The organism is Streptomyces sp. NPDC037421 (assembly GCF_055602105.1).
Genome location: NZ_JBVJWV010000022.1, coordinates 4,644 through 59,086, shown reverse-complemented (window position 1 = coordinate 59,086; position 54,443 = coordinate 4,644). Strand labels below are relative to the sequence as shown.

The following is a 54,443-nucleotide window of genomic DNA, read 5'->3' as shown; positions in this document are numbered from 1 at the left end:
GCGGGCGCCCCGTCGTCAGCGCGGTGCGCCCCTCCGGCGTCCTCCTCGAATCCCCCCTGGAGACAGGCCAACCCCGCTGGGTGATGGGCCTGCTCGTCACGCTTCACCCCAACCCGGAGACCTCGTGAACTTCGCCGGCCGCGCCACCGTGTCCCTCGCCCCCGCTGGCACCCCCACGACCGACAGCGAGGCCTGGACGACCATCGGAACCGTCACCGACTTCCAGCTCGACGGCGGCAGCCTCTCCGCTGACGACCGCACGGGCCCGGCGACGACAGACATGAACCTGACGGTTAAGGCCCTGATCCATTACGTGCCAGCCGAGGTCTTCATACCCGTCGAATGTCTCCGGGCCCGCAGGGCGATCGAGGAGCGAGCCCAGCTCCTTCGCATCCTGCGCATGCTCGCGGAAGCCCGACGCCAGCCCGCCGTCCATCCGTGCCCGCTGCCGTTCGGAGCCCGGGACGCTAGTTAGGTGCCCTCCCCATCGTGGCCCGGCCCCTATCACCTGGCCACGAGGAGTACACCGCCATGGCTGGCGAGATCACCAACGCCACACAGATCGTCGTCCCCGCCCGAACCCGAGTCTGGCTCGCCACGGTCGGTACAGCAGCCCCGGCCGACGCCACCGTCGCCATGCCGACGGGCTGGTACTCGGTCGGCCTCACCACAGAGGACAGCCTCAAATTCAACGAGGAGCCGCAGTTCGAACAGGTCAAGAGTGCCCAGACCGACTTCCCCTCCCGTACCTTCCAGACCTCCGACTCGGCCACGGTCGAGGTGGACCTTCAGCAGTGGAACTCGAAGAACTTCAAGGCGGTGTTCGGCGGCGGCACGATCACCGAGATCACTCCCGCCGGCGGAGAGCCCGGGGCCAAGCACTACAAATTCGCTCCGCCGCGAATCGGCGGACGATCGGAGATCGCGGCCTGCATCGAGGTCATCGACGGCGGCAAGACCTACCGATACATGATCCCGCGCGCGATGCAGATGGAGGGAGTGCAGACCGACCTCCAGAAGGCGAAGGAAGCAGTGCTTCCTCTACGCCTGGCCGTCCAAGGTGGCGACGACGCAGACGCCTGGTACCTGCTCACCAACGACCCCGCCTTCGCAACTGCCCCCTGACCTACGCGCGCCCATCTTTACGCCGTAAAGACTTGGCCCCCACCCTCAGTGACTGAGGGTGGGGGCCAAGTCTTTACGGCGTAAAGATGTCGCGTCACTACGCTGCCGCGTAGAGGCCCATAGCCGCGGCGATCTTCCTGTACTCGATGGAGGCGTCCTCGTTCGGCGCGAACATCGGCAGCGGAATCTGAGCCGAGTAGGCACCCGGGACCTTGACGCTTCGGCGGACCGTCGGTGTCAGCACCATGTCGCCGTAGGCCACTCGAAGCTGTGCTTCAGCCTGCAAGAACACCTTGCCCTGGTTCTTGTCCGTGACGCCCTCGCCCACCACGACCCACCGGAGTTTCGGAAGAGCGCCGAGGTACTTGAAGTCGTGCCTCAGACTCGTGATCTTGCTCTCCAGCTCTGTGAGCGCACGGATCTCCTTCTCCTGCGACTTCACACATGCCATGACCTCGTCCGTGCAGAGCAGCACGCCGGTGACGATCAGCTTCAGGTCCCCCGGGCAGTCGATGAAGACCACGTCGAAGCGGCCACGAAGAGACGTGATGTGCTTCAGCAGCCACAGCTCCCGGGCCTGCTCCCCAGCCATACGCAGATCGAAGTTGTCCAGTTCGCGCGAGGCGGGCACAAGCCACAGCCGGGGGATGACCTCGCCGCCCTCACCCTTGCGTGCGGGGACGAGTGCTTCCTCCAGAGTTCCAAGGCCGTCCACGACGTCCCACAGGGTCAGCAGGTTCTCGTCAGCGTCAGGGTCGTCGTAGCCGAGGATGTGGCTCGCGTCTCGCTGGTCGTCAGCGTCGATGACCGCGACTTCAAGACCTGATTCCGCTGCCAACGCTGCGAGGGCAGTGACTGACGTCGTCTTGACGGAGCCGCCGCTCTTGTTGCAAGCGGCGATGATCCGGGTCTTCTTCCCAGTGTCCTCTGGGATCGTCAGGGCGCTGGGGGCGAAGCTGCCGCCGGGAGCAGTGGGGTCGGTCATGAAGGGTTCTCCGGGTTCTATGCCGTCGCTGTAGCAGCGAGAAGGTCCCGCTCGTGCGCGGCGGGGGAGTAGCCGGCGTGCTTGGCGAGCCACTGAACGTAAGCGCGAACGCTCTCGTCGCGCGCCTGGGACATCGCGTGGATTTCGCAGTGGGCAAGAGCCAACGCCAACGCTGCTGTGGTGCGGCCGGGGGTGTAGTCCGAGCCGGACAGCACGATAGCGAAGTCCGTACCCGTCGTGGAGCCCTCCTGCCCATCCAGCCATGTCTGAGCCAACGCCCGAGCCTGCTCGGCCGCAGCCGGGTTCAGCATCGCCGCGAGCAGGATAGGCGTGACGTCGTCCCCTTCGTCACCGGCCCCGACGGCCAAGCGGCAGGCTGCCTGACGGCCAGCAGACTCTGCGGACTCGAACGAACCATGTTCCGGCTTGTTCTCCGAAGCTGGGGTGGCGAGCGGTTCGCTGGACGGCGTCTGGACAGGAATGACAGGCGGCTGCTTCTGCTCGGAGTCGGTCTGGGTGACACTCTGCCGGGAGGGCTGTGCCGCCTTCTTCTCTGCCTTCTGTGCACGCTTGGCCCTCAGCTGTTCACGCGCCTCCGGCTGCTCCTCCTTCGGCTTTCGCCCGAGTACGCGCGCATCCTCCACCAGCAACTTCCCGGCCTCGACTTCGGCCTGGAACTCGGGGGTCAGGTTCACCAGCTTCAACCGCTGGCTGACCCACCCCTCGCTCTTGCCCAGCCTCTCGGCGACTCGCACGTTCCGCTTGTAGACCGCGAGGAGGTCGGCGACGGTGCGGGCCTCCTCCATGGGCGTAAGGTCCACCCGCTGGATGTTCTCGACCAGCGCGATGGTCGCGATGTCCTCACGCGTAGTAGCCCGGGTGTTGACCGTGAAGGGGATGTCCTCTTCGCCAGCCACCTCGGATGCGCGGTGCCGGCGGTTGCCGTTGACGGCCACGTACGGTGTGCCAGCGACGAGGCTCGCATGCTCAGGGTAGGCGGCGGCAAAGGTCTCGGAAGGGATCAACGTGATCGCGGTCGTGACGCCAACCTCTCGGATGCTGGCGGCCAGCTCCTCGACCTCGGTGAGCTCATCGCGCGGATTCTCAGGGTTGCGAATGATCTTGCTCAGGGCCATCCGCGGCGATTCGTAGCCTCCGCTGATGCCCTGCGCCTCAAGCTCGGCCCGTTTCCTGTCCGCAGCCTCCTTGGCCAGCTTCGCTTCCTGCTCTTTCGCCCGGAGCGCCCTGCGCTCCGCGATCGACAGGGTGTTCTGCATGCCGGTGGGGGTGGTCATTTGGGGCTCCGAAAGAGAGGGGTCGACGTAGTGGCCACGGCCGGAGCTTAGCGATCGGCGAACACGAGGAGGCTCAACGAGGAGCCAGTCGGCTCACTTCAACGACGTGAATATCCCTTTGATGGCGATTTACAACCAGGGTGAGAGGCCGGATCTTTACGCCGTAAAGAAAATCTTGGCCCGGATCCTCGGCGAGGAGGTACGCAGTGCCAGGCGTGCCCTGCTGCCCGGGACCTAAGCGCATAGGCGTGTCTACCTTCCTGCTCCTCGTCACCGAACAGGAGAGGCCCCCATGTCCTTTGCCATCAACCTCGACGCCGAGCGCCGCGAGGTGCAGTATCCGAACGGGATCACGGTCCTGCTGAAGGGCCAGCAGTTCCTCTTCCCCGCCGAGGTGCCGGCGGATGCCCTCGACCCGCTGCTGTCCGATGAGCTGGATCTCGTGGGGCTCCTGAGCGACATCGTGGGTACCCAGGGAGCGACCGTGTCGGGCGAGGTGATCGAGCTGCTCTTCAAGCGGCCCAAGCTCCCTCGCCAGTTCCTGACTGCGGTGAAGGACATCTATCGGATTCTCCTCGGCGACGACGGGTTCGCTGACTTCGCGGGGGTTCGCCCATCGATCGGTGACTATGTCCGGCTGACCAAGGCCCTCATCGCTGTCTACGGGGTGGACCTGGGAAAGCTCTTCGGGTCGGACGACTCCTCCGAGAACGATGGGGAGACGTCGAGTCCGACCTCAGCCGATTCCACCGCCTCGACGCCCGAGGCATCTGGCTCCGGCCAGAACAGCCCGGATTCCTCGGCGTCCGCCGCCTGACCGTGCTCCTCGACGGTCTGCCTCAGGAATCCCGCGTCACCTCGTCGCCCATCGGCGGCTGGACCCCGCACACGGAACTCCTCGCGCAGCTCATCGAGGAGGTCTCCGTGCTCGCCGCTGACCGGCGCCGTGAGAACCCTCGGACGATCACCCGTCCGTACGGCACGACGCCCGCTGTTCCCATTGGGAACAGCCAGCCGGTGGAGCACCCCGCCCCGCAGATGACCGGCCACCGCACGATGCTCGCGGCGGCCGCCCGGAGAGGAATGGTGCACACCGGTGGCTGAGGGAATCCAGGCCGGCCGCCTCGAAGTCACCGTCGTAGCAGCCCTCGACGGCTTCGCCGCGAAGCTACGCACGAAGGTCGAGGAGGCCGCGGAGGGCCTGGCCGTCAAGGTCAAGGTCGAGGTCGACAGCAAGGGCCTGAGGAAGCGGCTCAAGACTGCCGTCAAGGAAGCCTCCGAGGGGCTAACGGCGAAGGTCAACGTACGCGTCGACCGGTCCGGGATCCGGGCAGAGCTGGAGGAGGTGGCCCGGCAAGCCGCAGGCAGCGAAGTCCGGGTTCCTGTTCGCGCGGACGACGAGCGCGGCGCCGGTGAGGGAGGTGGCGGCCTCCTTGGGAGGATCCGCGCGCTCCTGCGCGGTGCCCAGGGGGAGGCCGATCAGAACCCGGTCAACGTCCCGGTGCGGATGCGCATGCCGCGCCGCCGCGGCGCGCTGCGGATGCTCGGCCTAGGCGCTCTCCTCACGGTCATTCAGCCGGCCGTCGGCGCGCTGACCCTGTACGGCGGAGCCCTCACCGCGCTGGTAGGCGCCGCGGCCCCTGCGGTCGGTGTCCTCGGCGCGCTTCCCGGCCTGATCGCCGCGGGCGGCACAGCCGCCATCGCCACGAAGGTCGCGTTCGGCGGGTTCGGCGAGGCGCTGAAGGAGACCCTCAAGACCCAGGCGCAGCTCGCCAGCGGGGCGAAGCTGACCAAAGCCCAACAGCAGGCCCTGGACGAGTCCCTGAAGGGCCTGTCCGACTCCGCCCGCAAGACCGTCAAGAACGTCGCCAGCCTGAGCGGCGAGTGGCGAACCATGCGCCAGTCGGTGCAGGAACGTTTCTTCTCCAAGGTCGCAGACGAGATCAAGCCGCTGTCCAACGCGGTCCTGCCCCTCCTGAAGGACTCGCTCGGCGACGCGGCTGGGCAGATGGGCGAGCTCGCCCAGCGAGGCGCGAAGGCCATGCAGTCCGGCCCCTTCGCCAAGGACTTCAAGGCTGTCGCAAAGACGAACAGCAAGGTCATCGGCAACATCACCGACGGCGTCGGGAACCTCGCGGCCGCGACCGGGCACTTTCTCGTCGCGTCCGGCCCGTTCGTAGAGCGGGTCGGTGAGGCCGGTGAACGCTTCACCCGCTGGATTCGAGCCTCGGCTCAGGCCGGGCGCGAAACCGGATCGCTGGCGAAGTTCCTCGATCACGCGGCGGACAAGGCTGACCAGCTCGGACGCACGACGCTCTACCTGAGCAAGGGTTTGGCCGGCGTCGGCCGGGCCGGAATGGATGCGGGTAACCAGCTCCTCAACGGCCTTGAGGGAACGATGCTGCGCTTCTCCCGCTGGGCGAACTCCGACGCGGGCAAAAAGTCGATGCAGCAGTTCTTCAGCGACGCTGCACCCGTCTTCCACGAGCTCAACATGCTCGTCGGCGACCTCGGCCGCGGCCTCGCCAAGATGGCCAAGGACAACGGCCTCGCCGACCTGATCCACCAGATCCGCACCGAGCTGATGCCAGGAATCGGCCGCTTCCTGGACACCATCGGGCGCACCGTTGGCCCAGCTGTCATCGGGATCATCTCCAACCTGGCCTCCGCCATCGCCAGCCTCTCGACGGCCGGAACCGGGCTTGGCGTCCTCCTCGCGACCTTCAACGGTCTGTTGAATCTCTTTAACGGCCTGCTTCGCGTCGTTCCGGGCCTCGGGACGGCCCTCGGGATCCTCTTGGGGACGATGCTCCTTTTCAAGGTCGTCAGCGGCATCACCACCGCGATGACCGGCATGGCCACTGCGGTCCGCAACATCGGTTCCGCAACCAGCGTCTCGACCGGTGCCATGGGCCCGCACATCAGCGTCTGGCAGCGAATGAACGGCGCCTACACCACCGCCGCGGCCGGGGCGGGGCGGATGAGCGGCGCCATGGCCGCTGTCCGCTCGGGCGTGAGCTCCTTGAGCCTGGGCATGGGCGGACTGCTCGGTGCGCTCGGCGGCCCCTGGGGTCTCGCCATCGCTGCCGTCACCATCGGTCTTGGCCTGCTCGCCAACTCGCACGAGAAGGCGTCCCGGGCCGCAGCCGCCCACCAGCAGCGCATCAGCTCGCTCGCCCAGGCGCTGCGCGACTCCAACGGCGCGATCGACGCCAACGTACGCGCGCAGGCGGTACAGCTCCTGCAAGACGCCAAGCTCGGCGACGGCAAGACCAAGCTGGTCGACAAGCTCCGCAACGTCGGGGTGGGCCTCACCGAGTTGACCAACCTGTACCTCGACCAGGGCAACGGCCTGGCCGACCTGGAGACCAAGCTCCGCAAGCTCGCAGACGCCAAGCAGGAATACATCCAGAAGGGCAAAGACACTTTCGTCAAGGGCGACGGCGAGGAGTCGAAGCGGTACAGGTCAGCGGCCGACGCCGTGAAGTCGCTGAATGGCGAGCTGACGGAGGGCATGCGTAACGCCAAGGAAAGCGCCGACGCGATGAACAACGCCGGCAAGCAAGGCACCGACGCCTACACGCGCCTCAAGACCGCCGTCGACGGCATGTCGAACTCGACGGCCAGCGCCGACGAGCGGGTCAACTCCCTCAAGAGGGCCCTCGACGCGCTCACCGGCGGCACCGAGTCCTTCCACGACGCGCAGACCCGTGTGAACTCGGCGATCCTCTCCGTCAAGGACGCCATGGAGGAGAACACCGAGAAGCTGAAGGACGCGGCCGGCGAACTCGTCAACTACGACGGCTCCGTGAATACGGCCACGAAGAGCGGCCAGTCCTTCAACTCCCACCTGAAGGAGCTGCGGGACTCGGCAGCCTCCGCCGCCGTAGCCGCGTACGACCTGGCGAAGACGAACGGCACCCCGCTGTCGGAGGCCTTGGCCAAGGGCCAAGGAGAGATGACGAAGGCCCGCGAGGCCGCAGTCGCGTACGGCATGGATTTGGGTCTGACCAAAGAGCAGGCCGAAGGCCTGGCCAACTCGATCGGCCTCATGCCCTCCACGGTGTCGATCCTCCTCAACGCCAAGGGCATCCCGGAGGCCAACGCCCAGATCCTCAACCTCAACACCCAGCTCGCTACTCTGCCCGCGGGTAAGACCATCCAGGTCACCGCTCCCGGCGACGACGCCATCGCGGCGCTGCGCGGCGTGGGGTACGAGGTCACCATGCTGCCCGGCGGGAAGATGGTCTCCATCAGCGCCCCGACGGACGCCGCCCGAGGGCAGCTTCAGCAGTTCATCGACAAGCTCGCCGCGGCACCAGCCGACAAGAACGTGACGATCAACGCGCTCATCTCGGAGTTCGCCGCAGAGCTGGAGACAGCCAAGCAGAAGATCGCCGCTGTGCCGGTGGACAAAGACACCACGCTCAACGCGCTCACCGCCGAGGCACGCAAGGCGCTGGAGGAGCTCGGCTACAAGATCCATGACGTCCCCGGAAGCAAGGACGTCACCGTGAGCGCGCCGACCGGCAACGCGATCGGTGCCCTGAACAACCTCCAGAACCGGGTGGACGAGCTCCACGGCAAGACCATCACCATCACCGTGTCGTACGACGGAGTGAACTCCGACGGGTCGCCGCATATCGCGGGCATGGGGCGGTGGGCGAACGGCGGCATCCTCAAGTTCGCCGAGGGTGGCTTCCACAACGCGTCCCGCCGCATCAAGGCCTTCGCCAACGGCACCGAGAGGCACGTGGCCCAGATCGCGCGGGCCGGTGAGATGCGCCTGTGGGCAGAGCCGGAGACCGCCCCGGGCGAGGCCTACATCCCGCTTGCCCCGAAGAAGCGCAAGCGGTCCGCGGCGATCCTCGACACCGTCGCCCGGTTCTTCGGCGGCATGGTCGTCTACCCCGGCCAGGCCGCGGGGGGAGGCGCCCTCTCCCAGTTCGCCAATGGCGCCGTCTCCCTGCACCAGCGGAGCCGCATCACCGCCTCCGCACCCCGCAGCGCTGTTCCCACTGGGAACAGCGCGCTCGTCGGCGGCGACCTCAACCTGACCATGACCGGCGCTCCGATGTCGCCGGGCGAAGCACTCAACGACGCCATGTTCGAGCTGCGCCGCATCAAACGAGGAGGCGCACATGCCCCTAGCTGAGGGCGAGTGGAATCTGTCGTACGGCGCCCGCGGCATCCTGCCGGCGGCCGACTTCACGTTCGGCACGTTCCGGTCGGGCTTCTACCTGCTGGAGCCGTACGAGATCACCTACGCGGACACCGACACCGGCGATACCCCGATACCCCGGACCGACGCGATCCGCTTCGGGCAGGACTTCCGCGCACAGGCCACCGTGACCTTTGAGCTCGGCGTCGACACCGTGGCCGGCCCTGCACTATCCCGCCACGGCCGGAATCTCGACGCCGTGTCCGCCCTGGAACAGGTCTGGGACGCCGAATCGGTTCGGCGCTCGTCCGGGAAGACGGCTGTACTGCGCACCATGCAAGGGGGCCGTGCTCGACGCTGGTACGGCCGCCCCCGTAAGTGCGCCCCGTCTGCATCCCGACTGACCCGGCAGGGATACACGCCGGTAGTGGCTACCTTCGCTTGCCAGGAATCTCACTCGTACGACGATGCTGAGAAGAGCGTCCGTGTGGATCTGCAACCTCCGCCCCATCGTGGTCTGCGCGGGCCGTTGAAGGACCCGGTCACCATGACCGGAGAGAGCTCAGCGGTGGTGCGGGGTGGCCTCACCGTGGGCGGCACCAAGCCGACATGGCCCGTGCTTACGATTCGCGGGCCGCTCAGCCAGCCCCAGGTGGAACTCGTCGGCCACTGGACAGTGGGGCTCGATCTGACCCTAGGCCCCAACGACAGCGTCACGATCGATACCCGGCCCTGGGCGCGTACGGTCCTGCGCAACGGGTCCGCCTCGGTCGCCGGCCGCCTCACATGGGGTTCGCCACGAATGGAGGACATGCGGCTGCCGGTCGGCCTCCAGAGCCTCCTCCTCCGCGGCGTCGACGACACCGGCACAGCGTTCGTCACGGCCTCGTGGCGGGACGCGTACGCCTACCTCTGATCGGCGCCCCCAGCGGACAGGCCAGGACGTTAGGGGTGCCGGTGGTTCACGCTGCGGCTCCGTCGATTGAGAAGGAGCCGCAGCATGCCGTGGGATTCAGTGCCTTGGTTCGTGGAGGGAGGCGCCGAGCACTCCAGCGAGATCACCCGACTGCTTGCGTACGCCGCGTTCGGGGGTTCTGAGGGAGTCGTCGGCCCCGCCGACCTCCAAATCCGTGCCCTCGCTTCGCCGGCTGCGGCGGTCCAGGTGACGACGGGCGCCTGCGCCATCACGAACAAGGCACCTGGGTCCGCCTACCAGTCGTACGCTGGGCGCCTGCCGGTTGCCGAGCAGGTGTCTATCGCCGCTACCGGCGTGAGCGCGCGCTCGGACCTGATCGTCGCCCGGATTGAGAACCCTTTCAGCCAAGGTGAGAGCTGGGCCTTGCCGGCGGACCCGAAGGTCGGTCCGTACATCTACACCCGCGTCATATCGGGTGTACCGAAGACGACTGTGGACGTGAAGCAGGTCCGGCCTGGCGATTCGGCGATCGCGCTAGCCCGGATCGACCTGCCTCCCAACACGTCCAGCGTCACGAATGCGATGATCACGGACCTGCGGGAGATGGTCCAACCCCGCCGCGAACGCCGGATCTACCCCCTGTTCACGGCTAATGCGGAGTTCCTATTCCCGGAAGACGGCGCCTGGCACGACTGGCCCGACGTCGCCCGCGTCAACATCCGGATCCCCACGTGGGCCACCCGCGTTCAGCTCGTCACCACGATCGGCGGCCTCGGCCTCTTCAACGCCCTCGTCCGGGCTGAAGTGCAGCACTTCCTCGGCAACAGCATCTGGGGAGGGCACCCGACGACCATCGATGACGACCAAGGAGGCGGCGCCCGGCGACTGACGCAAGTGGTGGCCTCCACGGTCAACATTCCACCAGCGATGCGGGGAACAACCCAGCCCCTGTTCCTGAAGACCTGGATGTCCACCGATCACACAGGCGACCTGCGCGTGGACGACCGCTCCGCCATCGTCCACGACGTCGAGTTCCAGGAGGCCCCGGAGCTGGACGGAGGGGTGTAGTGCGGACGGGATGGCGCTTCATTGCTCAGCGAGCCATCTCCGGTGAGTTCATCGACTGGGACGTACCGCTGGCCCTCAGCAGCAACCCGCAGCGCGCCCTGTCCGGACCCGGCACCCTCACCGCGACCATCGAACCCGAGTACGCCCGGCTGATCGGCCCCGACAAGATGCCGATCTTGGAGGAGTGGAACACCAAGGTTTACCTGGAGGTCGATGGGCATCTGCGATGGGGCGGCATCATCACCAAGGCGTCGTTCGACGGCGCGAAGATGTTCGTGGAATGTGAAGGGCTCAGCAGCTACGCCCACGGCATTCCGTACGAGGACCGGCTGATCTCCGGCGAGCTGATCACCCCACCTGACCCCTACGACGGTCGCGACAAAAATCATGACGGCTACATCGACTTCACTAACCCGAAGCAGCCGATGCCGAAGCCGCCCGATCCGTACACAGGTCCGCGCATCGACGCCTTCGACGCCTTCCGAGCAATCTGGGAGCACATCCAGTCGCGGCCGTACGGAGACATCGGGCTACGCATCGACACCCACAACCTCGGCAAGCTGCTCGGCGCCGCAGATGGTTCCGACCCCTGGGAACTGGCCTGGTGGAACAGTCCTGATTGCGGGCAGGCACTCGACCAGCTCGCCCGCGACATGCCGTTCGACTGGATCGAGACGCACGCATGGAACAGCGATCACCGCTCGATCGAGCACAAGCTACGTTTGGGCACTCCTCGGCTCGGCCGCAAACGCGATGACCTGCGCTTCGCCGACGGCGAGAACCTGATCGCCATTGCCAAGCCCGAAGGTCTGGGCGACGAATACGCGAACGAAGTCGTGGTCCTCGGTAAGGGCGAAGGCCGGGCCATGCTGCGCGCCCAGGTAGCCCGGCCGGCACACAACCGACTTCGCCGCGTCGCCACCGTCACGGACAAGACGATCTCTTCCGCAAACGCTCTGCGCCTACGGGGCGAGCAGGAGCTGGACGGCCGCACGCAGGCCCTACAGATCCCCGCGATCCAGGTTTTTGACCACCCCAACGCGCACTTCGGTTCCTGGCAACTCGGCGACGACATTCGCGTCCAGGTCCACGTGCCGTGGGTGGGGGACGTCGACCTGTGGCACCGCATCGTCGGCGACGAAATCTCCGCCGATGGAACGTGCCTCCTCACCCTCAAGCGCTCAGACGCGTTCCACTACTGAGGAGCGTGCTGTTCCCACTGGGAACAACACGCCGGGACACTAACCCTTCCGCGCCTCGACCCTGCACTGATGGCCACCTTCCTCGACACGAAGTCGGACGCGCGGCGTCTGGCGACGCTGCTCGCCGATTACGACCTTCGGCTCCAAGCGCTGGAGCGGTCCACACAGGCATCGCACACCTCAATCGAGGGTGGTGCGATCGCGGTCTACGACAAGGACGGCACACACCGCGGATCCGTCGGGATGCAGCCAGATGGAACGGTTGCGATCGTCCCGACGAACTCGCCGCCGCCGCCGACTCCCACGGCGCCCAGGATCGATTCGGTCCTCGCTGGTCTCGTCGTGACCTGGGACGGGCTCTGGGAGGACAAGTACGTCACGCCGAACGACTTTTCCCTGGTGCAGGTGCACGTGGGTTCGGCCGCCGACTTCACCCCGAGCCCCACCACCCTCGCGGGCTCCATCACCGACGTCCACGGCGGCAGCCTCACGATCGCGATCGAGGGCTACACCTCGGTGTGGGTTCGGCTCGTCGGCACGAACACGGCGGCAGTCACCGGCCCGCCCTCCGCAGCTGCCCAGGGCACACCGAGGCAGGCAGTACCGCAAGACCTGATCGACGGAATCGTCACGGAGACCAAGCTCGCCCAGAGCGCGGTGACTGAGGCGAAGATCGCTCTCGGCGCGGTCGGCTCAACCGCGCTCGCGGCCGGCGCCGTCCTGGAGGACAAACTCGCCAAGGCCGCGGTCACCCTCGACAAGATCGCGAACGGCGCGGTCAACATGAACGCCCTAGGCGGCGCTCTCGCCGACAGTGCAGCACAGCGGTACGTCGACGCGATGGGCGACGCGACCAGCTGGCAGGTACTCGCGAAGGGGACCGGCGCCGCCTGGGAGCACCTGGCGGGCATCTCTGACGCACCCACCGGCCGGACCGTCGCTCAGGCGACCGGATTCATACGGGCTCGCGGGACCACCCTGATCCCGTACGATCCCGGCACTCTCTATCGGATCAGCGCCCGGGTGCGGCTGACCGGCCCGTCTGAGGCCACGGATTCCTTCTACGTCGGCGTGCTCGGTGTCGGCGCGGACAAGACCACGCTGGTCAATCGCGTGGGCGAGAACTCCGCGAGTAGCCACTTCTACGCCGCTGCATCGAACCAGCCCCTCACGACGAGCGAGGGCTGGGTGACGGTCGTCGGCTACCTCAAGGGCCGTGCCGTGCCAGGCGCCAACGGATCGGGCGGGGTGAGCCCCGACCCGCGGGCGGCCGGCCTGCTGCACGACGGTGTCCGCTTCATCTCGCCGTACCTGTGGCTGAACTACACCTCAGCCGCCACCGCGAACTCGCCCAACGTAATGCAGGTCGACGCCTTCACCATCGAGGCGTTGAAGACCGGCCTGGTCGACAGCACCAACCTCGTCGTCGGCTCCGTGACCACCGGAGCGCTGGCTACCGACGCCGTCACCGCAGGCAAGATCGCGGCAGACGCCATCGGCGCCCGCGAGATCCAGGCTGGAGCCGTCACCGCCATCGAGCTCGCGGCAGGATCCATCACCGCGGACAAGCTGACGATCGCGGGCGGCGCCAACATCCTCTCCGACCCCTCGTTCGAGGGCGCGTACACCGCGGCGGTTGTTGAGCGGTTCAGCTCGTACGCCACCCAGGACAAGGCCTTCGGCAACGGGTCACCGAGCAGCCTGAAGGTCGACTCGACGTCCGCTGTGGCTGCTCGACGGGCGGTGGAGCTGAGTCTCCTGCCGGTCTCTCCCGGTGATCAGCTCTACATCGCCGTCGACACTTTCGTGCCGGAAGCGTGGACCGGCAGCGAGGTCAACATGCAGGTGCGGTGGGAGGCGGCGGACTCCACCGTCCTCGGATTCGGGAAGGCCTCGGCGACCCAACCGGTCCGCGACGCCTGGACGCGTTTGTCCGCGACCGTCACGGCGCCGGCCGGGGCGTGGCGGGCCCGGGTCCGTCTTGAGGCATACGGCACGGCCGGGGCGGTGTGGTGGGACAACGCCGTGTGCCGCCCGGTCCTGGCCGCAGTCCAGATCGCCGATGGGGCGGTGACCGCGCCCAAGATCCTGGCGGGCGCCGTCACCACAGACAAGCTCGTAGCCCTTGCCGTCACTGCCGAGAAGATCGCGTCCCTGGCCATCACGACGGACAAGCTGGACGCCCTGGCCGTCACTGCGGACAAGCTCGCCGTGAACTCGGTGACCGCATCCAAGATCCTCGCGGGCACCATCGATGCCACGCACATCAAGGCTGGCGCCATCACTGCTGACCGGTTGGCCCTCGGGACGACCGGCAACATGATCTCCGACCCCAGCTTCGAAGGTGAGATCACGACTGCCCGCGTGGCTGCGGCCGGGGCCGCGTGGTCGGTTGTTCCCACTGGGAACGGCTCCACCAAGGCCGTGCAAGTCCTCGCCACGTCAGCCTCGCCCCTCACGCAGGGCATCAACCTCGCGGTGGTGCCGGTCCTCCCCGGGGAGTCTCTGTACCTGAGCGTCGACTACTTGGTCTCCAGCGACTGGTCCGGGGACTCGGTGCGCTTCGCCGTGGAGTGGCAGGACAGCGCGGGGGCCTCCCTTTCCTTCAACGCGGTCCTGGACAAGACGCCCACCCGGGGCGCCTGGGGCCGGCTGACCGGGAAGCAGCAAGCTCCCAGCGGCGCGGTCCGCGCCCGGCTTTACCTCCAGACGTACCTCTCCACGGCCGGAACGGTCCGCTTCGACAACGCCGAGGCGCGGGCCGTCGTGGGATCCCGCGGTACGGGGTCCCGGGCGGAGCTCTCCCCGGAAGGACTGCGCCTGTTCGCGGACGACGGCCAAGAGACCGTGTCGCTGGTAAGTGGGCAGCGGAACTTTTTGACGCTGACGACCGACGGCCTTCCGGTCGCGACGATCGACGACCGGGGAAACGGCCGGTTCTCGGACCTGGCCGTCGCCGGCAATCTCACCGTGGGCGGCGACAGCCTCAGCAACGTCATCGCCTACGCCCCGCGCGGCCTGGTCGCGTTCGGCCGCCAAACCGAAGCGGTCACCGGCGGGGCCTCCGAGTACGGCTATGTCGAGCTGTCTTTCAAGGCCGACCCCGCCCGCATGTACCGGGTCGTGCTTGACGCCTTCGTGACCGCGTCCACCGACGGCGGGGAAGTGCATGTCAGCTTCCGCGACGGAGGCTCCTCCACCCCCAGCGTCAGCAGTCCCGTGCTTCAGACCCGGGTCTTCGAGCTGGGGGGCACCGCCTTCCGCCCTGTGCGCGTCGAGCTGATCAAGTCCGGGGCAGAGTTCGGCGCCGGTCTGCACCGCCTCCTGGCCACCTTCCACGCTCAATGGGCGCCCGCCGGGCTGACCGTGACTCTCTTCGGCCGTGCTGACGTGCCGGGACACATGTACGTCGAGGACATCGGCCCGGCGCTGCCTGACACGGGTCTGTACAACGCCGGCGGAGGCATCGTCACCCCGCCGAAGCAGACCATCACCAAGTTCTACGGCGCCGCCTGGTCCGGGTCGTACGCCAACCGCGGCTCCTACAACTCGTTCTACGGCAACAAGATGCTCCAGGGTTACTACTCCAGCACCAACGGCATACAGGCGAGTCTGGTGGGCTTCGACCTCGGCAGCGACCTAGCCGGAGCCCAGATCAATGAGGTTTCGGTGTTCCTGTACTTCGACCACTGGTACTACGCGTCCGGCGGTACGGCCGTCATCCGTGCCCACGGCCATAGCTCGCGCCCCGGCTCGTTCAGCTCCGATGCCGACTCGGTCACCGCCGACTTCGGCCGCAACGAAGGACGGTGGATCGACATCAGCCACATCTTCGACTCAACCAGCTGGCGCGGCATTGCCCTCGACCCCAACAACAGCAACAGCACCTACTACGGCCGCGCCCGAGGCGCCGGCGAGGACTACGCCCCGCAGCTCCGCGTGACGTACACCAGATAGCCAGGAGAGCCCATGCCCACGTCCACCCTGATCGCCGAGCACGAGCTCGGCCGACACACCCTCTTCACTGCCCGAGTCCGTACCGCCTTCACCCGGGTCGCCCGCGAAGTCCTCGCCGAAAGCCCCACCACCCCCGGGAACCCCCTGCGTGTATCCCTGGCCCGGACGATGATCAACCCCGGCGACGGCACGACCCCCGGGCTCGCGCCCGTCATCGCCGCCGACCCTGTCGTCTCGGCGGCGGCCGCCGCCGCACACGACGACGCCAACCCCGACAGCGCCCAGGAGGCCGTAACCGACGAGGAGATCCTCATGGCTGTCCGGCGTGCCTGGAACCTCACTGCCGGTGTCGCCCCAACGGCGCCGTAACCACGCCTGGCCGAGACGTAAGGCAATCGGCCCGACACGGTACGAGCTGCGGGGGGCCGCCGGCCCCAGCCTCGGCCCCCCGCGCATCCCCACATCACCACCGAGGAATAGGAGGGCGCCATGGACTGGCTCGCTTCCCTGGCGCCCGCGCTCGCACCGCTCTGCGCCATGCTCGGCGTCGTCACCGGCGCCTGGTTCAGCTATCGCCAGGTCACCCGAAAGGCGAACACCGACGAACGCGTCGCTGCGGTCCAGGCCAGGGCCACCGCTGAAGCCACCGAGGGCCAGACCTACGTCGCCGCCATGCGCACGGTCACAGATGGCTTCGCCAGCCTCCTCGACCAGCAGCGCGGAATGCTCGACCAGCAGAAGGTCCTCCTGGACCAGGAACGGACCATGCACGGGCAAACCGTTGAGCGCGTTGCCATGCTCGAAGCCGGTCAGCTGGAGCTGACGCGCGAGGTCCGCCAGCTCCAGGAGGAGCAGCGCAAGGACCGCCGCTGGAAGGCCGCCGCTCTCGACTACATCCGTGATCTTCGGGGCCTTGTCGCCAAGGCCCTCGGCCGCCCCGCCCCGGAGCCACCAGACGAGATCGCGGCTGACGTCGCGAACGCCGACCGGTGAGCGGCCGCCCCGGGACGTAAGCAGCCGCCAGAGTGCAAAGTCCCCGCCGTCTCACCACCGACAGACGGGATCGCCAACATGTCCACACTCGACTCCATCGCCGCCGGCTCGGCCGTCGGCTCCATGCTGCCGCTGCTCACCGCCGTCGTGCAGCGCCCGCAGTGGTCCGTGCGCGCAAAGAAGATCGTCGCGGTCGTAACGGCGCTGATCGCCGGTGTCGTGACCGTCGCCTACGTAGACGGTCCGGAGCAGTTCCAGCACGGCCTGCCCACTCTCGCCACGCTCGCCGCGGTCCTGGCCGCCTCTCAGAGCGCCTACGACCTCGTGTGGAAGCCGACCTTCATCGCGCCGGCGATCGAGTCCGCCACCAGCCCGAAGGAGGCTCCAACCGCCGGATAGCACCGCTGCGTAGCGGCTGAGCAGCGCTGCGCAGGTATCATCCGCAATGAGGTGGCCGCCGTGCCGCCGATCTCACCGTCGCAGGTGGCCCCTCGCGGGTTTCTGGGTCTTTCCTCATGGTTGGGGCCTGGAGCGTTACCGCGAGAAATGGCGCCGAGACTGGCCGGGTACTGGCCGCTATCCGGGATGATCCGGCCCACGGTGAGATCGGTAGCAGGGCGGCCACCTCTCCCTGCACCCCCTGTCGGCGACAGCCGGCCACGAGCGACTCCAGGAGGGCCAGCCGTCATGGCGGCAACGCAGCAGAACGGGCTAGACGAACCGGGCTCGCGCCAAAGCCGCTGGACGGAGCCCGACCCGAGCGAGGTCGCGACCAGGATCGAGGCCCTCAAGGCTTTGTCCAACCGGCAGTTCACCACTGCGCTGGGGGTCTTCATCTCGTCCTCGGAGAAGGACCGAGTCACCGCGTACGCCGTGCGCTCGACGGAACTGGCCCGCAAGGCCCGCCGCGCCATCACCGATCTCCTCAAAGATCCCGAGAAGTACCTAGAGCCCCCGGCCCAGGAGAGCAACAACGGACGCCGGGAACGACTTCGCCGCTTCCGCCTGAACGCCGAGCACGAGGCCGAGCTGCTCCACAACGTCCTTGCGGGAATCATCGCTCGGCGCGGATACCTGCCCCCGGAGTCGAACCCGCGGGGGCGAGCACGTCGCCGCCTGGCTGACGAGTTCCCGGAGCGCTTCCTGGAGCTGGTGCGCGAAGAGGAGCAGAACGATGAGGACCGGGTAGCGGAACAGAAGCGTCAGCGCGCAGCAGCGAGGGCGGCCGACGCATAGTCCTGCCCCGGTGACCTACGAAAGGCGCGCTCCCAGCCCGGGGGCGCGCCTTCTGCGTTCGCGCCTGCGCACCCCCTCTTAAGGTGGGTCCGGGTCAGGGCTCGCCTCCCTATTCCCAGGTTCCGTTCGGAGTCAGGGTTCGGGTTCGCCTCCCCCAGGGCTTCGGGTTCGGCCCAGAGGGTTCGGGTTCGGGTTCGGCCCAGAGGGTTCGGGTTCGGGTTCGGCCCAGAGGGTTCGGGTTCGGGTTCGGCCCAGAGGGTTCGGGTTCGCTCTGGGGGTTTGCCCTTGTTTCCGCAGGTCAAGCGCGCGAACTCAACGGCGCAACCGCACCCTAGGCGGTGCTGGGACTGAAGAGACGTACGGCCCCGTGCGGGGTGTTCCCATTGGGAACACCCCGTTCCTGGATCCTTGGCTGGTTACGCGAACCCACTTCGGCACACGTCGTTCGGGCCCGAACCCGAACCCGGGGGGCGAACCCGAACCCGAACCCGGGAGGCGAACTTTGATCTGGGTCGCGGGCTGCGTGACGTGACGTGACGACTGCCGAGCAGACGGCAGACGGCTGAGACCCTGAGTACGGCAGGGCAAGGGGCCCGGCACGTCACGTCACCTCTGTGGGGCGAGCACTCCGCGAATGAATGCGGCGATGTTCCTGGCCGGAACGCGGTCTCCGAACTTGGCGTACTCCGCCGCCGCGTTCGTCAGCCCGTTCTGGATCATCGCTGCGAGCACCTCCGGCCGGTGCCCCTTGATGTGGTCCTGCATCGCTCGAACCTTCTGGATCTGCTCCAGGCTCGTGGCGCCTGGCGGCAGCAGATCGGCGGCGAACTCCAGGGATCCCAAGCCGAGCATCTGGGCCTGGAACTCCAGCTCGGCGACCATGTCCTCCTGCGCCCGGTCCTTGGCGGTCATCTTGCTCCGGGCCCGCGGGTTATCCGCCGCCGGCGCGGCCGTGGGGGTGCTCGGGGCGGCAGGTGCCTCATCGGGCGCGGGGGTGCTCGGGCGGCTCAGCAACGCCATGGTGATCGCGCTGTTGGCGTCGACCGTCCCCCACTCCGTTCGCACGATGGTCTGTGCGAGGGCGGCGGCTCCGTACTGCGCGCGAAGGTCGTTCAGCCGCTGCTCCCAGTTCGCGGGATCCGCTGCGGCCTGAACCAGCTGTGCTTCGACTGCGGCCGGATCCGGCACGGGCGGGGCGGGCGTGGGCTGGTGCTCACGCGTGCCGGCAGGAGCCTCGCGGCGGGTCGGGGCGGGACCCGGGCTCATGTGCCGCTCTTCGCGCGGCGGGGCCGGCTGGATCCACGGGTCGTCGTTCAGTTCTTCCGGCGTCGGGTACTCGGCGCTCATCTGCGCGGCAACGGCCTCGCGCTCTTCGGCCTTCCGCTGGTCTCGCTCCTGCTGCTCACGGATCAGCTTCGCTCCCTGCCCCTCGATCAGTCGGCGGAAGGTCTGTCCGGGAGCGTCCGGCATCTCCAGGTCAGCGACCTTCTCGGCTACGGCCCGGTCCCGGAGCTTCCGCAGCGCTTCGGCGTTCTGCCAGATATTGGGCTGGCGGATCTGGTCGATGTACCAGTCCAGGGGCCCCCGAACGGCTGCCGGGTGGTCGTTGTCGCCGTCGTCCGCTCCGTCGGCGATCTCGAACGCCTGGATGAAGGCGTACTTCTTCGCGGCGGTCATGGCCTTGTTGCTGGCCTTGTCGGACACGTCGGCGCCCTCACCGATCACCAGGATGGGCGGCATGGTGTCGCCGGTGGGGCCACGGAAGGTGAACTCCACCTCGATGATGGCGACGTTGACCTTACCGCGGGTGAAGTGCTCGTGACTGATGACCCGGGGAAGCATGCGCAGGCCGTGGTTCGCCATCGGCTTCCGAGCGGCAGTGACGATGTCTTCCTGGGCGCGGAAGTGGTAGCCCTGGTCCTTGTTCCGGCCTTTCTTGCCGACCGGGCCGATCTCCCGCATGACCGCGATGAATGCCTCATCAACGGTCAGAGGCGTCTCTGGGGTGGTCGTCTCGGTCATGGGTGACCGTTCCTCCTGGCTGGTGGTGTGGAGCGTTGCCCGCCCCGCGGCTTGCTCGTACCGGGGGCATGTTGCGCCGTCGGATGGTCTTGCGACCCCCTTCGGGCGTGGTTCACACTTTATCAGCTTGGCTACTCTTGCGGAGGAGCGAAAAGCCTCGAAACCGGCGCATCTTCGGCGGGATCCAGAAAGTCCACGGCGTGCGCCCTGTACCAGGTGTCCAGGGCCTCGGCCTCTGCGACGCAGCGTTCCGCCCGCTCTGGTTCGCGCGACGCGAGATCCGCCCACTGCGAGGTGCCCGGCTCGAACTCGGCACGGACCGCCTCTGCATCCCGGCCCAGCGCCGTCGCGATCTCAGCCCACGGCGTACCGTCGAGCACTTCCGCGCGCACGCTCCAGTTGAGCACCTGAAGCGCGAGCAGCCGCAGCCTCCGAGCCTCACGGATGCGTTCCTCTGCGGTGGCTGCGCTGGACGTCGCGCCCACGATGCCGCGGGCGAAGTCGGAGACCTCTCGCGCGTGGCTGGCTGCGATGAGTCGGGCCTCGGCAGCCTGCTGTGAGCGGTCCATGGGCGTACGGTCCATTCGAATCGGGCCGGGAAAGACGGCGGCGGGCGCCCCGAGAATACGAGGCGCCCGCCGAGCAGGAGTGAAAGGAGGTCAGCCCACGCCGACCAGCTCACGCGACTCCTCGTGCTTCTTCGCCAGGTACTCGTCGTACCACTCCTCGAACTTCGGCATGACGTTGGTACGGCCCGCAGCGTCCGAGCGGCCAAGCCGGCGCCCCAGGTTGCTTCCGCAGAACGGCCCCCGGGGCTGGAACAGAGGGTTGTCCCGCTTCCAGTCTTCGTAGGTGTTCGCGTCACGGGCCTCCCTGTACAGCTCGAACAGGGCCTCCTCGGCGTCCGACTGGGTCATCCCGGCGAATTCGTTCTTCATCACCACCTCCACCGACCTGGCCGCCACCGGCTTCGCCAGCGTGGCCGTCACGCCAAGCTTGCCCACGGCCCGCGCAGGGGATACGCCAGCGAACTGCGGCTCCCGGTCCTTGCGCACCTGTTCGGCCCTCTCCAGCGCTTCGCGTGCCGCCTTCTCTTCCCGGGCGACCTTCTCCCGGCGCTCACGCTCTTCGCGGTCTTCGCGCCGCCGGCGCTCGGCGTCTTCCCGCGCGGCGCGGTCACGCTCGACAACAAGCTCGTGGTCGCGGGCTGCCCGCTCCTGCTCCAGGCGCAACCGCTCCTTTTGCTCCTCGCGCTTCGTCCGCTCATGCTCCAGGGCAAGCTCGTGTTCGCGCTCGGCGAGGAGCCGCGCTTCCTCTCGGTCCGCCTGCTCCTGCTCCAGGCGGAGAGCGTGCTCCCGGGCGTCCTGCGCGGCCTTCTCGCGGGCGGCCTGTTCCTTCTGCCGTTCCTCGCGCTGCCGTTCGGCCTCGGCCTGCCGCTCAAGGCGGACCCGCTCTTCAACCTCAGCCTGCTCCCGCGCGATCCGGGCCAAAGCGGTGTTGATGGCCCGGCGGTAGGCGAGGCCGGCCTCGGCGGTCACAATGAGGAGGAGGGGTGCCACAGAGTGGACCGCCATGCCCACCCAGTCTCGGTGCAGGGCGGAGTTGCCCACGTTGAGAGCGAGCGTCATGATGCCGGTCATCCAGCGCAGGATCGCCGGCCAAGCGCCACCCGACGCACCGAGTCGCGAGATGACGGAGTCCAGGCGGACGACGATGACTACCGCGGCGTCCACGACGACGGGGAGGATGGGGGCCGTCCACTCCCAGCCGGTCGGGCTGACCGATCGGACCAGGGGGGTGACCGTGAGGACGCTGAACAGCAGGGCGCCTGCGGTGATCGCCCAGGTGCCCGTCATGAGGATGAACTCGGCCGCGCGAATCTCGGCTTCGGTCATGGCGGCAGCGCGCGACGAGATGGATGGGGCCACGGTGATGTCCTCCAGGAGCGTTGACCTGGTGCGCCCTTGCTCGTGGACGCCCGGTTGCCGGACAGCCTAGATCACGCGTGGCCCCTCAACGATGTCCGTTCTCCGCTAGGCCGGCCAGGTTTGAGGATTTACCACCTTTGCGGCTTTCTGCGGTCGTCGCCGACCATGCGCAGGACGGTCGCGCGGTTGCCGACCCGCGAGGCGAGCCGTTCACCCAAGACAGCCTCGATCTGATCGAAGGTCAGGTTTGTCGTGAACAGCGTGGCGCGTCCCGAGTTGATGCGAGCCGTGATCAGGTTGGACGTGTGCGTGCGCACGTGGTTGGTCGCGTACTCGTCCATCTCATTGCACAGGTCGTCCAGGACGAGCAGGTCGCACCGTTCGTACCGTTCCCGCACCTGTGTGGGGGTGAGACCAGCGGGCGCCCCCTCCGGCCGGAGCCAGGCGAGGTACATCGAGTGCGAGACGAACCGGGCCATCAGGCCGCATTCGACGGCGAAGGAGCCCGCGGCGGCAGCCGCCACGGTCTTCCCCGCACCGACACCACCGGCCGCGACGAGGTGGAGGATCTTCGGCCGGAGTTCGCGCCGGTCTTCCACGGGCAGCTTGAGCTGCTCGCGGTTGTGGCGGCGGGCGGCGGCAAGCTGCTCAACGTACTTCTTCATGTGCTCGGGGCGCTGGCTGGGGTCGTCCAGGGAGCCGAGGGTGTACCGGGCGTAGTCCGCGTGGCCGGACAAGCGCAGCGAGTTCACCCACGCGTCTCGGTAGACCTGCTGCTGGTAGGCCTCGGTGTCATCCGGTCGGTCCTGCGTCATGGACGCCTTGGCGGGGTCCATCCCGCGCTGCCGAAGGATGGCCGCGACCTTGCCGACCGCGCCGGCCGCAAGCATGGGTTCGCGGCTCTGGCTCGGCAGGGCAGGTGCTGCGGGTAGGGCAAGAGGCATCTCGTCGGACCTCCTTTCGGACGGCTGATCAGTCGTCATCGGTCTGGACGCCGAACACATCGAGGTCGGGCGCGGCGGGGACAGCGCCCTTCTCCGGCTCGTCCGGCTTCCACTGATCGTTCTTGAAGATCGGCTGCACTCCGCGACGTCCGCCCGCCTTGCCCTGGACGCCGTCCTGGCGGCCGAGCGCGGCATCGAACTGCTGCGCCGACGGCAGCCAGAGCTTCAGCTCCTTGAGGGCGGCGAGAATCTGGCGCGGGTCGTACTCAGCCGCCAGCGCTCCCCGGATCATGCCGCGCAGGGCGAGGAACTTGCTGCTTCGCTGGCGGGGCGTCCCGGTGAGCCTGGTCATCTGCTTGGCTTCAACCAAGGCGGGGGCATGCTCATCCCACCAGAGCTGCGCGCCCTTGTGCGCCCGCTGATCCAGCTCCAGCTCCGCCGGCGACTTCTCCTTCGCCGCCTTCGCGGCGGTCGTCTTCTTCGCGGCCGCCGCCTTCTTCGCTGCGGGCTTCTCGGGCGCTGGCGCCGGAGCAACCGGCTTCCGCGGCCGGCCGGGGCGGGGGGCAGGGCCGGCCTTGGCCAGTTCCTCGCGCTTGCGGTCGTACCAGTCCGCGACGGTCACCACTCCTGTGAAGCCGGGCGGCGGCGTCTGGTGCACGATGTACAGCTTGCCCTTGGCGCCGTTGGGCCGCGTCATGGGCTCGGTGTCGATGGCACCGACGGATTCGAGTTGCTGGATGTACTTGTCTGGCGACTGCTCGCGATTCCAGTTCAGCATCTGAGCGATGGTCAGGCGGGTGGGCCAACTGATGTTGTCTCGCCTGGAGACGTTGACGTGCATCGCGAGCACCCCGTAGACCGCCTTGGCCTGCGGGTCTAGGTCTTCGTGAAGCGTGATCCAGTCCGGGATCGTCGTGTAGGGGGCCTTGCGGCCAGCGGCGAGCCGGAACTGCTCATCAAGGTCGGCGGGGTCGTGCTTGGTCACTGGACGACCCCTTCGGTGGGCAGGTGCAGCCGGTACTCGACGTACTGCTTGTCGCCGCGTCGCCGGCGGTAGTGCACTCGGCGTTCAAGCAGCCCGGCCGCGACGAGCTGGCCAGCCGCCTTCCGGGCCTGGTGGTGCGTGAGCAGCCCGGTCGCAGCGAGGTCGGCGCAGCGGTGCCATTCACGTACGTCTATGTCCCGACGACGCAGGTGCCTGACACACAGGAGATACGTCGTCGGGCTGATCGCGTCGCCGACGAGGTCGGTGGCCTGGTCGATCAGCGCCAGACGGGTGTCGCTGGGGATCACGAGGGGTCCTTGCATGAGGTGCGCCCTGGGCCCCGCCGCAGGGGCGGGGTGGGGCGTGGCGTGCGGAAGATCAGACGGAGGCGGGTATGCGCCGGTTGGCGGCCGGGCGGGGGCCGTAGTTCGGGCGCTGGGGCCTTCCGAGCTTCCGCTTCTTGACCAGTGCCTTGCGCTGGTCCTCGGTCTTGCCGCCGAAGACGCCGAAGACGCAACGGCTGGCCGGGTCGAGTGCCCACTCCAGGCACTCGATCTGGAAGGGGCACGGGGCGCAGGTGGTCTTGGCCTCTTCGATCTTGGCGAGGTCCGACGGAGCCGGGAACATGAGCTCCGGGTCGATCTGCGAGCAGGGGGCGTCGCGCATGAAGACGGGGATGCTCACTGTCCCGCCTCCAGGCTGCGGTGGAAGTCGCTGGCCGTCAGTTCGGGCAGGTTCGAGAGCATCTCCTCGATGAAGCCCAGGTAGGCGTCCAGGGCCTCCACGCCCGCCGGGTCCCAGGAGGGGCTGACCTTGAGGGTCACACCACCCGGGTCGTACCCGATCCCTGGGACCACCTCGCCGGTGGTGCGGTCAACGACCGTGTTGGTCGCGCAGTCGTACTGAACTCGCCCCAGCAGGGCGGTGACGAAGCTGGGCCTGACGACGAAGTCCATCTCCCCGCGCTCTTCGGCGTAGTCGGAGACGGCCTGGTCGTCCGCGACGAAGAAGCTCGGCTTCGACACGCTGCGCGTGAACGTGCCGATCGGGACGGACCTGTCCTCGGCGCCGCTGGCGGGCATCTCCGCCGTGGTGCTGCGCAGCCCCTTGGTGCCCTTGATGTAGTCGGCGTTTGCCTTGATCAGCGGGTCGCAGATGGCGGCAACCCGCGACTTCACGCGGTAGGCCACAGCAGCCCTCAGCGCCTGGTCGCTGTAGTCGACGGCAGGGGTGCCGTTCTGGTCGGACATCGCGTTCGTGCCTCTCTGGTTTGCCGGGTGCTCGAACCGGCTTCGGAGCGTTGGGCGGTCTGCTGCCGGTGGACCTTCGCCCCTATGGACGGAGTGAGGTCCAAATTCGTTACACCAGACCGGGTGTGACTGATTGCTCGTACAGCCACAGTCCCAAACTGTACACCACGTCCATGCCGTGGGGGAGAGCCACGCCGAGGACGTAACCCGTACGCCGAGGGCTTCCTGGACGCGGCCCGGACGGGTAGGCGACGGAACGCGCACCCGACGAACTCACCTGCCGGGCCCCGGCATCGCCCCGTCCGGACACGTGGGGCGGCGTCGGCCGAGGAGCGGCCGGAAGGTCCGGCCATGACGGCATGTCCCGGTAGCGAGCCGGGACGCCGCGGTTAGAGTCCGCGGGCTCGCTGACCCGCCGGCCGCTCCCTACCTCCGCCCGGTTGCGCACCAGGAGCCTCGTGACCGGCCTTCAAGCCCCCCGGTTCATCAGCTACATACCGCTCACCGACCTGCCGCCCGACCCCGTGAACCCCAAGAAGCACGAGGTCGAGCGCATCATCGCCTCGATCCAGGACCACGGCTTCATCGAGACGCCGGTGGTGGACGAGCGGACCGGCCTCCCGATCGCCGGCCACGGCCGTCGGAAGGCCCTGATCGAGATGCAGACCCGCGGCGAACCCGTGCCTCGCGGTCTGCTCGTGGACGACGACGGCGGGTGGCTCGTACCCGTTACCCGTGGATGGTCCTCGACCAGCGACCGCCAGGCCCGCGCCGTCCTCATCCTCCTGAACCGCCTCTCATCGGCTGGCGGGTGGGAGGCCGGTCCGCTCGCCGAGATCCTCGAAGACCTCGTCACCTCCGACACCGCGCTGTTCGACTCGCTCGGTATCGCCGACGACGAGATGGAGGAACTCCTGCGCCAGGTGGACCCCGAGGGTCTCCCGCAGGGCCCCGATGGCACCGAGTCGCCGACGAAGGACGATCTCCCTGGAAACGGCTTTGAGGAGGGATACAGCGACAGCGGCGACAACGAGCGGGCCAGCTCCCTGTCCTGCCCGGCCTGCGGACACCTCTTCAGCCCGGGACGTTAGCCCCCCAGACGATCTACGGTCCCCGCCATGCCCCGCCGCAAAGTCCGCCGCACAGACGCCCCGCCGCGCGCCCGGCTGCTTACGCCGGACGTCGAGGCGCGCCTGATCGACGCCAGCCGCGCCGGGCTGGCCGTGGACCTGGCGGCGGTCAACGCGGGCGTCAGCCGAGCCACGTTCCTCCGGTGGATGGCGTATGGCCGCACCGAGGCAGTGGACCGGTCGGCAGGCAAGGACCCCGACCCCGAGCTTGACGTCTTCGTGGAGTTCTTCGAGAAGGTCGAACGCGCCCGCGCGGCCGCCGCGCTCTCTGCCGCCCTCGACATTCGCAGGGCCAGCCGCGGAGGCATCGTCACCACGCACCGCACGTTCGACCCGCACTCCGGCAAGGTGCTGGAGGAGACCATCACTACGCCGCCGGACTGGCGCGCGGCGGCCTGGTACCTGGAGCGGCAACACCGCAAGCAGTACGGCAAGGAAGACCACCTGGAGGTCGAGCTGACCGGCGCGGCAGGCGGTCCCGTGGCCGTCGAGCACACCGGGCCGGCCACTGACCTGGCCACGCGTCTTGCCGAGACGCTGCACGCCCTTCAGTACCCCGACGAAGACGACCAGGTGCCCGACCCCGCATGAGGCCGAGACGCTAGGCCTTTCGAAGCCTCACCGTGCTCCCTCCTGAACACCAGAACCGGAGGGCACACCACCCATGCAGATCATCCCGCGCAGCCAGTGGGGCGCTTCACCCTGGAACGGCACCCCGAACACCATCCCCCTCAGCCGACGCACCGAGTTCTTCGTCCACTACGACGGGGGTGACCCCGTCACCCGCACCGGCTACGCGATCATGCGCGCGATCGAAGCCGGACACCTGGCCCAGGGATGGGCCGGGATCGGCTACAACTTCGTCGTTGACCAGGCTGGGACCGCGTACGAGGGCCGGGGGTGGAACCTCCAAGGCGCTCACTGCCCGGACCACAACGCCACGGGCATCGGCGTGCAGATCGCCATCGGCGGCGACCAAGAGCCCAGCGCCGCCGCGCTGGCCACGTGCCGCGCCCTGTACGAGGAAGCATGCAGCCGGACCGGCCGCACCCTCGCCAAGCGCGGCCACAAGGACGGATTCGCCACCCTCTGCCCCGGCCCGAAGCTCTACGCATGGGTGCAGGCCGGGATGCCGGCGGGGGACTACGAGCCCGCCCCGGACCCGGGTGGCTGGAACGGTGATGGCACGGACGCGAACTACGAGCGCTACCAGGTCGTCATCAACGGGCTGAGCTACGGCTACGGCGCCCAGGGCGAGCACGTCACGCAGGTGGGCCAGGCCCTCGTGAACAAGGGCTTCGGCAAGCACTACACCTCGGGTCCGGGCCCGGTGTGGACGGACGCCGACACCGCGAATTACGCCGACTACCAGGAGTCCCTGGGCTTCACCGGCAAGGCGGCGGACGGCGTCCCGGGCGAGAGTTCCCTCAGGGAGCTGCTCGGCACCCTCCCGGGCAGGGTCATTCCGAAGCCGACGCCTCCGTTCCCGGGCCGCGACAAGTTCGGCCCCGGCAAGAACAACGGGAGTATCACCCTCCTGGGCCAGCAGCTCGTACGGAAGGGGTACGGCGGCTTCTACACCAGTGGTCCGGGCCCGAAGTGGTCCGAAGCAGACCGCAAGAACGTCGCTGCCTTCCAGCGCGCGCAGGGCTGGACCGGCTCCGGTGCGGACGGGCTGCCGGGCCCGGAGACCTGGACCCGCCTGTTCTCCTGACCTCCCGCTCGGCCCGCATCCGCGGGCCGGCCCCAACTCTGAAAGGCCCTGTCCATGGCAGGCGAGACCGTCATCACCGTCGTCGGCAACCTGGTCGATGACCCTGAACTGCGCTTCACCCCCGGTGGTGCGGCCGTCGCGAAGTTCCGCATCGCGTCCACCCCGCGCACCTTCGACCGGCAGACCAACGAGTGGAAGGACGGCGACGCCCTTTTCCTGTCCTGTTCGGCGTGGCGGCAGGCCGCGGAGAACGTCGCCGAATCCCTCCAACGTGGCATGCGCGTGATCGCACAGGGCCGTCTCAAGCAGCGCATGTACGAGGACCGCGAGGGGGTGAAGCGCACGGTCTTTGAGCTCGACGTGGACGAGGTGGGTCCTGCCCTCTCGCGCGCTACGGCAAAGGTGAACAAGCTCTCCGCTGCGTCAGCGGGTTCGCCGCCGGCGGCCGCGGCCGCCGGCCCCTGGGCCACCGGGGGGCAGCCTCCGCCACCGTTCTAAGAGGCCCAAGCAGCGGGCAGCACGTCCAAGGACAGACCTTCGACCTCCGGCTCCTCCCTCTCGGAAGGAGCCGGAGCTGCTTCGCGCTCCGGCTCGGGAGTCGGCTCGGGGCTCGGCTCGGGAGTCGGCTCAGGAGTCGGCTCGGGGCTCGGCTCGGGGCTCGGCTCGGGAGTCGGCTCAGGAGTCGGCTCGGGGCTCGGCTCGGGAGTCGGCTCGGGAGTCGGCTCGGGAGTCGGCTCGGGAGTCGGAACCTGCTTCGGCTCGGGGAGCGGCTCCGGCTCCGGCCTCGGAGGGCTCGGGACGGGCTCGGGTGTCTTCACCACTGGGGCAGGGGGCGGTTCTGGTGCCGGCGGCAGGGGCACCTCGACCTTGGGCGCGGGCCTCGTTGGCGGCGGAGTTGCGACCTTCGCCTCTTCGACGGGGGCGACCACCGTTCCGTGAGTCGTAGCGTCCACGACTGCGGCAACCGCATCATCCGGCCCTGCGGGCACCAAGCCGAGCTTGCTGGCGGCCGCATTCCCAAGGACGAGTTCCACAGCACGAAGTAGCTGAACCGACTTCATGTCCTCGGCGACGACCGCCTGCTGAACCGTTTCCTCTGTGGCGTGAAGCGTGCCGAAGGCGAGAAAGGCCAGCCGGTCGGGAAGAGGCGGCGGACTCGGCTTGAAGGCCGCCCTGCCGGTCATCATCGCAGTGTGGCGGGCATCGGTGGCCTCGGATGCAGTGTCAACAAGGGACCGTTCCCAATCCGCCAGGCGCTTCTTGTCGGACCCCCAGAGGACTACGCGGCCATGCCGTGTGACGTTCTGGTACAGATGGCGGTTGCCCTCCTCGGCGGTCCACGCCCTCGCGGCGTCTTCGTCAGGGAAGATCCGGAACCCGACCTTCTCGTAGCCGTAGGAGAAGGTGAAGGCCGTGCTCGTTCCCACGGACGCCTCGCTGGCCATGACCTGGCCGTCCGAGTCCACGCACTTAGCCTCGTACGCCCCCATGGGATCGCAGGTCAGCCGACCGCCTTCGGCGATCTTCTGAAACTCGGGATCCTTGTAGGTGGCCGTAGCGGCCTTGTCCTCGCGGCTCACGGAAGGGGTCGACGCCGCGTTGGTTGGCATCCTCCCTCCAGAAGGCTGGATCATCTGGGCGAGGAATACGCCGCCAGCGAGCGCCGGCGCAGCCACAGCGGCTATGCGAGCCCATCGCGGGGGCCTCGGCCTGCGGTGCCCACCTTCGGCCTTGACCTGGGCAGGTGGAACAACACCCGCTGCGGGTGCGGCCTCGAAGCGGGGGATGTTCTGGTCAGTACCCAGCCGCTCGTTCATCTCAATGATGCTCGGGCAGTGCCTGCGCACGAGGTCCTGGACCTGCGAAAGGGTCAGCTCCGGGCAGACCCGCAGGATGGCGTCGACCGCGTACTCGAAGGACTGCCCCGGTCGAACGAACAGGTACGTGACGCCTTCGTTGTTGTTGGCGAACGTGATGGCGTCCGCGTCCATGTCCTCTTCGAGGACGCGCAGCTCATTGGTACTGGTCACGGGGCGCCTGTGTAGAAGTTGAGGAGAAGACCTTGAGACCCGGGGGCGTGGTGCGCCGCGCCGGGGAGGTCACTGATTGCGGTCCGGCGCATTCTGGCGGAACCTGGCAGCGATCTTCGCGGCGATGTCTTCGAGTCGTGCGTCGCCGACCTCTTCGATGTCGGCGACCCGGATGGTCAGACCCTGGCCAGCCTGCGCGACGCGGACATGAACACCGGGCTCGCTGAGGTCTTCGGCGTGTTCGCCGCCCAGCGGTCGAGCGCGCCGGTCGGCCTCGCGCATCATCGCCTCGAAGGCTCGACGCCGGCCACTCTCGCTGATCGGGCGGCGCGGCCTCAGGGCCGCAGCAGCCATGACCATGCCGGTTATCTCCGGGTTCTCCGGTGCAGCGTCGCCCGACAAGCAGCGATCCAGCTGCTCTGCGACGGCGCTATCCCATCGACCCAGCATCGTGTCTCTCCCTCAGCATGACCGGCGCTGCGCTCATTAGATCCCCGTGCCGCTGCGCATCGGAAGCGGACAGCAACAACGATGCCAGGTGGCTGTCACTCTCCGGCATCAGCTTCCGCAGTTTGGCGAGCGCTCGGCACTGCAATACCCGAATGGTACCCACTGGTTTGCCCATGATCTCCGCGGTCTCGGAAGTTGAGTAGCCGGCGGTAACACGGAGTGCAAGAACCATGTGCTGGTCGTGAGGGAGCTTGTCCAGCTTGCCCTTGATGGCTCGGCTGAGTTCGTTCCATTCGGCGATCTCGGCTGGCCCCATCTCGGCGCTCGGCCCTTCGAGGTGCCAGAAGTCGCCCGTGGGCTGTTCGAATCCGCGGTTCCTCATGGGGCGGAAGAAGTCGTTGTAGACGTTCCGCGAGATGGTCCAGATCCAGGCGTGGATGCCGCCTCCGGTGTATCCGTCAATCTTCTGGACGACCTTGACGAAGACCTCTTGGGCCAAGTCCTCGGCCGTGGCCGGGTCTTGGATGCGAGCTTGCATGTAGCGAACGACCGGCTCGTACATCCCGGCAAACAGGTCTGCCAGAGCCTCTTTGTTCGTCGGATCCTGTGCGGCCAGCGCGGCGGCTTCTTCAAGGGGATGCCCGGACTCGCCGTTGCACGACGTGGTCTCGCTCGCGCTGGGCGTCTGGGGCATTCCGCCTCGCTCCGGTCTTGATCGGGCACTGGAACGCCATCTTCCGACAGTCGCGGACAACTGCGCCACAGCGAATTCGCACGACGGCTCGAAAACTATTCGAGTGCACCAAAAGGGAGGTATCGACCATGCCGAGATGGTTCATCCCGTTTTGGATCGCGATCAAATCGGACGTTCCTCCCCTGGAATCGCTCGCCGAGACCGACAGGCCGAATATGGGCGTTACCAAACGGTTACATCCGGCACACCGTCACCCGGCCTCTCCTGACCAGGAATCGGCTCGCCATGCCTGCCGCCTCCCTACCAGTGGGCATCTGGACGTGGTGTGCACTATGGTGGCCGGGCCACTAACCGCCGGGACGAGCAACCGGCAAACCAGAGGGAAGAGGGGAGGCGGCCATGCAGGATGTCCGCCTGGCAGAGCGGATCAACCGGCTGCCGTTCGAAACTTGGCTCTGCGCCGAGATGAGTGCCCAGCAGATCGGGCTGACGCCGACCGAGGCCGACACCGTCCTCCGCGCCGGCCGACGGCGCGGCATGCTGACGGTCCGCCGCGAGAATGGCGCCTTGGAGTTCAAGCGCGTCCGCCGGCACCCGCGGGCCATGAAGAGCAGCACCCCGTGACAGCTTCTCCAAGCGCTGAACTCGACGTGGACCTGATTGCTCTCTACCTGTCGGGCTGGCACATCGATCCACTGGACCCCCTGTTCCACGAAGACGTCGAGGATCAAATCTTCCGGGCCCGCGAGACCTTTGCCCGCAGGCATATGACTGCGGATGACAGCCTGCGCAGCACCTTCGACTGGGTCGCGGCCGAGCAGGGAGTCGACCAGGAGCGAATGGAGAGGGCCCGCGGCGCGCTGTCGCGCTACCGCTTCGATCTCCTACCGAGCGACCCGGAGCACGCCGACGCCCTGGCCGGCTTCGACCGGCTCACCGGCCTGCCCATGACCAACGGCGACCTGAACGACATCTACTACGGCGAGTTGCCCGATGGCTCCTGATGCGGCGCACTCATCCTGAAGGCCTACGAGTTAGTACCTTCGGTACATTGCGGGCAGACAAGCAATAGCTTGTCGAGACGATCCAGGGGGTGCAGATGATGGAGCCGAAGTCCATCACACCATGGCGCTCCAGCACGCTGGAGCGCTTGAAGGCAGCACGCGCCAACGGACACACGGACATCGTGATCCAGCTCACGGAAGAGTTGATTTCGGTCCACGCGGCGCTGGGCGAGCGCCGGCTCGGAACCCGCGAGGAACAGAACTCCTACCTGCTGGCCCGCAGCACCATGACGCCCATCCCCGAGCTACTGAACATCGGCATCAACACGAACACTTGGCCGCCACCGCCGAAGCGTCCCACGGTGGCAGAGCCTCGCCCCGCTTCGGCGGATACGGAACGGCGCATCACCGACCTCTTTCACGCGGCCGGCCCGCTCGCAGACCGACCGTTGGCGGGCCCCCGATACGAAGCGCGGTATCGGCCTCACGACGGGCATCTCTTCCACGGTGAGCCCCTGCCCTGGGCCATATGGGACACCCAGGAGGACATGCCCATCGCCTACCACGGCGACCAGGAGCTGACCGAGTACCAGGCGTCGGTAGCCTCTGAACGCTACGCCCGTCGCAGGCACACGCCATAGTCCTCCGTCACAGGCTCGACGGCGCGCCAGCAGGCGCGTCGCGGAGCACGTGCGGAGGTTACCTAAGGCGTTGTAGATCCAGTGATCGGCGAGGTTCTCGATCCGGCGTGGAACGGCTGGGACGCCTCGGGCCCCTACCGGGTCCCGGTGCCGCGCTGGTCAGCATTGACTGCGTGAGAAAGTCGGCGTTCCTGGTGGGGACACCGGATCAGATCCGTCGCACCGCTGCCCAGGTGTGGTGTACCGCCGCATCGACGTGGGATCCGTGGTCATCTGCGAGTGAAGGCGCCAGGCTCAGCGCTGGCCGGTCTTCGGCACTCCGGGGCGCCCCCGTGTTCTCGTGCTCGACAGCGACGAATACGTGTTCGCGGTCGGCTCGGACCTCGCACAGCAGGTGCTCGCCATTGGTGCGGACGTAGGCGGCCGCGACCAAGTCCACGAGGCAGGCTTCGACGTAGCGCAGTGTGCGCCCCGCCTGCGCGTCGGCACCCAGGATCAGCGGCAGAACGTTGCGGATGATGGAGCGGGCTCGAAGGGGTGCCTCGCTGGAGGCAGGAACCGAGAAGCGGCTGCTGTGGCTGATCTGGACGCTGGCGGACAGCCCAGAGCTCAGCGGGCGTCTGGCTGGCTGCGACGTCGTGGCCGAGGCGCAGCTGACGTGTGATGGAGCTGCTGGTGTAGGCGGCATCGCCTGGTGGTTGTGCATTACCTCAGTCCCCCGTCATTGGTTCGTACTCGTCGGGCCGGGAAGCCAGCCACACGCCGTGGACGTTGGGGTTCGCGGGGTCTCCGCCATCAGCAACATCGAGCCCGGCGGCATATGCCTGACACACGTGACCCGAAGAGGTCTCCGAGTCGGATCTTGCAACAACGCAGCTCAGACTGTCAACGATCGTTTTTCTGCTTGGCAATGATCGTTGCCACGGTATAGGTTTCGGCCACGCTGAGTGCAACCCGCCACCGGCACACGACAAGCCGAATGGGAGACAGGACGTTGGGTGAACCAAACACCCCCCTCCCGGAGACTGTGGCTCGGATTCAACAGCTGCTTGCCCAGCGGAACCTGAGCGCCGACCAGTACCTGGACCACAAGCAGCTGTCTTTCGACACAGGCGTGTCGACCGAGACAGTCGCCGCCCTCTTGGCCGGCAGGACAACGCCGGAGTCGCGCGAGACCGACACCAAGGAGATTGCCCGACACCGGTTCCGGTTCCTTCACAAGACCCGACCTGCGCCGCATGGCGAGCCCTACACGCCCCGCGAGCTCGGGAGGGCCATCGGGGTGTCCGGCGAGTGGGTCCGTCAGCTTCTCGGCGATCAGAAGAAGGTCCCCAGCCTCGAAGTGGCCAAGCCCCTCGCGGATCTCTTCGGCCAGGAAATCACCTTCCTTACCGACACAGCACCCCAGGCACTGAACCGGCGACTTCTCCAGATCCAGCAATCGCTGGAGGCCTCAACCGAAGGTCCGGATCCGATGAAGCAACTGTTTCAGGAGTACGGCCTGCAAGGAATCTCCGCTCGCAGCACGCACTTGAGGGATCATCAAAAGCAGATCATCGCCGGAATGATCATCGGCATGATTACCAGTAACGACGCAGAGGGGAGGTAGCGCAGCGAGATGGGCGTGAACCGCGAAATGCGCAAACTCCTCAAGTCCCTAAGGGACAGCATTGACCTCCAGGTACCCGCCCCTCCGCGCGACCTCTTCCAGGCTCTGGTCGACGCCATGGCAAGGATGCGCGGCGAAACCATCGAACTCAAGATAGTTGAGTTTCCCGAAGGCGCAGGGGCCACCGGGCTTGTCCTCGACTTCGGGAAGAAGCACGTGGTCATCGTTGAGGAGGGCACCGACCCCCTACACCAGCTCGTGATCCTCGGACACGAACTCTGGCACCTTCACGCCGGCCACTGTTCAAACGGCCTGGCGGGCGGCGCTGCCGCCCGCGCCCTCGGCGACGACATCGACCCGCAGGAACTTGCTCGCGTCGTCGCCGCTCGGACCCAGTTCGACCAGCACAACGAGAGCGAAGCCGAAGCCTTCGGGTACCGACTGGGCGCAGCTTGCGGAGGCTGGCTTGCAGGAACGCCCGAAGCTCGCCCCCCCATTCACCTGAACGAAGTCGGTGGGCGAATCAACGCATCCCTCGGCTACCACGGGCCGCAGGGTTGACATGACGATACAAGACTTCTACATACCCTATGTGATTCCGGCCGCGGTTCTTATCGTCGCCTTTTCCATCAAAGCCCCCGCGATGATGCGCTACTGGCGGAATCCACTGCTTCGGGCCGTGGGCGGGCTCCTTCTCGTAGCCGCCGCTGTATTCGTCTTCGCCTACCCGCCGATGATCGCCTGGGTGAATGACCTGGTGGGTATAACCAATATTGCCGCGCCATGGGTCTACACCATCCTCACCGTGTATTGCGGCTCGTGCCTCGTTCTGGTGCTCTACTGGCGCGGCGGTGACCCCACCGCCATGAAGCGCTTCATCTGGACCGTGGTCTCTGTATACGCGGCCGTGATCGTCGCCTTCTGGGTCCTCTTCGCCTTCGCGGAAGTCCCCGTCGAGCGTCTGCGCGATCTCGACACGTACTACGCAAACACGCCCTACATGCGCGAAATCATCGTGCTGTACCTGGTCGCCCACAGCATCGCCTGCCTGACCAGCGGCATCCTTACCTGGAACTGGCTTCGCAGGGTGGACGGCCTGCTCCGCGCAGGACTAGTCCTCATGGTCATCGGCTACGCGCTGAACCTCGTCTACGACGCGGCCAAGTACACGGCGATCATCGCCCGCTGGCTGGGGCACAACCTCGACACGTTCAGCACCGACGTGGCGCCCCCGGTGGCATGCCTGTGCGCCATCTTCATTGCGGTCGGGTTCATACTCCCGCATGCCGGCCAAGGCATCCAGCAGTCCTGGGAGGAACGCCGCCAGTACTGCCGACTCCGGCCCCTCTGGCTGGAACTGCACTCGGTGCAGCCGAACGCCGCGACGGTCCGGCTTCCTCTCCTGCGCGCATCCATCTCGCTCAAGCTGATCCAGCGCCGTTCCGACATCGGTGACGCCCTGCTGCAACTGGACGCGCACTTCAGCAACGCGTACCGCGATCAGGTCTACGCGCAACTCGTCCGTCCCGGCGACACCGAAGCCGACCAACGCGCAGCCGCAGCGGTCGCAGACGCCGCCGCCATCGTCGCGGCAGCCTCTGCTGCCCGCGCGGGTGAGTCCGCCCGCGGTGACGGCATGTCCAACGAGCGCCGCTTGAACCTGGACCTCGGCGCCATCTCCAAGGCCATCCAACGGTCCCCAGTCGTCCAGCACGCCCGCACCCAGGCCATGCACAGAGGCATCCACCAGGAAGCAGCCACATGATGACCAGCACAGCACCCTCCTCGCGTAGAACCGCCGTTGTCATCGGCGGCAGCATGGCCGGCATGCTCGCCGCTGCGGCCCTCTCGAAGTGGGCGCACGTCACGGTCATCGACCGCGACGCCCTGCCTGCCGAGCCGAGGCCGCGCAAGAACCTGCCGCAGGGGCGCCACGTCCATCTCCTGTGGTCGGGAGGCGCCGCCGCGATCGAGAAGCTGCTGCCCGGCGTCATGCAGAGCATCCACGCTGACGGTGTGCACCGGGTGGCCCTCCCGACCAATATGGTCGGCCTCTCCCCTGAGGGCTGGTTCCGGCGCTGGCGCGAGTCGCACTACATGATCGTCGGTAGCCGCGACCGGCTCGACTGGAACGTGCGCAAGCATGTCCTGGCCCTGCCGGGCGTTTCCCTCCTCGACCGGACGGATGTTCTTGCCTTGGAGGGCGACGCCAGCCGCGTAACCGGCGTCCGCGTCCGCACGGAAGGCGACAGCGAAGACCGCGTCCTCACTGCCGATCTCGTCGTAGACGCCGCCGGCCGTTGCTCCCGCGTTCCGCAGTGGCTGACCGAGCTGGGCCTGGCTGCGCCGACCGAGCGAACGGTTGACGCCGGACTCGTCTACGCCAGTCGCGTCTTCCGCGCACCCACGGACCTCAAGCAGCTCCCGATCGTCGTCAACGTTCAGGCGAACCCGAACGAGCCAGGCCCCGGCCAGTCCGCGGTACTCGTTCCGATCGAAGACAACCGGTGGCTGGTGACCGTCTCGGGAACCCGTGGTGGCGAGCCGACCAGCGACAACGCAGACTTCCAGCCGTTCGCCAGCAGCGTCAGGCACCCGGTGGTCGGCCAGATCATCGAGAACGCGGAGCCGCTGACTGACGTCGCCCTTACCCGGACAACGGGCAACCACCGTCGCTTCTACGAGAAGGCCAACATGCCCGAGGGCCTGGTGGTCACCGGCGACGCCGTGGCCGCCTTCAATCCCGTTTACGGGCATGGCATGTCCGTCGCGGCGCAGAGCGCGGTGGCCATCCGTACGGCCATCACCAAGCACGGTTGGGGCGACCAAGGCCTGTCCCGCAGCATCCAGAAGGCCATCGCCAAGCCAGTCACAGGCGCGTGGGGCCTGTCGACCGCGCAGGACGTCTTCTACCCGGGCGCCACCCCGAACGGGCCCACTCTGGCCGAGAGGATCGGCGCGGGATACGTACGCCGACTCCTCCGGGCCTCCACCGGATCCGGCCGGGTGGCGCGCGCCGTCACCGACGTCATGACTCTGGAGCGGCCGGCGTTCCCGACGCTCTTCACCCCCTACGTCCTGCTGTCGGCGATCCGTGGACCGCAGATGCCGCAGCTCACCGGCCCGCCACTCACCGCCGAGGAGACCGAAGCGCTCTTCGCCCCGGCGCCTGCCACGGATGTCGACGTTACGGACTTGCGGAAGGCCGAAGCTCTGCCGGTGTAGTCCGCGCCCCCTGCCCCCGCACAAGGTGGGAAGGCTGCGAGAACCAGAGGGCCCCCAGGCGCAGAATGCGCCTGGGGGCCCTCATCGTTCAGCTCGTCAGCGTGTGCCGTCCCGCATGACCTCGAACCGGGCATCGGCCGCCAGCAGCAAATCCTTCGTTGTCGCGTACTGGGCGTACACCTGCTGGATCTCATGGCTGGCGAGGGCATCGTTCTGAGGCACGCTGGCCTGAGCGGCCACGGCATCCCGCAGGGCATCCGCAAAGTCAACCGGCACCCCGATCACGCGAATGCCCTTGATCACGCCGGTGTTCGAGTCAACTAGCACCAGATGCAGTGCGAAGGTCGTACCGCGGTCGCCTGGCACCGAGACCGGTCCCGCCTGGGCCTGGCGGTGGTACTCCCACGGGGCGTCGGACCAGGAGATGCCGTGCTTCGGATTGCTGTCCTGCGGGTTGTGAAACCGGTACGCCCACATCAGGTGATGGCGGCCCGGGATGATCGCGAACTCAGCGTTGCCCGAGAATGCCTTCACCTCATGCGGCTTCGGATCGCCCACCGCGAGCAGGAACTCGACACCCTGGGGCAGGACACGCAGCTCCGCCGCGCCGTCGACCCACGCCACCCTCCGCGGGTACGGCTCACCGACGGCGAGCCGCGTCAGCTCGGTCGGCGCCGCAGCCGCACTCTCCGTGGCTTCGTCGCCGTACTCGTCGTCCGCCTCATCGGTGATGAGCCCCAGATCCGGGTCGTACGGGAGCTTGGTCACGACGTAGCCGTCCACCAGCCGCCAGCCGGCCCGCTCCACCGATTTCACCGGCGCAGGCACAAGATTGTCCTCCAGCTGCTTCGGGGTCGGCTGCTCTCCGAGGTCGCCCAGGTCGAGAGCTACCAGGATGCTGTGTCCTCCGTCCAGGGTGTAGCAGTGCCACGGGGCGATGTCGGCATGCAGCTCGCGCCCGTACGTGCGCCCGGCGACCACCATGTGCCTGAGGGACCGTGCGATGACCTCGCGCGGGTCAAGGCCGTTGTTCACGTTGTCCTCCGTCGATACTGAATTGCGGGTTGGAGCCGACTCCAACGGCTCCAACCCGTCCACCTTGCCCTACCCCACCGACAGGGGAAGCCCGATCTCACCCGTTCGCGCTGCGCTGCCCCGCTGCGACGGGCTGGCTGCCCGCCTCCTTCGGGGAGGCAAGCGCGTACACGCCCTTCCTCACCTCGGTGAGGTATCCGCCCTCCGCAAGCAGCTCCAGGTTCGCCTTGCCCCGGCTGACGGTGCAGTCCCACCCGAGGTAGCTGTAGCGGTCGCGGGCTCGCTTCCCGTCCCACTCGCCCCCCAGCTCCCTAACGGAGTCCAAGAGCTGCGCCAAGCGGTCGCCGTGCGGCCCCGGGGGCGATACGGGCAGGGGAGCGGAGAGCGCGAGGACAGCGTGGGTGAGGGCGGTGAGCAAGTAGTCGGTACGTGCCTGCCCCTCGACCTGCCATCCCGCGGTGAGGGCCTCCTTCGCGGCTTCGTGCTGCTGGTCTCGGTTCATGTGGGTTCCCTCTCGGAGTTGTAGATGAACCATGGGCTGGCTCGGGCAGGTCAGGGGGCCGGGTGGAAGCGGGTGTAGGTCTCGGCGGCCCGCGTCCACCAAGTCTCCCGGAGGTCGGCGTCCTCCCGGGCCGTCTTGCACAGGCTGCGGTGTCCGCCCATCCCGCCCGTCAGCGGAGTCAGCAGGTGCGGCACGGCCGGGGTCAGGGCCTCGGCGTACTCCCTGCCGCCGAGGAAGATCACGTCCGCGTCGTCGGCGCCGAGCTCGGCCGCCTGGCGGGCCAGCCGTTCGGGCGTGATGGCTCCCTCGTCGCCGATCCTCACGTCGTACGGATCCAGGGGGCGGGTGAGCTCCACCAGGCCGTGGCGGGCGGAGAAGATGCGGATGAGGGACTGGTCGGTCAGGGCGTCCGCGGCCAGGCGAAGGGACCGGTGGTACCGGCCGGTGTACAGCTCGCCGGCCGGGTAGCCCGGGAGCCGGTTGCCGTACTCGTTGGCACCCGGGTTCGGCTTCTTCTCGGAGCCGCACGCTATGACGACAATCCGCCGACGGCCCGGGTCGGCGTGGCCGTGCTGGCGGACGTACTCGCGGCCCTGGGGGGTCAGGTAGAGGGATCGCGCCGTCACTTCGTACGTGAGGTGCTCCTCGCCGGGGAGCCGGCGGAAGTCGGCATGGCCGGTGGCGTGGATGGCGCGCAGGGTGGAGGCCCGGTACCAGGTGTCGCCGGAAACGTACACGTCCCGGTCGTCGCGGCCCGGCACACGCTGGTCCGGGCGTCCGGCCGCGGTCAGCAGCGCCTCGTGTCGCTGACCGGGCAACTTGCGCAGCCTGCCGAACTTGGCGAGGCCGGCGCGGTTACGGCGCCACTCCTCCAGCGCCGTGTACCCGGCGGGCAGGATGTAGGAGTTCCCGACGTCGCGGAGTACGAATCCGTCGATGGCCATTCTGGTGATCGCGGTGGCGGGCCCGCGCACGCGCCCGTTCTCGTGGGCGGCGAGGATCGCGGCGCCAGCGTCGCTGAGCGAGGGCATGGGGGTGTCCTTTCCGTGGCCCGGTCGGACGCTCCGACCGGGCCGTGTGGGGATTGGGATTCAGGCTGCGGGGGCGGTGCGGCGGCGATCCCCGGGGCGCCACAGGCGGCGTACAGGGCCACCGCCGGTGGAGTAGCGGGCCGTCATAACGGCGTCGGTCTCGCAGACCGACGGCAGGTGGAACAGCTCGTGAGCCACGTGCTCGACCAGGTCGGTGCGGACGCTCCGGCGGGGATCGAGGCCCCGGACGTCGGCCCACGCCGCGCGGTCGACGTCCAGACGCCAGGCGAGCGCCATGTGAACCCGCCCGTCGACCACCCGCAAGCCAGTGTTGCCGTAGCCGCGCGCCCATCCGTCCGCGTCGACCAAGGCGGCGATGTCGGTGACCGACGCGGTGATGTACCAGCAGAGTTCCCGGGGCACTTCGGCCGGGTCGTACCCGCCGTCCACGGCGAACGAGTCAACGCCGACATGCCACCAGGTTTCAAGGCGCGCGATCACGAGGCCTCGCCATCGTCGCGGTAGCAGTCCTCGCACCCGTCTCCCGGCTGCTCCGGGTGCTCGACGCACAGCGTCTTGACGTGCATCTCCACGTCCGGGTCCTCGGCCAGAATCCCAGCGGCCCAGTTCCCGGCCTCCGTCGCGCAGTCTTCGGCGTGCACGAACCCGGCGTCGTTCTCGTCCCAGACGCCGAACTGCGCGGCTCCGTCGCAGCGCGGGAGGGGCAACGCCGCGGTGTACGCGCCCCGAAGGTCTCGCACGCGGTGCACGGGGCACTGGTGGGTGCTCATGCCCGGCTCCGCGTGATGCTCGGGGCGGTGTACCGGTTGCACTCCCGGTCGTGCCGCCGGTAGTGACCTTCCTGGGCGTAGCAGTCGCAGTGCCGGGAGAACGGGGCCGTCACCCAGTCCGCGACGACGGCGGCCGCGGACTCCGAGTCGGCGGCGCAGTCGACGGACGTGCGGCCGTCTCCGGAGATGTGGACCGGGTCACCGACGGCGTCGCCGCGTTCGTCGTGCAGCAGGATGCTCCAGCCGGTGTGCCTGCCGGGGAGATGCCGGATGCTGCCGTCGCGGTCGGAGACGCTCAGCCGGCCGTGCTCGCCCCGGGAGAACGGGATGGGTATGTCGTAGCTGTCGCTGTGAGCGTTGTACGACACGGAGATGCCGTTGCCTGGGGCCAGACCGTATTGGGCGAGCGCGGTGAGGAGCACCTCGCCGGCGGTGTGCCCCGGCTTCGACATCCACGCACGGACGGCGCTCGCGCACCGCTCCGCCTCCGCCGTGAACGGCTGCCGGGTGGGTGTGACGTAGATGGTCCCCACCTCGCGCAAGTTGGGACCGTCGCTCACCCACTCAGTGGCTCGGAACGACGCCTGGTCGGTGTAGGTCTGCCCGTTGTCGTAGGGGCCCCACTGGACCATCACATGCGTTCCGTTGAGCGCGTGCTCCTCGGGCGTGTGGATCGAGTGGGCGATGACGGCCTGGTCCTCGGCGTCGTAGAAGGCGCCGAGCCCGACGGCTCTGAGTGCCGAGATGACGGCTGCGACGGCGGGGAGCGGCGTCGCGGGGGTGACGGTGGACATGGGTGTCCCTTCCTCGGGTGGATCGGGTGGAGAACCGGGGTCCCGCACCTCCCCGCCCAGGCCGGAGCGCGGGCGGGCAGTGCGGTGCTCCGGGGCTACCGCGCGGTCGGGGCCGGAAGGGGGTAGTTCGCGATGGCGCTGGCGATGTGGGCGCAGTCCTCGGCGAGGGTGGATCCGTCCGGGGCGGCGTCCAGGGCGTCGATGTACTCGCCGTGGTTGAAGACGGAGGCACCCCAGGGCTCATCGTGGGCGGAGGCCGGCCGACGGGCGTCCTCACCGGAGGAGATTTGGAAGTACAGGCCGTCGCAGGCGCGCTCCTCGGAGGCCCTGGGGTCGCCGGGCACGATGACCGACGTCACGCCGTGGTCTTCGAAGTCGTAGGTGGGGTAGCCGTAGACGGCGAGCGCGGCCCTGAGCGCTTCTCCCTCGGTGGCGGGCGGCGCGATGTCGTTCGGTACGAGCTCCAGCCCCGACGATTTGCCCGCGACGTACAGGCGGCCCTCGCGGTCCCGCAGAAGGTGGTTGGCGGGCGTGCTGGCCCAGGCCGCGAGGATGGACCGCACACGGGAGCGGCGCGCCAGGCCGTAGTCGTCCCTGCGCCACTGCTCACCCGGCTCACGCTGCGCCGTGTTGAGCACCGTCACGGAGTAACTTGCCGCATGTACCACGGCGTCGCGGTAGTCGATCACCTCGGCCCGGCTGGCGTCGGGGCCGAAGGAGCGGGGCCGGTCGAACCAGGCCAGTTCCAGCCGCGCGGATTCGCGGACGACGTTGGCGGCAGCGCTGAGAGCCGCCGCGTACCGCTGGGCCGGTTCGAGGGCGGCGAGTTCCTGGGTGATCTCCGCGCGTTCCTGCTGCCGCTCGTCCGAGTAGGGGTAGAGCGCGATGAAGCGGTCAGCCCTTTCCGCGCTGGTTCGAACGCGGTCGAGGTCGAGGTTCAGCGCGTGCAGGGCCTTGCGAGCTTCGACGTGCTGCCGCTCGGCGGTCTCCGCCGCGCCGACGAGCGCGATGCGGTTCGCCTGGCGTCGGGCAACGGTGTCGAGCCGGGCGACGATGCTGGGGGTGGACATGGCTGTCCCCTTCGGTTGGGTTCGGAGCGTTGGCGTTGGGCGGCTTGCTCGTACCGTCCAACAAGAAAAACTGTACACCACGTCCGTCAATAGTGGGGGCCCAGTCTCAGCCGGGCCCCCAACGGCGAGGTGTTCCCACTCGGAACAGCGACTACCCGGCGGCCGGCGGGAACACCGTCCAGTCGTCCGGCCACTCCTTCTCGCCACCGCCCTCGACCCGCCATCCGGCGGCCCGTAGCACGTCCGGAACGCGATCGACCAGTGCCGACCGTCCGATGACGCTGACGCTGATCCCCGGCACCGAGAGGTCGCGCGGGTTGACCGCGGAGACCATGAACCCGTCCTGCTCGCACATGAACCCGTTGGGCCCCAGCGATTCGCCGTAGACCACGGGGCGCAGTCCACCGTCAACAAGGAGCCTGATCGCCGTGTCCTCGGCCGGACCGCGCTGCCAGTCCCGGCCGGGGAAGTACCCGACGGCCGGCGCCACGGCCTTGGGCACCCACCGCACCCGGTAGGTCAGCGGCCAGTGAGCCCGCCCTGGATACGTCTTGTCGTACGCCGTGCTGCGCCCGTCCTGCACTACGCCCTCGCCTCGGTACAGCACGTTGGCCACGTCCACCAGGGCGTCCAGACGCTCGTGCTGCACGAGTTCGCCGCACGAACGGGAGTCGTGCATCTCCTGGCGCAGCCAGGTCACCCCGTCGCCGAGCAGGGCATCAGCCCGGATCAGATACGGCCACAGGGCGGGCAGCGTGACCAGCCGGGCATCGGTGAGGACGTGGACGCGCTCCAGCTCGTGCGCCTCCTCCGCCGCATCGTTCTCGGTCTGTGCCGAAGCCGCGGGAACCCGGGTCCACCGGTCGACCACCAGCCACGGCTCCATGAACGGAACGTCGTTGGCGACCACCTCGTAGCGGGCACCGCTGGTGTCGACCGGCCGGTCGTCCACGAACACCTCCAGCCTGCCCGGGGTCCGCGCCACCGCGTAGCCCTCCTTCGTGAGTACCTTGGCGACGTCGGCGTACTCGCCCTCGACGCCGAAGGTCGGCCCGTGCGACGTGACCGGGCGGGCCGCCTTGCCGCCGTACCAGCGGACGAACATCCGGCGCGGCTCCTGGCGGTCCAGCGACTCGACGCGGAATCCGTCCTGCTGTCCGGGGATGTACTCGGGGAACCGGTCGGCGAGGAGGGTGGTGACCCGGGCGGCCAGGGTGACGGATCGGGGGGCGCCGAGGGCGTTTGTGGTGGTCACGGATTCTCCTGTTGCTGCGGGAAGGGTGAGGGGCGGGCCGCGGCAGGCCGGGCCCGCTGCGGGTCACTGATCGGTCAGGCTCGGCGTTCCGTCGGGGAACATCCGGAGGTATTCCAGGCGCTCGCGGTGCTGCTGGGTGATCTCCTCGTCGGGGATGTGGACTCCGACGGCCGCAGCCATCTCGCGGGCGAGGAGGAACCGGCCGTGCAGCGAACGCAGCCGGCTGTCCGACGGCCAGGATTGGCAGCACCACGCGGCGGCCCAGTCGTAACCGGCCTCCGTCAGCGCGTTGGCGAGCTCGCCGAACTCGCGCATGAGGATGTCCCCGAGCCTGCCGCGCTCCTTCGAGTTCGACACGGCTACGCCTCCGCCGGGGACGCGGTGAGCACGAACACGTGCAGGCACTCAACGTCGTAGCTGTCGGAGAAACCGGCGCCCGTCAAGACGCCGAACTCGCTCGGCCGCCGGTAGCGGATGTAGATGCGGCCCGCGGCTTCGTCTCGGCTCATCCGCACGTCTTCGTGGTCGGCGATGATCTCCGCAACCACCCGCTCTGTCTGCTGCGCGGTGAGGACGGCCGGGATGTCGTACGCGGTGTCCTCGTCGTACGAGGCGACGAGATCCCGCAGGGGGACGAGCCGGTCGGCTTGGTGGTCGAGGACGTACTGAGAGGTGGGCCGGCTGGTGGGCATCACCGGGAACGGGCCGAGCGGCAGAGCACCGGGACGGGCGGGCACGAACATCTTCCGCACGTCCCACGCCTCGATGGCGCGGCCCAGACTCGCGCGCACCTCCGCGTCCGTCCAGTGCCCGGTGCCGTCGTCGCGCGGGTCGTCTGCGGAGGACGGCACCCACGACCCCCGGGTACGGGTCCATATCTCTCCGGTCGGCCACTCGTAGCGGTCGCCATCGGTGAAGAGCACCGGGAGGGACGGCGGGGGGAACACCGCCGGCTGCACGGTCGGGGCGGTCAAGGTCCTGGTGGACACGGTGGAATCTCCAAGCTGTGAGTACGGGTACGGCGGGGGCACGGTGCGCCCTGCTCACGGCCGTGACGGGCACGACCGAGGGGAGGGGACAGCGGGCCAAGCAAGGGGTGGTGGCCGCCCCGGGGCCTTGGATATGCCCCGGGGTGGGCCGGGCGGTCAGATGCGGTACTGGGCCTCGATCACGGTGCGACGGCGCTCCTCGTCGGGGCCGAGCGGGAAGTACCGCACCAGGCCCGCCGTACCGTCCTCGTTGAGCCGCTGCACGGCGACCGAGCCGTACGGGTGCGGAGCGTCCTGTACCAGCGGCGGCACGAGCTCGAAGCGGTACACCGCGTTCCCGATGCGGCGAGTCCAGTCCCAACGGCCACCGCGCCGCACGGGCTGCCGCATCTCGATGACGAACAGCCCGTAGGAGGCAGCGGCGTCCGCCAGGGCGCGCCGCGTCTCGAACAGCGCCCGGTACGGGATCGCGCGGCGAACGGCCGCCAGGAACGCCGTCATCACCCGATCGAACTGGGCAGCCCCACCGACCTCTTCCCCGCGGACAGCCCGGACCACCAAGGCCAGAGCCTCAACGGACGTCCAGTACGCGCGCTCCCACGCCCAGGTGGACAGCGGCTCCTCACCGTCCGACTTGGCCAGGCACGCCCCCGCCAGGGCAACGATCGCCTTGACCGCAGGCTCTTCCTGCACGGGCTTGGTCGGCCCGTTGTGAAGGAGCACGGACACGGTGCGCTCTGCATCGTCCAGGAGCTTCCACTCCTCGGCGTCCTCGGCGAGCGACACGGCCCGCAGCGCCGCGTGAAGGGCTTCGTCGGCGGGGCCGTCCAGGGGGTTCAAGGGCAGGCTTCCCAGCGCCTGGTCCACGGCGGTCAGCGCTTTCGGCGTGGCGTGGTTCTCGACGGCGCGGACGGCGGCCTGCCCGGCCCTGATGAGCGGGTGCAGAGGTATCACGGTGGCCGTGTAGGCCCAGTTCACGGTGAACCGGTAGGCGGTGTCACGGCCGGCGGACTCCCACGGGGTGACGCGATACCAGCCGTGGGGCGCCATCAGCTCGTCGCCGATGTTGCCGTACGACGTCGGGGTCGTGAAGTGCGCGACCGGTTCGGGATGTCCGGGCCGCGTAATGGTCAGATGGGTCTCAAGGCGGTGCTCTCCGATCGGGTCGATCACGCGCTGCTCGTATAGGGCGTCGTACTCACCGGCAGGCACGCGGGCCGGGGTGGTGTTGGAAGGCATGGTCCAGTTCTCCAAAGGGTCATCGAGGGAAGGCACGCCGGCGGGCGCGCATGGTCGGCACCCGCCGGGCCGGATCACAGGGAGTTCGGGAGGCGGTCGAGGACGGCGGGGCCGGTGCGGGCGGTGAGCGGGAAGGAGTGCTCGACCTCGTGTGAACCAGTTCGGCGCACATCCACCCGGCCGTGGGGGTAGTTCGGGTGCGTCTTCGGCGGGATCACGGTGAACCGGTAGGCGACGTGCCCAATGCGGCGGACCCACTCGTCCGAGTTCCGGTGGTCCCGCGGCCCGATGCCGAACAGGTCGAGCTGTCGGGCCAGGGCTTCGGCGAGACCCGCCGACTGGATCGCCGGGATGAACACGACGGCCCACCTGAGGCGGATGGCGAACGTCTCGGCCGCCGTGACGAGCTGGCGCACGGCCGGCCGCTGGTCGGTACGCCGCAGGAGGATGTCCAGAAGCCGCGTACCGGCCGCCGCCGCCCGCGCCCACGGCTTGTGCTGGGCTTCCTCCATGTCGGTCTGCTGCTCGTGGCAGACGGCCAGGAGCCGAATCACCTGGGGCGCCATCTCCCCCGCGTACTTCGGCGTCCAACTGGGCTGCATGGATGCCTGGTCCCGGATGGTGCGGAGCATGTTGTCGATGTGGGAGAACAGCGGGTCCGCCTGAGACCGCTCCGCATTGGCGAGCACGGTGTGCAACCGGTCCTCGACGAACCCGCCCATCTGCTCGCCGGGGATCGCCAGGAGGGCCGTGGACAGCTGTGCGAGGGTGTCGGGGCCGGGGGCAGCCTCTACGGCCCGTACGGCTGCCTTCAGCGCCCGCAGAAGGGCTCGGGTGTCGATGGCGGCGACGGTGGTCATGGCGAAGTCACTCCAAGGCAGGAAGGACGGGAGCGGCAGGGGCCGGGCCGGCGGGGCGAGCGCACCTGAGCGGTACGCCCCGCACGGGGCCGGATCAGTTCAGGTCGATGACCACCAGGTCGGCGGGGAACGCGGCGCGCACCGCGGCGTACGAGAGGATGTCGACGCACTCTTCGTCGGTCGGGTACTCGGCGGGCACGTAGGCGTAGGTGATGGCCGTGCCGATCAGCCGCAGATACACCGTCCCGGTCTCCGTCAGCGACAGCTCGAAGTCATCGCCGCCCGCTCGGCTCTGGGACGTGAGCGCAAGCTGTGCGGCGCCCCAGGGCCCTTCCTTCTCCGAGCTCACCGGCCCCATGTACGGGGTGTGTCCGGACGCGGCGCACATCAGGTACGGGCAGTCCAGCTCGTACGGACGCTCGCCCTCGGCGACCGGGCGGCCGGGCAGCGGTATGCCCTCCGGCGCGTTGGCCGGGGAGAACAGCGGCACGCCCACCCTCTCCAGGCTCTCCGGGTTCACGAACAGTTGCCGGATGTCGGCATCGGGGTAGCGGAACGGGACCGGGCAGTCGACGCAGGCCCAGAGGCCGGACGGCAGACGCTCGACCGTGCAGGGCCCGTACTGGATGCGGTCCCCCGTGGCGAACGAGGAGGGGATGAGCGGCAGTACGGAGGGGTGGATCACGGACATGGGTACTCCAGGTGGTTGAGCGGCGGGGCGAAGGATGACTCGCGGGGCACGGTTACGGCGCGCCCTGCACGTGGCTGTGGCGGCACGGCGGCACGGCGGCGCGGCGGCGCGGGAGGCAGGGGAACGAAGGTGCGGGGCCCGGGGCGCGACGGGGCGTACCCCGGGCCGGCTGGCTCTACCGGTTGGCGATCGTGCTGATCGTCAGGGCGATGATCAGGCTGGAGAGGATGAGCGAGAGGGCGAGCACGGTGATGCCCAGAGCAACCGTGTTGGTGAGGCGCTCTACGCCCGTCTTCTTCGCACGGAGCTTGGTGTTCTGCATGGGTGACCTCCAGGTCAGTAGGGCGGTAGGGCACTGCGGAACGGCAGACCCTGGAGCGCACCGCGGCATGGGGGTACCGCGGTACGGAGCAGGGACGGGCGGGCCGACGAGCGCACGGGCCCGGGGCGGGGAAACGGGCCCCGGGCCGGCTGCGTGGTCTACCGGTACGCGGGGTCCTCGTAGCCGGTGAAGGTGGCGAGTTCGGGGGCTTCACGCCCGAGGCTCATGTACGAGCAGTCGGGGTGGCACTTCTCCATGGGCTCGTACTCGACGCGGCCGCAGTCACACAGGCAGTAGGGGCACTCGCAGTTCGGGCCGTGGGGGCGCGGGGGCATGGCTTCCTCTCGCGTAGCGGGACGGTGGGCTAGTTCTCGAAGGACGGGCAGGCGACGGTGTACGGACGTCCGTGGTGCGTACGGGGGTGGCCGCCGCAGTTCTCTGCGAGGCAGAGGGGGTTGTCCGCCGTGCCGGGACGGGGGTCGACGTCGAACCCGTCGCACGCAGTCGGGTTGGGGTTGCCGTGCTCGCTCTTCCACTGGCCGCACGTCCCGCACAGGAGGTAGCGGTTCGGGAGCGGGACGGCCGTCTGCACCATGCGGTGGAACGTGCCGGCCGCGTACGTGAAGGCGATCTCCCCCGTCAGTTCGTCCAGCGCGACCGCGCCGCCGTTCTCCCGGGCGTTGATGAGCTGGGCGCGGAGGAGCGCACCGGACATCGAGCGCGGGTTCGACTTCCCGGGGATGAGATCCGACGCGGGGTACGCGGTCACCAGGTACGCGGCGAACGTGGACTCGCGGGGCTCACACAGACGGAAGTCGGTCGAGGACAAGGGCATGGGGACTCCAAGGAGAAGAGGAAGCACGAAGGTGACCGAAAGCGGCCCGAACAGGCGGCGCGCACGATCCGCGATGCGACCGAGAGGCAACGCTCTGACCTGCGAAAAGGAACATCCGTGGAACTGATGAGACCGTTCTACGCGCGCGGGCGGGCGTGGGGTCTCACGGCCGGTGTTCCGTGCGCCGTGCTGCGTCCGCTGGAGGGGTGCGGGCGCAGCACGGGGCGCGAGGCACCGGGCCGGCTGGGGCGCGCCGGGGGTGGGCGCGCCCCGCACGGGGTCAGCGGCGGACGGTATTCCGGCGGCGGTACCGGGCGATCCAGCTGCGGTACCGGTAGCGGACGATGCGTTCGCGGGTGCGGTACTTGAAGTTGGCCCAGTTGGGGGTCTGGCGCCACAGGGCGTAGCGGATGAGCGGCCGCTGGAGCATGGGGGCGGTCTTGAGGTCGAACGGGCCGACCTGCACGAGCGTGGCCAGGATCGCGGCGGCCACGTAGCGCGGGGATGCGCTGTGGGGGGCGATGGGGTCCGGGTACACGAACCGGCCGTCGGGCTCGAAGCAGTCGGCGAAGCCGTAGCGCCAGCCGTCGGGGGTGAGGAAGGCGTAGTCCTCGCCGATCCCTCGGAGGGTCAGGCCGTACTCGCGGCATCCGACTACGCCGGTGTGGACGTCGAGGTGACCGGCGCGGATGAGGTGGGCTTCGACGGCGCGGAGGAACGCCCGCTCCTCGCTCTTGTCGGTGCGGAACTCGAACTCGTCGCGCTCCCCTTCGCTCCACTCGTGGCCGTCGGTGAACCGGTATTCGTTGTTCACGGCGAGGTCGAGCACCTTGGCCGCGGTGGCATTGTCGCCGTCCCAGTGGGCGGGGACCGGGGTGACCCACACGGTGGAGGCCGGCTGGTTGTTCCAGACGTCGAAGCGGTCGGGTGTCTCGTCGCTGAGTTCGACGCCGGAGATCCGGCCGTCGGGGTGCTGGGTGACGGTGACGTACAGGAGGGCGTCGGTCGCCTTGCTGAGGATCGCGGACATGGTGGTCCCCTTCGGTTGGGGTTGGGAGCGTTGGCGTTGGGCGACTTGCTCGTGCCGTCCAACGAGTTGAACTGTACACCACGTCCGCCACGGGTCGTCAACCCCCAGATTTTCCCGCTCTAGAGCTGGCCCTTATAGGGATGGCGCCCCTCCTGACGGACGTGGTTGTCAGTTTGAGTGTGTGGCGTGTAGTGTGTGGATCACACCGACCGAGACGGCCGGACGGGACGAGCAACCCGTACGGCCGGACAACGCTCCGGAATCCAAGGGGACCCCCGTGTCTACTGCCGCCACCCGCCGCACCCGCCGCCGCGCCGCCGCCGCCGTGCTCCGCACCCGCCGCGCCGACAACCGGGCGCAGCGCACCGCCAACACCCGCGTCAAGGTGAGCGACTTCCTCGCCTCCGTGGGGGCCGACGAGCCGTTCATCGATCGTTACGGGTCCTGGGCCGGCCGTCACATCGCGGCGGCGTACCGGGCGGCGAACCACGGCCACAACACCCCGCTCCGGGCCCGGAAGCGCACGAAGCCGTGCAAGAACGCCCCCAAGGGCCGCTGGATCAAGGTCTTCGTCTACCGGGCCTCCGACCCCGCGCTGGTCATCGGTGCCCGCCAGTACAAGCGCACCGCCGAGTACGTCCCCGCCGCGTAGCACTGCGCCCCGCGATCCGGCCGGGCGGCCGGTCCTCCCCCCACCGCCGCCCGGCCATCCCTCACTCGACCCTGAAGGGTGCTCCCGTGCTCTGTGCGTGCTGCAACACCGACCGTTCCCGCTGCACCGCTCGACCCCGTCCGATCTACCTGTACACCGAGCACAAGCCCCGGGCGCTGCCCGTCGGCACGCTCCGGACGCTCATCGGCCGCTACTACATCGCGGTTTCCCTGGACGAGACCGGGGCGTTCCGGGGCGGCAACGGCTTCTGGCGCCTGGGTGACCCATGCTCCATCTGCGCCGATCGGCCGCTCGATCCGGCTCACCGCCGCTGGGAGCCGTGCCGCAACCCGCGCGGCCACGCGCATGCCCAGCTGGACATGTGGCGCGCCAGCCGGCTGCCGGAGTCCGGCATGCGCGTGCTCGCCCCGTTCGCCGCCACCGCCGACACCGCCCGTGCCCGCGCCATCGAGATGTGCGAGCGGCTCCGCACCGTCGGCCACCTGTAGCCCGTCCACCCCAACCCGCCCACGGGCGCGGCGCACGGCCGCGCCCCCTCCGAACGGAGACTCCTCCATGTTCCGCCGCATGCTCGACAGGGTGTCCGCCGCCGCGATCCTGGCGGCCCTGCTGGCCCTGCTGTTCCTCGTGGCCGCCGCGTCCGTCAGTGCCGCTCGTTACGACTCCTCGCCGCCGCGTTCCGCCGCTGCGGTCGCGCTCACCGGCGCCGACGGGGCGTGCGATGAGGATGAGCCCTGCTGGGACTGCCGCACGATGGGCAACCGGGTCTGTGGGGCCGACGTACCCCCGGAGTGCAAGGGAGCCGGGGAAGTCCTGGCGCTGTGCGTCCGGGTGGCCAGTCGGCCGCCGTTCCAGTGGCTCGGCCCGGACGGGGAGATCGAGGGTGATCTGCCCGACGGGCGCACGCTCCTGCAAGACCTGTGGGTCAAGCCCGGTGACGCCGAGTTCGCCGAGTTCGTGGCCGCGTACGACGCGGATTGGCGCCGGGTGCATCCCTGAGCCGGCCCGCGTGCGGTGGGGGCGTTCCTCTCGGGGCGCCTCTACCCATCCCCCCGGACGTGGTGTACAGTTTTCCTTGTTGGACGGTACGAGCAGCCGAACCAACACAACGCTCCGAACCCAACCGAAAGGCACCCCTGTGCCCGTCATCGACGCGACGTTCTACCCGCTGATCATCACCAACCGCCCCGACGACTCCCTGTACCGCATGCCCCCGGCCGGAACCGACATGGGCGCCGCCCGCCTCTGCCCCATCACCGAGGTACGCCCCGGTGACTGGGTCCTCGGATCGCACGAGCGGACCCTGAACCCGAACCGACTCGACACCCTCATGCAGAGCGTCGCGTGCTTCCCGGCCCTCCCCGCCACCGCGAACGGCTGGGTAGCCCTCAACGGGCAGTCCCACGTCTGGGACGACACGGAGACTGCGCTGGTCATCCCCCGCGAGTACATCCCCGCCGAGACCTACGCCAACCGGCTCGACGGGTACCGCCTCGGGGACCACGTGGAACGCGCCTTCATCTACGACCCCATGCGCGCGGACGTGCGGGACTCGGTCGGAACGGCCCGCCCGCTGATTCAGCGCGGGATCATCACGGCCGTTGAAGACGACGCGTTCACGGTCGAGTGGGCGGGTTACTGGGCCAACGGCCGGAGCACCGAGACGGCGATGCGGCTGACCGACCCGGCCGCCGTCGCCCGGGAGCGCGCCGCGTACGGGTTCGCCGTCGGTGACACCGTCCACCAGGAGAAGAACGGGTTGTGCGGCCCCTACGCCACTGGCGTGGTGCTGGAGCTCTACTACAGCCCCTACGGCCAGCAGCCCATGGCGCGCGTGTTCTGGCCGGGGAGCGCCTGGGACAACTACTGCCACTACGACTTCGTGGCAACGCATCTCCTCAGCCACGCCGTTCCGGCGAACCGGTACGACCTCACGTCCCGGCAGCAGTACGCGCCGACGGCCTGACGGTCCCGCAGCCGGCCCGGGGCACGCCCTCCCGCGCCCCGGGCCCCCGCCCCGCACTCTTCCCGCCCTCACGCCGAGAAAGGCGCCCACATGCACACCCCCGCCCCCGAGACGCTGAACATCCCCGTCCCCGGCATCACGGTCCACCGCCCCGCCCGCCGTGGCGACCGATGGCGCGTGGTCCTCGGATCGCTGGAGGGACGCGGCAACACCCTGACGGCCGCAAAGGCCGACCTGGCCGCGCAGCTCACCCTCACCGTGGAAACCATCCACGTGAAGCCCGCGTTCGCCCGCGACGACGACGGCGCCGTGGTCGTCGCCCTCGACCGGCCGTGGGGCATCGACTGGTACCGGGCCACCGACGCAACTGCCCATCTGATCTGCACCGCGCGGCGCATCCCGGAGGGACCGGCCGCCGACTTGTCCCGCGTCCACCACCTGAAGGTGCTGCCCGAGAACCTGGGGCCCCTGTTCCCGGATGCCGACATCCAGCGGACGCGGGCACTGCCCAAGCGCTGACCCCCGACCATCCAGCCGGCCCAGGGGCGCAGCTCCCACGCTGCGCCCCGGCCGCAAGCCCCCGACCAGCACCCTCCCCGCGAAAGGACCGAACCCGATGACGCACCCCACGCATTCCACCGGCGAACGCATCTCCATCCAGCTCTTCACCGTCGCCGAAAGCGGCTACGGCCCGTACGTCGCCCTGCCCCTCAAGACGCTCTGGACCCCCTCCAGCGCCCACCTGTTCAGCCGGGCGACGGCCGCACAGATAGTGCGCGACCTCCACGTCCATGACGCGGACTGCGGCATGACGGCGGAGTTCGGCGCGGACGGCGCGCTCACCTTCACGTGGACCACGGACTACGACGGTGACGGAGGTACCGAGACGTTCACTCCCGACGCGCACGGCCGGTACGCCATCGGCGGCCTGTGGCCCTGGGACGAGTGGGGTGAGCACGTCCCCCACACCGCCGGGCAGTCCGCGTTCGCGGACGGCGCTTCGGAGTACCGCCAGGACGACCGCGCGACCGAGTACGCCGAACCGCTCGACGGCCTGTATCGGGAGGGCCGCAAGGAAGCGCACAACGTGACGCTGGGCATCGAACGCTCCTGATCCCACCCGTGCCCCGGGCAGACAGCCGGCCCGGGGCACGGCCGCCGCACAGCGCCCCGGCGTCAAGCCCCATCCCTCTGGCACCCTCACCGCGCCCCCTGGAAGGAACCCACCCTCATGACGAACCCGACCGCCAGTCCGCACCTTGTCTCGGCACGCCCCTCCCGGCCCGTGCCGTTCGACATCGACCCGTGCCACACGCCGCTGCGGGTCACGGTCCGCTCCGACGTCCGGCGGCCGGGACCGCCCCCGCTCCCCGCCGGGGCAGACCGAGCCGCCGCCCGAATCGTCTTCGCACGCGATGTTGGGCCCGGCGACCTGATCGTCGCGTCGTTCGCCCACTGGGGTACGACCTCGGCGCCGTCGGCACGGTCGTTCTACGTGCGGGAGCCGTACGTGGCCGACCCGGCGCCGTGGAGTCCGGACTGCGCGTGCGAGGAGTGCGGCATTGCCGCGTTCCTCCTCCCGGCACCGGCCGGACGCGTCGTCCTCGCCCGCAACGCGGGTGACGGACTCTGTGAGGTCTGGAACGCCGACGAGCCCGCCCTGATCATCCCCGCCGCGCTGCTGCTCCCCGTCTCCCCGTGAAGTCCTGGGGGGGGGGGGGGGGGGGGGGGGGAGGGGGGGGGGGGGGGGGGGGGGGGGGGGAGGGGGGGGGGGGGGGGGGACGACCCCCACCCAA

62 protein-coding genes and 1 pseudogene (1 of these 63 only partly in view) are annotated in these 54,443 nt (G+C 68.7%); 32 read left to right on the top strand and 31 right to left on the bottom strand.

What is annotated here, in order from left to right:
* The 3 genes in view from ACZ7IF_RS26855 to ACZ7IF_RS26845 are tightly spaced (at most 56 nt apart) and all read left to right on the top strand, a layout consistent with a single transcriptional unit that may run on beyond the window.
* Positions 1-128, top strand: the end of a protein-coding gene (locus tag ACZ7IF_RS26855; RefSeq protein ID WP_470976131.1) for a hypothetical protein. The gene continues 316 nt to the left of window position 1, outside the view; only the last 128 of its 444 coding nucleotides appear in the window; its start codon lies beyond the left edge, outside the window; the stop codon is at positions 126-128.
* Complete coding sequence (locus ACZ7IF_RS26850) at positions 125-475, top strand: hypothetical protein (RefSeq protein WP_470976128.1); 351 nt, start codon at positions 125-127, stop codon at positions 473-475. Before ACZ7IF_RS26855 ends, ACZ7IF_RS26850 begins: the two co-directional genes overlap by 4 nt.
* Before the next feature lie 56 nt (positions 476-531).
* Positions 532-1,125 (top strand): phage tail tube protein, encoded by a 594-nt coding sequence (locus ACZ7IF_RS26845; protein WP_470151520.1) that lies wholly within the window; start codon positions 532-534, stop codon positions 1,123-1,125.
* Positions 1,126-1,222: 97 nt separating this feature from the next.
* Here the strand turns inward: ACZ7IF_RS26845 and ACZ7IF_RS26840 are convergent, their stop codons facing one another.
* Together ACZ7IF_RS26840 and ACZ7IF_RS26835 are read right to left on the bottom strand one after the other, a co-directional pair.
* Positions 1,223-2,110: a ParA family protein gene (locus tag ACZ7IF_RS26840; RefSeq protein ID WP_470976125.1), complete on the bottom strand. Its 888-nt coding sequence runs from the start codon at positions 2,108-2,110 to the stop codon at positions 1,223-1,225.
* A gap of 17 nt (positions 2,111-2,127) precedes the next feature.
* Entirely contained in the window at positions 2,128-3,405 is a 1,278-nt protein-coding gene (locus ACZ7IF_RS26835; protein ID WP_470976123.1) for a ParB/RepB/Spo0J family partition protein, read from the bottom strand.
* A gap of 292 nt (positions 3,406-3,697) precedes the next feature.
* On the opposite strand from ACZ7IF_RS26835, the gene ACZ7IF_RS26830 reads away from it, so the two are divergent.
* The 11 genes from ACZ7IF_RS26830 to ACZ7IF_RS26780 all read left to right on the top strand — a co-directional run bounded on the left by ACZ7IF_RS26830 (position 3,698) and on the right by ACZ7IF_RS26780 (position 17,938).
* A complete protein-coding gene (locus ACZ7IF_RS26830; RefSeq protein ID WP_470151785.1) occupies positions 3,698-4,222 on the top strand; it encodes a hypothetical protein in 525 nt (174 codons plus the stop codon).
* Between the two features lie 2 nt (positions 4,223-4,224).
* Positions 4,225-4,509: a hypothetical protein gene (locus ACZ7IF_RS26825; protein WP_470151783.1), complete on the top strand. Its 285-nt coding sequence runs from the start codon at positions 4,225-4,227 to the stop codon at positions 4,507-4,509.
* Entirely contained in the window at positions 4,502-8,560 is a 4,059-nt protein-coding gene (locus tag ACZ7IF_RS26820) for a hypothetical protein (RefSeq protein WP_470976120.1), read from the top strand. Before ACZ7IF_RS26825 ends, ACZ7IF_RS26820 begins: the two co-directional genes overlap by 8 nt.
* Entirely contained in the window at positions 8,547-9,482 is a 936-nt protein-coding gene (locus ACZ7IF_RS26815) for a hypothetical protein (protein WP_470151781.1), read from the top strand. The genes ACZ7IF_RS26820 and ACZ7IF_RS26815 overlap by 14 nt, the downstream gene beginning before the upstream one ends.
* Before the next feature lie 84 nt (positions 9,483-9,566).
* Complete coding sequence (locus tag ACZ7IF_RS26810; RefSeq protein WP_470976117.1) at positions 9,567-10,550, top strand: hypothetical protein; 984 nt, start codon at positions 9,567-9,569, stop codon at positions 10,548-10,550.
* Positions 10,550-11,752, top strand: a complete 1,203-nt coding sequence (locus tag ACZ7IF_RS26805) for a hypothetical protein (RefSeq protein ID WP_470151778.1) — start codon at positions 10,550-10,552, stop codon at positions 11,750-11,752. Before ACZ7IF_RS26810 ends, ACZ7IF_RS26805 begins: the two co-directional genes overlap by 1 nt.
* Before the next feature lie 69 nt (positions 11,753-11,821).
* On the top strand, positions 11,822-15,709 hold the full coding sequence (locus tag ACZ7IF_RS26800; RefSeq protein WP_470976115.1) for a hypothetical protein: 3,888 nt from the start codon (positions 11,822-11,824) through the stop codon (positions 15,707-15,709).
* 12 nt (positions 15,710-15,721) lie between these two features.
* Positions 15,722-16,078, top strand: a complete 357-nt coding sequence (locus ACZ7IF_RS26795; RefSeq protein ID WP_470151774.1) for a hypothetical protein — start codon at positions 15,722-15,724, stop codon at positions 16,076-16,078.
* A gap of 120 nt (positions 16,079-16,198) precedes the next feature.
* Positions 16,199-16,702: a hypothetical protein gene (locus ACZ7IF_RS26790; RefSeq protein ID WP_470151772.1), complete on the top strand. Its 504-nt coding sequence runs from the start codon at positions 16,199-16,201 to the stop codon at positions 16,700-16,702.
* Between the two features lie 78 nt (positions 16,703-16,780).
* Entirely contained in the window at positions 16,781-17,101 is a 321-nt protein-coding gene (locus ACZ7IF_RS26785; protein ID WP_470976111.1) for a hypothetical protein, read from the top strand.
* A gap of 288 nt (positions 17,102-17,389) precedes the next feature.
* A complete protein-coding gene (locus ACZ7IF_RS26780; RefSeq protein WP_470976108.1) occupies positions 17,390-17,938 on the top strand; it encodes a hypothetical protein in 549 nt (182 codons plus the stop codon).
* Positions 17,939-18,544: 606 nt separating this feature from the next.
* Here ACZ7IF_RS26780 and ACZ7IF_RS26775 read toward each other — a convergent pair.
* The 8 genes from ACZ7IF_RS26775 to ACZ7IF_RS26740 all read right to left on the bottom strand — a co-directional run bounded on the left by ACZ7IF_RS26775 (position 18,545) and on the right by ACZ7IF_RS26740 (position 25,067).
* A complete protein-coding gene (locus tag ACZ7IF_RS26775) occupies positions 18,545-19,960 on the bottom strand; it encodes an ERF family protein (RefSeq protein ID WP_470976105.1) in 1,416 nt (471 codons plus the stop codon).
* A gap of 131 nt (positions 19,961-20,091) precedes the next feature.
* Positions 20,092-20,529 (bottom strand): hypothetical protein, encoded by a 438-nt coding sequence (locus tag ACZ7IF_RS26770; RefSeq protein ID WP_470976102.1) that lies wholly within the window; start codon positions 20,527-20,529, stop codon positions 20,092-20,094.
* A gap of 90 nt (positions 20,530-20,619) precedes the next feature.
* A complete protein-coding gene (locus ACZ7IF_RS26765; RefSeq protein ID WP_470976099.1) occupies positions 20,620-21,855 on the bottom strand; it encodes a DUF2637 domain-containing protein in 1,236 nt (411 codons plus the stop codon).
* A gap of 161 nt (positions 21,856-22,016) precedes the next feature.
* Positions 22,017-22,832: an ATP-binding protein gene (locus ACZ7IF_RS26760; protein WP_470976096.1), complete on the bottom strand. Its 816-nt coding sequence runs from the start codon at positions 22,830-22,832 to the stop codon at positions 22,017-22,019.
* Positions 22,833-22,860: 28 nt separating this feature from the next.
* Complete coding sequence (locus ACZ7IF_RS26755; protein ID WP_470976094.1) at positions 22,861-23,817, bottom strand: hypothetical protein; 957 nt, start codon at positions 23,815-23,817, stop codon at positions 22,861-22,863.
* Entirely contained in the window at positions 23,814-24,140 is a 327-nt protein-coding gene (locus ACZ7IF_RS26750; protein ID WP_470976091.1) for a hypothetical protein, read from the bottom strand. Before ACZ7IF_RS26750 ends, ACZ7IF_RS26755 begins: the two co-directional genes overlap by 4 nt.
* A gap of 55 nt (positions 24,141-24,195) precedes the next feature.
* A complete protein-coding gene (locus tag ACZ7IF_RS26745) occupies positions 24,196-24,501 on the bottom strand; it encodes a WhiB family transcriptional regulator (protein WP_470976089.1) in 306 nt (101 codons plus the stop codon).
* Positions 24,498-25,067: a hypothetical protein gene (locus tag ACZ7IF_RS26740; RefSeq protein ID WP_470976086.1), complete on the bottom strand. Its 570-nt coding sequence runs from the start codon at positions 25,065-25,067 to the stop codon at positions 24,498-24,500. Before ACZ7IF_RS26740 ends, ACZ7IF_RS26745 begins: the two co-directional genes overlap by 4 nt.
* Before the next feature lie 458 nt (positions 25,068-25,525).
* Between ACZ7IF_RS26740 and ACZ7IF_RS26735 the strand changes: the two genes are divergently transcribed.
* The 4 genes and pseudogenes from ACZ7IF_RS26735 to ACZ7IF_RS26720 form a co-directional block, all read left to right on the top strand.
* Positions 25,526-26,158, top strand: a complete 633-nt coding sequence (locus ACZ7IF_RS26735) for a ParB N-terminal domain-containing protein (protein ID WP_470976083.1) — start codon at positions 25,526-25,528, stop codon at positions 26,156-26,158.
* Between the two features lie 27 nt (positions 26,159-26,185).
* Positions 26,186-26,788 (top strand): hypothetical protein, encoded by a 603-nt coding sequence (locus tag ACZ7IF_RS26730; RefSeq protein ID WP_470976081.1) that lies wholly within the window; start codon positions 26,186-26,188, stop codon positions 26,786-26,788.
* A gap of 73 nt (positions 26,789-26,861) precedes the next feature.
* Positions 26,862-27,911, top strand: coding sequence for a peptidoglycan-binding protein (locus tag ACZ7IF_RS26725; RefSeq protein WP_470976078.1), 1,050 nt, complete (start codon positions 26,862-26,864; stop codon positions 27,909-27,911).
* A 54-nt stretch (positions 27,912-27,965) separates the two neighbouring features.
* A pseudogene (locus tag ACZ7IF_RS26720) lies at positions 27,966-28,329 on the top strand (single-stranded DNA-binding protein); the annotation flags it as partial.
* A gap of 76 nt (positions 28,330-28,405) precedes the next feature.
* Here ACZ7IF_RS26720 and ACZ7IF_RS26715 read toward each other — a convergent pair.
* The 3 genes from ACZ7IF_RS26715 to ACZ7IF_RS26705 all read right to left on the bottom strand — a co-directional run bounded on the left by ACZ7IF_RS26715 (position 28,406) and on the right by ACZ7IF_RS26705 (position 31,085).
* Positions 28,406-29,941: a hypothetical protein gene (locus ACZ7IF_RS26715; RefSeq protein WP_470976075.1), complete on the bottom strand. Its 1,536-nt coding sequence runs from the start codon at positions 29,939-29,941 to the stop codon at positions 28,406-28,408.
* 69 nt (positions 29,942-30,010) lie between these two features.
* Complete coding sequence (locus ACZ7IF_RS26710; protein WP_470151741.1) at positions 30,011-30,391, bottom strand: hypothetical protein; 381 nt, start codon at positions 30,389-30,391, stop codon at positions 30,011-30,013.
* Positions 30,372-31,085 (bottom strand): RNA polymerase sigma factor, encoded by a 714-nt coding sequence (locus tag ACZ7IF_RS26705; protein ID WP_470976072.1) that lies wholly within the window; start codon positions 31,083-31,085, stop codon positions 30,372-30,374. Before ACZ7IF_RS26705 ends, ACZ7IF_RS26710 begins: the two co-directional genes overlap by 20 nt.
* A gap of 399 nt (positions 31,086-31,484) precedes the next feature.
* On the opposite strand from ACZ7IF_RS26705, the gene ACZ7IF_RS26700 reads away from it, so the two are divergent.
* From ACZ7IF_RS26700 to ACZ7IF_RS26690, 3 genes are all read left to right on the top strand, one after another.
* On the top strand, positions 31,485-31,709 hold the full coding sequence (locus ACZ7IF_RS26700) for a hypothetical protein (RefSeq protein ID WP_470151737.1): 225 nt from the start codon (positions 31,485-31,487) through the stop codon (positions 31,707-31,709).
* A 26-nt stretch (positions 31,710-31,735) separates the two neighbouring features.
* Entirely contained in the window at positions 31,736-32,089 is a 354-nt protein-coding gene (locus ACZ7IF_RS26695) for a hypothetical protein (protein ID WP_470976069.1), read from the top strand.
* Positions 32,090-32,178: 89 nt separating this feature from the next.
* Positions 32,179-32,730, top strand: a complete 552-nt coding sequence (locus ACZ7IF_RS26690; RefSeq protein WP_470976066.1) for a hypothetical protein — start codon at positions 32,179-32,181, stop codon at positions 32,728-32,730.
* A gap of 208 nt (positions 32,731-32,938) precedes the next feature.
* On the opposite strand, the gene ACZ7IF_RS26685 is transcribed toward ACZ7IF_RS26690, so the two are convergent.
* Positions 32,939-33,436: a hypothetical protein gene (locus ACZ7IF_RS26685; protein WP_470976064.1), complete on the bottom strand. Its 498-nt coding sequence runs from the start codon at positions 33,434-33,436 to the stop codon at positions 32,939-32,941.
* A gap of 321 nt (positions 33,437-33,757) precedes the next feature.
* Between ACZ7IF_RS26685 and ACZ7IF_RS26680 the strand changes: the two genes are divergently transcribed.
* From ACZ7IF_RS26680 to ACZ7IF_RS26665, 4 genes are read left to right on the top strand one after another with little or no spacing between them, the layout of a single operon-like run.
* Positions 33,758-34,339 carry a hypothetical protein gene (locus ACZ7IF_RS26680; RefSeq protein ID WP_470976062.1) on the top strand — a complete coding sequence of 194 codons (582 nt, stop codon included), beginning with the start codon at positions 33,758-33,760 and terminating at the stop codon, positions 34,337-34,339.
* A gap of 9 nt (positions 34,340-34,348) precedes the next feature.
* On the top strand, positions 34,349-34,900 hold the full coding sequence (locus ACZ7IF_RS26675) for a toxin-antitoxin system, toxin component (RefSeq protein ID WP_470151729.1): 552 nt from the start codon (positions 34,349-34,351) through the stop codon (positions 34,898-34,900).
* A 1-nt stretch (position 34,901) separates the two neighbouring features.
* A complete protein-coding gene (locus tag ACZ7IF_RS26670; protein WP_470976059.1) occupies positions 34,902-36,104 on the top strand; it encodes an MAB_1171c family putative transporter in 1,203 nt (400 codons plus the stop codon).
* Positions 36,101-37,564 carry an NAD(P)/FAD-dependent oxidoreductase gene (locus ACZ7IF_RS26665; RefSeq protein WP_470976056.1) on the top strand — a complete coding sequence of 488 codons (1,464 nt, stop codon included), beginning with the start codon at positions 36,101-36,103 and terminating at the stop codon, positions 37,562-37,564. Before ACZ7IF_RS26670 ends, ACZ7IF_RS26665 begins: the two co-directional genes overlap by 4 nt.
* A gap of 96 nt (positions 37,565-37,660) precedes the next feature.
* Here ACZ7IF_RS26665 and ACZ7IF_RS26660 read toward each other — a convergent pair whose 3' ends face one another.
* From ACZ7IF_RS26660 to ACZ7IF_RS26580, 17 genes are all read right to left on the bottom strand, one after another.
* Entirely contained in the window at positions 37,661-38,599 is a 939-nt protein-coding gene (locus tag ACZ7IF_RS26660; RefSeq protein WP_470976053.1) for a hypothetical protein, read from the bottom strand.
* A gap of 97 nt (positions 38,600-38,696) precedes the next feature.
* The gene (locus ACZ7IF_RS26655) at positions 38,697-39,101 is read right to left on the bottom strand and encodes a hypothetical protein (RefSeq protein WP_470976050.1); all 405 of its coding nucleotides are present in this window, start codon (positions 39,099-39,101) and stop codon (positions 38,697-38,699) included.
* A gap of 50 nt (positions 39,102-39,151) precedes the next feature.
* The gene (locus ACZ7IF_RS26650) at positions 39,152-40,132 is read right to left on the bottom strand and encodes a DUF6884 domain-containing protein (protein ID WP_470976047.1); all 981 of its coding nucleotides are present in this window, start codon (positions 40,130-40,132) and stop codon (positions 39,152-39,154) included.
* Positions 40,133-40,192: 60 nt separating this feature from the next.
* Positions 40,193-40,633, bottom strand: a complete 441-nt coding sequence (locus ACZ7IF_RS26645) for a hypothetical protein (RefSeq protein WP_470976044.1) — start codon at positions 40,631-40,633, stop codon at positions 40,193-40,195.
* On the bottom strand, positions 40,630-40,923 hold the full coding sequence (locus ACZ7IF_RS26640; RefSeq protein WP_470151717.1) for a hypothetical protein: 294 nt from the start codon (positions 40,921-40,923) through the stop codon (positions 40,630-40,632). Before ACZ7IF_RS26640 ends, ACZ7IF_RS26645 begins: the two co-directional genes overlap by 4 nt.
* The gene (locus tag ACZ7IF_RS26635; protein ID WP_470151715.1) at positions 40,920-41,717 is read right to left on the bottom strand and encodes a hypothetical protein; all 798 of its coding nucleotides are present in this window, start codon (positions 41,715-41,717) and stop codon (positions 40,920-40,922) included. Before ACZ7IF_RS26635 ends, ACZ7IF_RS26640 begins: the two co-directional genes overlap by 4 nt.
* 95 nt (positions 41,718-41,812) lie before the next feature.
* Positions 41,813-42,787, bottom strand: coding sequence for a hypothetical protein (locus tag ACZ7IF_RS26630; protein WP_470151713.1), 975 nt, complete (start codon positions 42,785-42,787; stop codon positions 41,813-41,815).
* 151 nt (positions 42,788-42,938) lie between these two features.
* Entirely contained in the window at positions 42,939-44,042 is a 1,104-nt protein-coding gene (locus ACZ7IF_RS26625; RefSeq protein ID WP_470151711.1) for a hypothetical protein, read from the bottom strand.
* A 63-nt stretch (positions 44,043-44,105) separates the two neighbouring features.
* Complete coding sequence (locus ACZ7IF_RS26620; protein WP_470151709.1) at positions 44,106-44,399, bottom strand: hypothetical protein; 294 nt, start codon at positions 44,397-44,399, stop codon at positions 44,106-44,108.
* Positions 44,400-44,401: 2 nt separating this feature from the next.
* The gene (locus ACZ7IF_RS26615) at positions 44,402-45,031 is read right to left on the bottom strand and encodes a hypothetical protein (RefSeq protein WP_470976040.1); all 630 of its coding nucleotides are present in this window, start codon (positions 45,029-45,031) and stop codon (positions 44,402-44,404) included.
* Between the two features lie 156 nt (positions 45,032-45,187).
* Positions 45,188-46,270 carry a hypothetical protein gene (locus tag ACZ7IF_RS26610; protein ID WP_470976037.1) on the bottom strand — a complete coding sequence of 361 codons (1,083 nt, stop codon included), beginning with the start codon at positions 46,268-46,270 and terminating at the stop codon, positions 45,188-45,190.
* Between the two features lie 74 nt (positions 46,271-46,344).
* Entirely contained in the window at positions 46,345-47,130 is a 786-nt protein-coding gene (locus ACZ7IF_RS26605; protein ID WP_470976034.1) for a hypothetical protein, read from the bottom strand.
* 94 nt (positions 47,131-47,224) lie between these two features.
* A complete protein-coding gene (locus ACZ7IF_RS26600; RefSeq protein WP_470976031.1) occupies positions 47,225-47,821 on the bottom strand; it encodes a hypothetical protein in 597 nt (198 codons plus the stop codon).
* Positions 47,822-47,996: 175 nt separating this feature from the next.
* A complete protein-coding gene (locus ACZ7IF_RS26595; protein ID WP_470976028.1) occupies positions 47,997-48,143 on the bottom strand; it encodes a hypothetical protein in 147 nt (48 codons plus the stop codon).
* Positions 48,144-48,301: 158 nt separating this feature from the next.
* Positions 48,302-48,478, bottom strand: coding sequence for a hypothetical protein (locus ACZ7IF_RS26590; protein ID WP_470976025.1), 177 nt, complete (start codon positions 48,476-48,478; stop codon positions 48,302-48,304).
* Between the two features lie 29 nt (positions 48,479-48,507).
* Positions 48,508-48,978, bottom strand: a complete 471-nt coding sequence (locus ACZ7IF_RS26585) for a hypothetical protein (RefSeq protein WP_470976022.1) — start codon at positions 48,976-48,978, stop codon at positions 48,508-48,510.
* Positions 48,979-49,258: 280 nt separating this feature from the next.
* Positions 49,259-50,008 carry a hypothetical protein gene (locus tag ACZ7IF_RS26580; protein ID WP_470976020.1) on the bottom strand — a complete coding sequence of 250 codons (750 nt, stop codon included), beginning with the start codon at positions 50,006-50,008 and terminating at the stop codon, positions 49,259-49,261.
* Positions 50,009-50,285: 277 nt separating this feature from the next.
* On the opposite strand from ACZ7IF_RS26580, the gene ACZ7IF_RS26575 reads away from it, so the two are divergent.
* The 7 genes from ACZ7IF_RS26575 to ACZ7IF_RS26545 all read left to right on the top strand — a co-directional run bounded on the left by ACZ7IF_RS26575 (position 50,286) and on the right by ACZ7IF_RS26545 (position 54,349).
* Entirely contained in the window at positions 50,286-50,660 is a 375-nt protein-coding gene (locus ACZ7IF_RS26575; RefSeq protein WP_470976017.1) for a hypothetical protein, read from the top strand.
* 86 nt (positions 50,661-50,746) lie between these two features.
* On the top strand, positions 50,747-51,169 hold the full coding sequence (locus ACZ7IF_RS26570; protein ID WP_470976014.1) for a hypothetical protein: 423 nt from the start codon (positions 50,747-50,749) through the stop codon (positions 51,167-51,169).
* A gap of 79 nt (positions 51,170-51,248) precedes the next feature.
* Entirely contained in the window at positions 51,249-51,680 is a 432-nt protein-coding gene (locus tag ACZ7IF_RS26565; protein WP_470976011.1) for a hypothetical protein, read from the top strand.
* Between the two features lie 139 nt (positions 51,681-51,819).
* A complete protein-coding gene (locus ACZ7IF_RS26560; RefSeq protein WP_470976008.1) occupies positions 51,820-52,647 on the top strand; it encodes a hypothetical protein in 828 nt (275 codons plus the stop codon).
* A 90-nt stretch (positions 52,648-52,737) separates the two neighbouring features.
* Entirely contained in the window at positions 52,738-53,166 is a 429-nt protein-coding gene (locus tag ACZ7IF_RS26555) for a hypothetical protein (RefSeq protein WP_470976005.1), read from the top strand.
* Between the two features lie 97 nt (positions 53,167-53,263).
* On the top strand, positions 53,264-53,761 hold the full coding sequence (locus ACZ7IF_RS26550; RefSeq protein ID WP_470976003.1) for a hypothetical protein: 498 nt from the start codon (positions 53,264-53,266) through the stop codon (positions 53,759-53,761).
* 117 nt (positions 53,762-53,878) lie between these two features.
* Complete coding sequence (locus ACZ7IF_RS26545) at positions 53,879-54,349, top strand: hypothetical protein (RefSeq protein ID WP_470976000.1); 471 nt, start codon at positions 53,879-53,881, stop codon at positions 54,347-54,349.
* The last annotated feature ends 94 nt before the right edge of the window (positions 54,350-54,443 follow it).

Coding starts and splice junctions, on each gene's coding strand:
- ACZ7IF_RS26845 (WP_470151520.1), top strand. CDS start 532: ATGGCTGGCGAGATCACCAACGCCACACAGATCGTCGTCCCCGCCCGA.
- ACZ7IF_RS26840 (WP_470976125.1), bottom strand. CDS start 2,110: ATGACCGACCCCACTGCTCCCGGCGGCAGCTTCGCCCCCAGCGCCCTG.
- ACZ7IF_RS26835 (WP_470976123.1), bottom strand. CDS start 3,405: ATGACCACCCCCACCGGCATGCAGAACACCCTGTCGATCGCGGAGCGC.
- ACZ7IF_RS26830 (WP_470151785.1), top strand. CDS start 3,698: ATGTCCTTTGCCATCAACCTCGACGCCGAGCGCCGCGAGGTGCAGTAT.
- ACZ7IF_RS26815 (WP_470151781.1), top strand. CDS start 8,547: ATGCCCCTAGCTGAGGGCGAGTGGAATCTGTCGTACGGCGCCCGCGGC.
- ACZ7IF_RS26810 (WP_470976117.1), top strand. CDS start 9,567: ATGCCGTGGGATTCAGTGCCTTGGTTCGTGGAGGGAGGCGCCGAGCAC.
- ACZ7IF_RS26800 (WP_470976115.1), top strand. CDS start 11,822: ATGGCCACCTTCCTCGACACGAAGTCGGACGCGCGGCGTCTGGCGACG.
- ACZ7IF_RS26795 (WP_470151774.1), top strand. CDS start 15,722: ATGCCCACGTCCACCCTGATCGCCGAGCACGAGCTCGGCCGACACACC.
- ACZ7IF_RS26790 (WP_470151772.1), top strand. CDS start 16,199: ATGGACTGGCTCGCTTCCCTGGCGCCCGCGCTCGCACCGCTCTGCGCC.
- ACZ7IF_RS26785 (WP_470976111.1), top strand. CDS start 16,781: ATGTCCACACTCGACTCCATCGCCGCCGGCTCGGCCGTCGGCTCCATG.
- ACZ7IF_RS26780 (WP_470976108.1), top strand. CDS start 17,390: ATGGCGGCAACGCAGCAGAACGGGCTAGACGAACCGGGCTCGCGCCAA.
- ACZ7IF_RS26775 (WP_470976105.1), bottom strand. CDS start 19,960: ATGACCGAGACGACCACCCCAGAGACGCCTCTGACCGTTGATGAGGCA.
- ACZ7IF_RS26770 (WP_470976102.1), bottom strand. CDS start 20,529: ATGGACCGCTCACAGCAGGCTGCCGAGGCCCGACTCATCGCAGCCAGC.
- ACZ7IF_RS26765 (WP_470976099.1), bottom strand. CDS start 21,855: ATGACCGAAGCCGAGATTCGCGCGGCCGAGTTCATCCTCATGACGGGC.
- ACZ7IF_RS26760 (WP_470976096.1), bottom strand. CDS start 22,832: ATGCCTCTTGCCCTACCCGCAGCACCTGCCCTGCCGAGCCAGAGCCGC.
- ACZ7IF_RS26750 (WP_470976091.1), bottom strand. CDS start 24,140: ATGCAAGGACCCCTCGTGATCCCCAGCGACACCCGTCTGGCGCTGATC.
- ACZ7IF_RS26740 (WP_470976086.1), bottom strand. CDS start 25,067: ATGTCCGACCAGAACGGCACCCCTGCCGTCGACTACAGCGACCAGGCG.
- ACZ7IF_RS26730 (WP_470976081.1), top strand. CDS start 26,186: ATGCCCCGCCGCAAAGTCCGCCGCACAGACGCCCCGCCGCGCGCCCGG.
- ACZ7IF_RS26725 (WP_470976078.1), top strand. CDS start 26,862: ATGCAGATCATCCCGCGCAGCCAGTGGGGCGCTTCACCCTGGAACGGC.
- ACZ7IF_RS26710 (WP_470151741.1), bottom strand. CDS start 30,391: ATGCTGGGTCGATGGGATAGCGCCGTCGCAGAGCAGCTGGATCGCTGC.
- ACZ7IF_RS26705 (WP_470976072.1), bottom strand. CDS start 31,085: ATGCCCCAGACGCCCAGCGCGAGCGAGACCACGTCGTGCAACGGCGAG.
- ACZ7IF_RS26700 (WP_470151737.1), top strand. CDS start 31,485: ATGCAGGATGTCCGCCTGGCAGAGCGGATCAACCGGCTGCCGTTCGAA.
- ACZ7IF_RS26685 (WP_470976064.1), bottom strand. CDS start 33,436: ATGCACAACCACCAGGCGATGCCGCCTACACCAGCAGCTCCATCACAC.
- ACZ7IF_RS26675 (WP_470151729.1), top strand. CDS start 34,349: ATGGGCGTGAACCGCGAAATGCGCAAACTCCTCAAGTCCCTAAGGGAC.
- ACZ7IF_RS26670 (WP_470976059.1), top strand. CDS start 34,902: ATGACGATACAAGACTTCTACATACCCTATGTGATTCCGGCCGCGGTT.
- ACZ7IF_RS26665 (WP_470976056.1), top strand. CDS start 36,101: ATGATGACCAGCACAGCACCCTCCTCGCGTAGAACCGCCGTTGTCATC.
- ACZ7IF_RS26655 (WP_470976050.1), bottom strand. CDS start 39,101: ATGAACCGAGACCAGCAGCACGAAGCCGCGAAGGAGGCCCTCACCGCG.
- ACZ7IF_RS26650 (WP_470976047.1), bottom strand. CDS start 40,132: ATGCCCTCGCTCAGCGACGCTGGCGCCGCGATCCTCGCCGCCCACGAG.
- ACZ7IF_RS26640 (WP_470151717.1), bottom strand. CDS start 40,923: ATGAGCACCCACCAGTGCCCCGTGCACCGCGTGCGAGACCTTCGGGGC.
- ACZ7IF_RS26635 (WP_470151715.1), bottom strand. CDS start 41,717: ATGTCCACCGTCACCCCCGCGACGCCGCTCCCCGCCGTCGCAGCCGTC.
- ACZ7IF_RS26630 (WP_470151713.1), bottom strand. CDS start 42,787: ATGTCCACCCCCAGCATCGTCGCCCGGCTCGACACCGTTGCCCGACGC.
- ACZ7IF_RS26610 (WP_470976037.1), bottom strand. CDS start 46,270: ATGCCTTCCAACACCACCCCGGCCCGCGTGCCTGCCGGTGAGTACGAC.
- ACZ7IF_RS26605 (WP_470976034.1), bottom strand. CDS start 47,130: ATGACCACCGTCGCCGCCATCGACACCCGAGCCCTTCTGCGGGCGCTG.
- ACZ7IF_RS26600 (WP_470976031.1), bottom strand. CDS start 47,821: ATGTCCGTGATCCACCCCTCCGTACTGCCGCTCATCCCCTCCTCGTTC.
- ACZ7IF_RS26595 (WP_470976028.1), bottom strand. CDS start 48,143: ATGCAGAACACCAAGCTCCGTGCGAAGAAGACGGGCGTAGAGCGCCTC.
- ACZ7IF_RS26590 (WP_470976025.1), bottom strand. CDS start 48,478: ATGCCCCCGCGCCCCCACGGCCCGAACTGCGAGTGCCCCTACTGCCTG.
- ACZ7IF_RS26585 (WP_470976022.1), bottom strand. CDS start 48,978: ATGCCCTTGTCCTCGACCGACTTCCGTCTGTGTGAGCCCCGCGAGTCC.
- ACZ7IF_RS26580 (WP_470976020.1), bottom strand. CDS start 50,008: ATGTCCGCGATCCTCAGCAAGGCGACCGACGCCCTCCTGTACGTCACC.
- ACZ7IF_RS26565 (WP_470976011.1), top strand. CDS start 51,249: ATGCTCGACAGGGTGTCCGCCGCCGCGATCCTGGCGGCCCTGCTGGCC.
- ACZ7IF_RS26555 (WP_470976005.1), top strand. CDS start 52,738: ATGCACACCCCCGCCCCCGAGACGCTGAACATCCCCGTCCCCGGCATC.
- ACZ7IF_RS26550 (WP_470976003.1), top strand. CDS start 53,264: ATGACGCACCCCACGCATTCCACCGGCGAACGCATCTCCATCCAGCTC.
- ACZ7IF_RS26545 (WP_470976000.1), top strand. CDS start 53,879: ATGACGAACCCGACCGCCAGTCCGCACCTTGTCTCGGCACGCCCCTCC.